Origin of the sequence: Pseudomonas sp. P8_241 (assembly GCF_034008315.1) — a bacterium.
GTDB lineage: Bacteria > Pseudomonadota > Gammaproteobacteria > Pseudomonadales > Pseudomonadaceae > Aquipseudomonas.
Genome location: NZ_CP125377.1, coordinates 4,210,172 through 4,266,460, shown reverse-complemented (window position 1 = coordinate 4,266,460; position 56,289 = coordinate 4,210,172). Strand labels below are relative to the sequence as shown.

The following is a 56,289-nucleotide window of genomic DNA, read 5'->3' as shown; positions in this document are numbered from 1 at the left end:
GGAAATCTACAAGGAGCCTCGGGATCTGATTGCGCGTATCCAGCGGGGTTTCAAGTCGATCTGGCTGGCCACCCTGATCGGTGGGGCGGCGATTTACCTGGGATTGTTCTGGATTGTGCGCCGCGCAGCCATGCTCCTGCAGAGCCAGCAGAAACAATTGATTGCCAACGAAACCTTTGTCGCCCTCGGGGAAATGTCCTCGGCCGTCGCGCACAGCCTGCGCAATCCACTGGCCAATATCCGCTCCAGCGCCGAACTGGCCCAGGAAATCGCCAGCCAGACCGCGCAGAAGAATATTGGCGACATCATCAGCCAGGTGGACCGAATGTCGCGTTGGGTCCGCGATTTGCTGATGTCGTTGCGGCCGATGAATGACGACCATGAGACGGTCGATCTGAGCCTGGCGCTCGAAGATACCTTGAGTGCCTTCGAACCCTTGATCAGGCGTTCTAACGTCGAAGTACGGTTCACCCCGCAAAGTGTTCCACCGGTCGTCAGCCAACAGGTGCTGCTGACGCAAATTCTCAATAGCCTGTTTGCCAATGCGCTGGAGGCGATGCCCAAGGGCGGAGTGTTGACGATCGATATCGATTCGCCCAGCCCCGGGACGCTGCGCATGGCCCTGACCGATACCGGCAAGGGCATGTCCAGGCAGCAGCAGCAAATGGTCTTCAAGCCGTTTTTTACCACCAAGCAAGGCGGGTTGGGCGTCGGCCTGGCATTGGTCAAAAGAATAATGGAGCGTTTTGAAGGCTCGGTCGAACTGACCAGTCAAGAGCAGGAAGGAACCCGCGTGTGTCTCAATTTCAAAGTGGCATCGGGAGGGGAATATGGAGCACAGCATTCTGCTGGTCGAGGATGACGAAATCCTTGCCGGGAATATTCAGACCTACCTGGAGCGAAAGGACTTCGAGGTGACCGTCTGCCATTCGGCTGAAGACGCACTGGAGCAATTGGGTTCTTTCCTTCCGGACGTGGTACTGACCGACAACTCGTTGCCGGGCATGAGTGGTCACGACCTGATCCAGAAGTTGCGCATCAGCGCGCCGGATCTGAAAGTGATCATGATGACCGGCTATGGCAACGTCGAAGACGCCGTGGTCGCGATGAAAGAGGGCGCTTTCCATTACGTGACCAAACCGGTGGCTCTGCCGGAGCTCAAGCTGTTACTCGACAAGGCGCTGGCCACGGACCGCATGGAGCGCACGCTGTCGTTCTATCAGGAGCGCGAAGCCCAGAAATCCGGGGTGCAGGCATTGATTGGCGAGTCGGCGCCGATGGCTTACCTCAAGGGCACCATCGCCCAGTTGCTCGACGCCGAGCGGCGCATGGCCAACAGTGATCTGCCGCCCGTGCTCGTCGAAGGCGAGACGGGCACCGGCAAGGAACTGGTGGCCCGGGCACTGCACTTTGACGGGCCGCGCAGCAAAGGCCCGTTCATTGAATTCAACTGTGCCTCCATCCCCTCCAATCTGGTGGAGTCGGAACTGTTCGGGCATGAGAAGGGCGCCTTTACCGACGCCAAGGATCGTCGACTCGGGTTGGTGGAAGCCGCCGACGGCGGCACGCTGTTTCTCGATGAAATTGGTGAAATGGACCTGCTGCTGCAAGCCAAACTGCTCAAACTGCTGGAAGACCGGACCATTCGCCGGGTTGGCTCGGTGAAGGAACGCAAGGTCGACCTGCGGGTGATCAGCGCCACCAACTGCAACCTCGAGCAAATGGTTCAGCAAGGAAAATTCCGTCGCGATCTGTTTTTCCGCCTGCGCATCATTTCGATCAAGGTCCCGCGTCTGTATGCCCGAGGCGCTGACATCCTGCTGCTGGCCCGGCACTTTCTGGCCACCCATGGCAAGCGCTACGGCAAGCCGAACCTGCATTTCAGCGACCAGGCCGAAGAGCTGCTGCTCAGCTACAGCTGGCCGGGCAACGTGCGGGAATTGCGCAACATGCTGGAGCAAACCGTGTTGCTGGCGCAAAGCGACACGGTTGCCGCCCATCAACTGAACGTCTGCCTGAGCCTGGTGGACGAGCCGCCGATGTTTCAGCATGAGATGCCGCCCAGCGATCAGCGACCGTCCTACAACGGCACCGAGTCGATGAACCTGCCGGAAGTTGAACGTGACATGGTGCGCAAGATGCTCGACAAGACCGACTGGAACGTCACCAAATCGGCGCGCCTGTTGGGCCTGAGTCGCGACATGCTGCGTTACCGGATTGAAAAGCTCGGCCTGGCGCGTCCGGACAAACGCCAGTGGTAGAACTCACTGCATCAGCGGGCCTTGTCTTAAGCACGCCTGCACGCAACCGGGATCGTCGACTTCCTGGTTCACGTAGATGCCGCGCTCTGGATCATAGGAGCGGATGAACACGCGAACGGTGGCATCGGCCACCGTGGGCAGGCGCGAGTCGGAAAACACGTGCTCGCTTGAAACCGGAATGAAATCACCGGGCGAGGTGGGGATGTACGCCCCCGGCGGCACCGTGCTGATGCTCGGCGGGACAGGATGGGCAAAGGGCTGGTCGGCGCCGTAATAGTTGAACTCGCTGCTGTAGCTGTCGGTTTGCATCGGCGCGTCGTCGGCGTGGGCACTCAAGACAGCAGTCAGACAAAGGGCGAACAGCAGCGTCAGATCGGCTTTTTTCATGGCAACACCTGCGATTTCGGTTTTCCCGCAATTCCCCAAGGCCATTAACTATAGCGTTCCCGTGGGCGGATGTTGGTGCTGCATGGATTACACCTTCGCAACAACTCCCGGAATTAGGGTGATCTAGACTCGGCTCGGTCAATCGAAAACCCCGAAGCGCTGGAGCGTGCAATGGAAATGCCGACAAACGAAAACGCCATCGCGAGCAATCGTGAGGCCTGGAATGACTCCGCTCGACATCATAAAAACGGCCCTGACTGGCAACCCCTGTTGCACGCAGTGGCGCAGACGGATTTTTCCTGCCTGGACGACACCCTGACCAAGTTGCTGATTCAGGTAGGAATCGAGGGCAAGGACGTGGTGCAACTGGGTTGCAACAACGGCCGCGAAAGTCTGTCGCTGTTTGCGTTGGGTGCACGCCATGTGGTGGGCGTCGACCAGTCCGAGGCCTTTCTCCAACAGGCGCGGGAACTGGCAGCGCACTCACCTCATGCGCCGCAATTCATCGAGGCCGACATCCACCGTCTGCCCGTTGAACTGCATGAGCGCTTCGACGTGGCGCTGATCACCATCGGCGTCCTGAACTGGATGCCCGACATCGGCGAATTCTTTCGCCATGTGGCGCAGGCATTGAAGCCAGGCGGTGCACTGGTGGTGTACGAGACCCACCCGTTCCTGGAATTGCTCGATCCAGAGGCGAGCGATCCTTTTCGCCTGGCCACTTCATACTTTCGCCAAGAGCCTTTCGTGCAGCATGAGCCGATCGTCTACGAAGGCAAGGTCGAACAACCCGCTGCGCCGTCCTACTGGTTCGTCCACACCTTGGGCGACTTGTTCGGCGCGGCCATTGCGGCCGGGTTGCAGATCCGCCACTTCAAGGAATACCCACACTCCAATCGCGAAGAACTCTATGACCGCTATGAGCGGCAAGAGGCGCAGGTGCCGATGTGTTTCACGTGGGTAGTGGTGAAGGACAGATGATGACCCGCCATGTTCAGCGGAAGAATTCTCCAGGCGTCTCACCAAACTGCTGACGAAAAGCGGCGATAAACGCCGATGTCGAATCGTAGCCGCAAGCGAGCGCCACGTCGGTGACTCGCTCACCTTGCTCCAGCGGCGTCAGCGCCCCGAGTAACCGCAAGCGCTGGCGCCAGGCGCGGAAAGTCAGGCCGGTGTCGCGCTGGAACAGGCGGCTGAGGGTTTTCTCGGTCACGCCGAATTTTTCGCTCCAGTGACTGAGCGTGGTTTGTTGCTCCGGGTGTGATTCCAGGCTTTGGGCGATTTGCCGCAAGCGACTGTCCTGAGGCAGGGGCAGCATCAAGTCGATCTGCGGCGCTTCAGCCAACTGGTCAAGAATCACCTGAGCCAACCGGCCGTGCGGCCCGCTCTGATCGTACTCCACCGGAACCTGGCTGAAAGCGCGGATCAACTCGCGCAACAGGTCGCTGACGCCCAGCACATGACACCCCGGTGGTGCCCACGTCGACACGCTGCAATCGATATACAAACTGCGCATCTCGGTACGCGGCGAGCTGAACACCCGGTGCGGCATGCCCGCCGGAATCCACACCGCACGCTCCGGTGGGGCGACGAAACGCCCGGCGCCGGTCTGTATTTCCAGCACACCTTGAATCGCATACGACAACTGCACCCAAGGATGGCTATGGCGCCGGGTAAGGGCCCGATTGGGCAGCGATTCGGTTCGACCGTAGAGGGGGCGCGGCAGGCTGGACAGGCCCGGGATAGTGCGTCGAACGCTTTTGTCATGTCCTTTAGGCGGCATCGGCTGGCTCATCGGCGTTAGTCGGTAATGATCAGGCACGTTAGAGTCGCTTTCACGCACTGGCAACCCCCGGATGATCAAGCCCATGACCCGCCCCCGTTTATTACCCGACAACTTCACCCTGACCCTGATCGGCGTGGTAATTCTTGCCAGCCTGCTGCCCGCCAGCGGTCAGGTGGCGGTCGGGTTCGGCTGGCTGACCAACATCGCCATTGCCTTGCTGTTTTTTCTGCACGGCGCCAAATTGTCCCGTGAGTCGATCATCGCCGGTGCCGGGCATTGGCGCCTGCATTTGCTGGTGTTCAGCCTGACCTTTGTGCTGTTTCCGATATTGGGCCTGGCGCTCAAGCCACTGCTGTCGCCGCTGATCGGCGACGATTTGTACATGGGCATGCTCTACCTCTGTGCACTGCCCGCGACCGTGCAATCGGCGATTGCCTTTACTTCGTTGGCGCGGGGGAATATTCCGGCGGCGATTTGCAGCGCGGCGGCGTCCAGTTTGTTCGGGATATTTCTCACGCCGTTACTCGTGACGTTGCTGCTGGATGTTCAGGGCAACGGCGGTTCGACCCTCGATGCCATCCTCAAGATCAGCGTGCAGCTGTTGCTGCCGTTCATTGTCGGGCAGATTGCGCGGCGCTGGATTGGCGACTGGGTGGCACGCAACAAGAGCTGGCTGAAATTCGTCGACCAGGGCTCGATCCTGCTGGTGGTCTACGGCGCATTCAGCGAAGCAGTGATCGAAGGCATCTGGCACCAGATTCCGTTGCTGGATCTGGTCGGGTTGGTGGTGGTTTGCTGCATCGTTCTGGCGTTGGTGTTGCTGGCGTCGACGGTGCTCGGCAAAGCCTTCGGCTTCAATCAGGAAGACCGCATCACCATTCTCTTCTGCGGCTCAAAGAAAAGCCTGGCGACCGGCGTGCCGATGGCGCAGGTGTTGTTCGCTGGCAGCACGATTGGCTTGTTGATTTTGCCACTGATGCTGTTTCACCAGATTCAATTGATGGTGTGTGCAGTGTTGGCGCAGCGCTATGCCAAACGACCGGAGTCGATTCCCGAGCTGATGGCTCAGGTTGATCCTTGATGAGTTGGGACTGGAGCCTGTGCCGCTCCAGTCCCGTTTTTTGGGTTCACCACCCAATCCCGGAAACCCGTAGGAGCCGGCTTGCTGGCGATGAACCCAAGTACGCCGCGTTTATCCAGTTCACCTGCGTTATCGTTAACGCCCATCGCTGCGATGCGGCGACCCGACAAGCCAGCTCCTACAGGGGAGCGTGCCCACGTTGAAATTACCGTTGGTCAGCCTTCAAAGGCGGAGTACGTGGCGGGATCATGCGCTTGTTGCCGGTCGACTCGAAGGCCGACGCCAGGTGCAGCAGCGACGAGTCGTCGTAGGCACGACCGGCAAACGTCAGGCCGACCGGCATGCCGATATCCGGCATCACACCCATTGGTACGGTGACTGTTGGCACACCGAGGTGACGGATGGCGAGGTTGCCGTTAGCCACCCAAACCCCGTTGCTCCAGGCGATATCCGCCGATTTTGGATCGACATCGGCATTCGCCGGACCCACGTCGGCGACCGTCGGGAACAGCACTGCGTCGAGGCCCAGGCGATCCATCCAGTCTTCCAGGTCGATCTTGCGGGTTTTCTCCAGACCGCGCAGGCCATCCGGCACCGTGGAAATCTGGTCCCACGGGGTGATGCCGCGCTCGGCCATCCGCACGTATTCATCCATGCCGGCGGCCAGGTCGCCTTCACGGTTGGGCAGGGTGCCCGGGTCATGAGGGAAAATCTGCGGCCCGTCGACATCCACCAGACGATTCAATTTTGGATCGCCGTTGGCTTGCAGGAAATCATCGAAGGCCCAGGCCGTCAGGTCCCACAGTTCATGGTGTAAGAATTCTTTGGAGACGATGCCGCGATTGAACACGGTCGGCGCGCCAGGACGATCGCCTTCACAATTGGAGACCAGCGGGAAATCCACTTCGAGCACTTCGGCGCCAGCGGCTTCGAGGGCCTTGCGCGCCTGTTCCCAGAGACCGATCACCGAAGGGCGGGTGTGGATGCGTTGGCCGGTCGGCCCACCGATGCCCGGCGACTCGGACGTACCAGCTTCAGGGTCGGCGTTGATGTACATGCGCGGGACGCCGAACTTCTTGCCTTTGAGCGCTTCGCTGTTTGCCGCGAGCGAGGCATAGGATTCGGGGCGCACCTCAGACGATTTCGGAATCGGCACCCAGGGTTGCAAGCGCCACAGATCGCCACGGGTGTCCGGGTCATCGGCCACTACCACGTCGAGCACTTCGAGCAGGTCGGCCATGGTTCGGGCGAACGGCACCACCACGTCCATGGTCGGCGTCAGCGGCCAGTTACCGCGTACCGAAATCACACCACGCGATGGTGTGTAGGCGCACAAGCCGTTGTTCGAGGCCGGGCCTCGGCCGCTTGACCAGGTTTCTTCCGCCAAACCGAATGCGGCGAAACTGGCCGCGGTCGCCGTACCCGCGCCATTCGACGAACCGGAGGCGAAAGGGGCGGTGAGGTATTCAGCGTTGTAGGGACTTTCGGCACGGCCGTAGACCCCGCGTTGCATCCCGCCATTGGCCATCGGCGGCATATTGGTCTTGCCCAGGCAGATCGCTCCGCCGGCGCGCAGGCGTTCGACGGTGAACGCATCGCGATAGGCGACGAGGTCTTTGAAAGCCGGGCTGCCCGAAGCGGCGGTCAGGCCCTTGACCAGATAGCTGTCCTTGGCCGTGTAAGGGATGCCATCGAGCGGACCCAGTGTTTCGCCCTTGGCGCGGCGGGCGTCGCACGCTTGAGCTTCGGCCAGCGCCTCGGGGTTGGACACCACGACGGCGTTGAGGGCGGTGGGTGTATGCGGACCGTCATAGGCCTCGATCCGGGCAAGATACGCTTGCACCAGTTCAACCGACGTGGTCTGGCCGGATTCGAGCGCGGCGCGCAATTGGGCAATGGAAACTTCGGTAACTTCGATCATGCTGCCACCGCCGTTTGCAGGTGGAGGTTCCCAAACACTTCACGTTTCTCGAAATGGACGTTCATATCGTTATTCTCATTGCACTGTCTGGCGCGACAGGGTCGGGTGTTAAAAATACTGAGCACTATTTAGCATTAAACCGGGTTTAGAGGAATATCTTGTCCAATTTATCTTACAGACGAAAGAAAAAGGTACTTCACCCATTCCCGAGAACTGTAGAAGCCGGCTTGCTGGCGATGGACTCCGGTGCGCCGCGTTTATCCGGTTTATACGCGTCATCGTTAACGACCATCGCTGGCGAGCCAGCTCCTACAAAAGACCGCGTTCGAGTCGAAAATGATGTGAACTCCAAACCAGTGAAAGAACCAGAAAAAAGGCCACCACAACCCGACGTTGTGGTGGCCCGAGGGTGACTCATTTTAGCACCGGATCACAGCCATTGGCCGCGTGATCAATGCGCGCCGGCAGCCTTGTTCAGATCGCTTTCGGCCCATTCGGTGTAGACGCAAGCGTCGGCGGTGGCCCAGCGCACTTTTACGCTGTCGCCGGCCTTGAGCGGCATGCCGGCGGCGGACAGCGCCTTTACCGTCATCGAGGTGCCACCGGCGGTGATCACGCTGCAGGTCTGGCTTTCCCCGAGAAACAGCACTTCCACGACCTTGGCCGAGACCTCGTTCCAGCCAGCGGCCAGCGGTTCGGCCACGGCTTGTTCGGCACTCAGGGCCAGGGCCTTTTCCGGGCGGACCATCAGCAGCACATCCTGGTCGGTTTGCAGGCCGGCAGTCAGACGGATCGACAACGGCTGGCCTTCAAAGGTCGCCACCGCATTGCCCTGAGCCTTGAGCTTGAGGAAGTTGGAGTTGCCGAGGAACGACGCAACAAAGGCATTCGGCGGATTCTGATAAAGGTCATAGCCGCTGCCCAAACCGACGATCTTGCCGTGACTGAAAATCGCGATGCGCTGGGACAGGCGCATGGCTTCTTCCTGATCGTGGGTCACGTAGACGATGGTGATGCCCAGGCGCCGATGTAGCTGGCGCAGCTCATCCTGCAAGTCCTCGCGCAGCTTTTTGTCCAGCGCACCGAGCGGTTCGTCCATCAGCAGGATGCGCGGCTCATAGACCAGCGCCCGGGCAATGGCGACTCGTTGCTGTTGGCCACCGGACAATTGCGAAGGGCGGCGATGGGCGAATTGCTCAAGTTGCACCAGTTTGAGCATCGCATCGACCCGGCGTTCGCGTTCGGCGGCCGCCAGTTTGCGGATGGCCAGCGGAAAGGCGATGTTGTCGCGTACCGACAGGTGTGGAAACAGCGAGTAGCGCTGGAACACCATGCCGATGTCGCGTTTGTGAGGCGGCACGTTCACCAGCGACTGGCCGTTGACCAGGATCTCGCCGCTGCTTGGGGTTTCGAAGCCGGCCAGCATCGACAGCGTGGTGCTTTTGCCCGAGCCGCTGGAACCGAGGAAGGTCAGGAACTCGCCGTCCTTGATGTCCAGCGAGATGTTGTCCACGGCGGCGAAGTCGCCGTAGTGCTTGTTCAGGTTGCGCAAGCTGACCAGGGGTTTGTCATTTTGCTGCGCGGCCTCTTTGATCACTGCACTCATGTCGTACTCCTGGCGCTCAAGCGCTGATTTCGTTGCGCCGGCGCAGAGCGGCGGCGATCACCATGACCAATACCGAGAGGCCGATCAGCAGCGTCGAAGCGACGGCGATCACGGGCGTCAGGTCCTGGCGCAGGGTGGTCCACATTTTCACGGGAAGGGTTTGCAGGGTCGGGCTGGCCATCATCACGCTCAGCACCACTTCATCCCAGGAGACGAGGAAGGCGAAGAGAGCGCCGGCCACCATGCCAGGACGGATCGCCGGGAACGTCACCTTGAACACCGCTTGCAAGCGCGAGGCGCCGCAGATCACCGCCGCGTCTTCAATCGACTGATCGAACAGCTTCAGCGAGTTGATGATCGAGATGATGGTGAACGGCAACGCGACGATCACGTGGCTGACCACGAACGCGAACATCGTCCCGGTGTAACCCAGTTTCAGGAACAGCGCGTACACCGCCACGGCGATGATCACCAGCGGCACGATCATCGGCAGGGTGAACAGACCGTAGAGCATTTCCCGCCCGGGGAAGCGGCCCCGCACTAGAGCAAACGCGGTTGGCAGGCCCAGCGCGACGGCGAAGAACGTGGTCAGCACCGCAACCTTGAGGCTGGCCATGGCGGCATTCATCCAGTCGGCATTGGAGAAGAACTGGACGTACCATTTCATCGTCCAGCCCGGCGGCGGAAACACCAGCCATTGCGACGAACCGAACGACAGCAGCACGATGAACACGATCGGCAGCAGCAGGAACAGACCGATCAACCCGGTGGTGGCGTACAGGCCGAAGCGCATGCGCCGGCTCATGGCATTGGGGGTCAGGAGCATGACGGTTTACCTCACGTTGCTGGCGCCAACCGGGGATTCCGGTTGAAGCTTCAGGTAGAAGTAGAACAACACCAGCGTGATCACGATCAGCAACGCGGCGCCGGCACTGGCCAGGCCCCAGTTGAGGAACGACTGCACCTGCTGAATGATGAACTCGGGCAGCATCATGTTCTGCGCGCCGCCCAGCAGTGCCGGGGTGACGTAGTAACCGAGGGACATCACGAACACCATCAAGCCACCGGAGAACAACCCCGGCCGGCACAGCGGCAGGAACACCCGGAAGAAGTTGGTCCAGGGACTGGCGCCGCAGATCGAACCGGCCTGCAAAATCATCGGGTCGATGGCCTGCATGGTCGCCTGCAACGGCAGCACGATGAACGGGATCATGATGTAGCTCATGCCGATCACCACGCCGGTGAGGTTGTGCACCATCTCCAGCGGTTGATCGATGATGCCCATGGCCATCAACGCCTTGTTGATCACCCCGGAGGCTTGCAGCAACACCAGCCAGGAATAGGTGCGGGCGAGCAGGCTGGTCCACATCGACAGCAGCACGATGTTGAGGATCCAGCGGCCCCAGCCACGCGGTACCAGCGTGATCGCCCAGGCCAGCGGAAAGCCTAACAACAGGCTGAACAGCGTCACCAGACCCGCCACCGAGAAGGTGTTCAACAACACCCGTGCGTACGCCGAGTTGGCGAACAGTTGTTCGTAGTTGCCCAGCCCAGGCACCGGTTCCAGCACGCCGCGCAACAGCAAGCCAATCAATGGTGCGAGGAAGAACAGACCAAGAAACAGCAGAGCGGGGATCAGGTTGCTCGAACCGCGCCAGCGTTGTGCCAGGGAAGGAGATCGCTTCATCACAGCTGCCTTGGCGTTCGCCGAACCGGCAGCGCCCGTGGCGCTCCCGGTGGCAGTGGATGGGCGAGATGCGGTTGCTGTCATTTTCATTTGACCAGCCATTCGTTCCACCGTGTCGCGATGGCCGGACCGTTCTTGGCCCAGTACGCGAAATCAAGAGTGATCTGATCCTTTGCGTAAGCGGTCGGCAGGTTAGGGGCCAGCGCCGAATCCAGGCGCGCCACGCTGTCGACGTTGACCGGGGCGTAGGCGGTCAGGTTGGAGAAGTCGGCCTGTCCTTTGGCGCTGCTGGCGTTGGCCAGGAACTTCATCGCCGCGTCCTTGTTCTTCGAGCCTTTGGGAATGACCAGAATGTCGGCCATGACCAGGTTCTGTTTCCAGCTCACACCGACCGGGGCGCCGTCTTCTTGCAGGGCATGGATCCGGCCATTCCAGAACTGGCCCATGCTCGCTTCACCGGAGGCCAGCAGCTGCTGCGACTGCGCGCCACCGCCCCACCAGACGATGTCTTTCTTGATGGTGTCGAGTTTTTTGAAGGCGCGGTCGAGGTCCAGCGGGTAGAGCTTGTCCGCCGCTACACCGTCGGCCAGCAGTGCCAGTTCCAGTACGCCAGGGCTTGGCCATTTGTAGAGGGCGCGTTTACCGGGAAAGGTCTTGGTGTCGAACAGCGCGGACCAGTCCTGAGGCTTGTTGGCGCCGAGCTTGTCTTCGTTGTAGCCGAGGACGAAGGAGAAGAAGAACGAACCGACGCCGTGATCGCTGACGAAGCGCGGGTCGATCTTGTCGCGCTCAATGACTTTGAAATCGAGGGGTTCGAGCAAGCCTTCGGCGGCGGCGCGCAGGGCGAAGTCGGCTTCGACATCGACCACGTCCCACTGGACGTTGCCGCTCTCGACCATCGCCTTGAGTTTGCCGTAGTCGGTCGGGCCGTCCTGCACCACGGTGATGCCGCTGGCTTTGCTGAACGGATCGGCCCATGCCTGCTTCTGCGCATCCTGGGTGCTGCCGCCCCAACTCACGAAGTTGACGCTTTCAGCTGCCATCAATGCCTGGCTGGTCACGCTCAGCAGTCCCGCAAAAAGCACTGCGGTCGCACGTTTGTTCAACACCATTTTCACGCCCTCATTGTTGTGTTTATGAGCGGGGCTTTCTTGCCCGCCTATCGGGAGCAGTAGGTCCGTCGAGTCAGTGCTGACTGTCCGGTCTATGGAATATCATATTATGGTATTCCAAACTTTGTGCAAGCATTTTGCCGTACCGGCTATCAGCAAAAATGAGAGAACCCTTGGAGGAGCTGGCTTGCCAGCGAATGCGGTCGTTCAGCCATTGTTGAAGTCGTCTGACACGCCGCCTTCGCTGGCAAGCCAGCTCCCACAGGTTTTTTCCATGTTGGGAGGGCGGCGTTACTCGGTGAATGGAATGCTCTCCACCACCTCCAGGTCATACCCGGTCAAACCCGCATACTTCAGCGGCGGGCCGAGGTGGCGCAGCTTGCCGACGCCGAGGTTCTGCAGGATCTGCGCACCGGTGCCCACCTCCGAATAAATCCGCGATTGCGAGCGATTGAACTGCCGGGGCGCCTGGGTCAGTTGCGGCACTCGTTCGAGCAACGCCTGCGAGGATTCGTGATTGGCCAGCACCACCACCACGCCGTGGCCTTCCTCCGCCACCCGTTGCAATGCCGCCCACAACGTCCAGTTGCTCGGTCCGCTGTATTCGGCACCGACCAGATCGCGCAACGGGTCGATCACATGCACACGCACCAGCGTCGGTTCTTCGCGACGCAGATCACCCATCACCATGGCCATGTGGACACCGCCCTCGATGCGATCCTCGAAGGTGATCAGACGAAAGGTGCCATGCACCGTCGGCAGTTCGCGCTCACCGATGCGCACCACGGTGTGCTCGGTGCTGAGGCGATAGTGGATCAGGTCAGCGATGGTGCCGATCTTGATCCCGTGCTTGCACGCAAACATTTCCAGGTCCGGGCGGCGGGCCATGGTGCCGTCATCGTTCATCACTTCGACGATCACCGAGGCCGGGGTATGACCCGACAGGCGCGCCAGGTCGCAGCCGGCTTCGGTATGGCCGGCACGGGTCAGCACGCCGCCTTCACGGGCGCGCAACGGGAAGATGTGGCCGGGTTGCACGATGTCGTCGGGGCCGGAACGGGCGGCGACGGCAGCGGCCACAGTGCATGCCCGATCCGCTGCCGAGATGCCGGTGGTGACTCCGACTGCAGCCTCGATGGACACGGTGAAGGCGGTGCTGAACACGCTGCCATTGCTGGGCACCATTTGCTCCAGGCCCAGGCGTTTGCAGTGCTCGTCGGTCAGGGTCAGGCAGATCAGGCCGCGTGCTTCTCGGGCCATGAAGCTGATCGCCTCGGGTGTGCAGCAATCGGCGGCCAGCAACAGGTCGCCTTCGTTTTCCCGGTCTTCATCGTCGACCAGCAGGACCATTTTGCCGAGGCGGTAATCTTCGATGATTTCTTCGATGCTGTTGAAGGGCATGCTGGAGTCTCGGTGTTTGTTGGATGGGTAATCTGGTATACCATAATACAAAATAAACCAAGAGGTCACTATGAAGGCGTACTGGATTGCTCATGTGGATGTCACTGATGCTGATCAATACAGCCAATACACCCAGCGGGCGCCGCAGGCGTTTGCGCTGTATGGCGGTCGGGTTCTGGCTCGGGGTGGGCGTAGTGAGGCGATGGAAGGGCGGTTGACGCCGCAGCGTAGTGTGGTGATCGAGTTTGATTCCTACGAGCAGGCGGTGGCTTGCTATCACTCGGCGTTGTATCAGGAGGCCAAGGGGTATCGTGAAGGGGTGGCTTTGGCTGAGGTCATCATTGTCGAGGGGGTGGTGGGGCTCTGAAAAACGCCTGAGTACATATCCGTTTCTGCGGTAACGGCGGCTTATGGTTCCGCTCTTACAGCGGGTCACTTTTGGCAAACGCCCTCCGGTTGGCTTCGCTGGCACCTACATGCGATGAGTTCGACTGCGTCGAACGGCGCTGCGCGCCCATCCCCGGATGAACACCTCCACTCAGCCTCCCGAGGGGGCGGGTGGATCAAGATCAAGAGCTGCAGGCGAGCTAACGCTCGGCCTGATGAGTGGTGAAGAGCATGGGTGTACGCCGCTTTTGCTTTTTTCTTTTTGCTTTTCTGTAGGAGCTGGCTTGCCAGCGATGACGGCCTGCCAGCCAACCAATCCCTCGCAGATACACGCAAATCAAACTGTAGGAGCTGGCTTGCTAGCGATGGCGGCCTGCAAGCCAACCAATCCCTCTCAGATGTACTCAATCTCTGTAGGAGCCCGGCTTGCCGGCGATGGCGGTGTGTCAGGTGCCGCAGGGTTGGCTGGGGTGGCGCCATCGCCGGCAAGCCAGCTCCTACAGGGAGGGTGTAGAGCCTCACGATCAGGCCGGCCGGTAGGCCGCCTCGCTTTGGCTTTTGATCTTCTTGCCCCATCGAGAGGCCGAGTGGAGGTTCTGCGCAGTGGGCAACCCGGCATGGATGCCGGGTTAGCCGCCCCCGGCCATGGATGGCCGATGGCGGCGGGCCCACGGAGCAGGACCGGAGCGAGGGCATGCCGAGCCTAGGCGAGGCACCGAACGAAAGGGGCAAGAGCCTTTGGTTACTTTGGGCTTTTCAAAGTGACCCGCTGTAAGAGCGGAACCATAAGCGGCCGTTACCGCAGGAATGGATGTGTACACCCGAAAGCCAGCGTCGAACGACAAATCTTCGCGAGCAGGCTCGCTCCTACAGGGGAGTCGGTTACCAAAATTCGAACAACAGAAAACAGATCAGCGAATAAAGTGAATCTTCCCGCTGTCATCATTACCCATGTAAATGCCATACACCCCAGCCTGCCGCTCCTCGATATAACGCTCGAGAATCTGCCGGATCGCCGGGTAGTAGATGCTCTCCCAAGGGATATCCTCAGGCGCGAAAAACTTGTAGTCGAGGGTTTCCGGGCCGTACTGGCCGGTGATCTCCAGCGCGATGGCGCGGAAGATGATGTACACCTCGCTGATCTTCGGCACGCTGAAAATAGAATACGGCGAGACGATTTCCGCCCGCACGCCGCTTTCTTCCCAGACCTCGCGCAAGGCCGCCTGCTCGGTGGTCTCGCCGCTTTCCATGAAGCCTGCCGGCAGCGTCCAGGTGCCGGGACGCGGCGGGATCGCTCGCTGGCACAAGAGGTATTTGCCATCCTGCTCGATGATGCAGCCGGCAATGATCTTTGGATTGATGTAATGGATGTAGCCACAACCGCGACACATCAGGCGCTCGTGCGTATCGCCCGGCGGCAACTGCTGACCGAGATCAGCGCTGCCACACTTGGGGCAAAAGCTCGGGCTGAACATTTTCAGCGACCTATGCGCGGTTCTTTCAGCGCGATGGGCAGGGTGATCGGCGGCGTGGCACCGGTTTCTTCCTGCTTGCGCTTGAGGTAATCCAGGGCCACGGCGGCGGCCGCACGCACGTGGTCGACGCAAGCCTGGTGGGCAACCAGCGGATCGCCACCCTTGATCGCCTCGACCATGCGTTCCATCTCCTGATTGCTGGCACCGCGCCGATTTTCCTGGGATACCGACGTCGCGCGCAGGTAGCTGATGCGTGCCTGCAACTGACGCAACTGAGTGGCCGCGACATGGTTGCCCGAGCCTTCGAGCAGCACATCGTAGAAACCCTGAACCGAGTCGATAACCTGCTGCAGTTCGCCGTCTTTCAACGCCTTGCGGTTTTCTTCCAGGGCTTTTTCCAGGGCCTTGATGTCTTTGGCCTTGGCGCGCAGGGTGAACAGTTGCACGATCAGCCCTTCGAGCACGCAGCGCAGCTCGTAGATGTCCACGGCATCGGCCAGGGTGATGATCGCGACACGCGGGCCCTTGGCGTCGGCGAATTCCACCAGGCCTTCGGATTCGAGGTGACGCAAGGCTTCGCGCACGGAAGTACGGCTGACGCCCAGGCGATCGCACAGATCGCGTTCGACCAGACGGTCTCCCGGCAGAAGCTGGAAGTTCATGATGGCGCTTCGCAGTTTATCCAGCACGATTTCGCGCAGGGTAACGGGGTTGCGATTGACCTTGAAGCTGTCGTCGAGTGGCAGGCGTTTCATGGGGTCCGCTCTGATTGTGGCTGTCCATGCAAAAAGAGCACGTCGATTACGGGAATCTGGGTGCCCGGTCGATCAAACAGCCAAGGGTTAACTGGAGGCCTCGGCATCGGCTTCGGCGAAGGCTTCTCGGGCGAGCCGGAAACTGTCGACGGCAGCGGGGACACCGCAATATATGCCGACCTGAAGCAGAATTTCGCGTATTTGCTCACGACTCAGGCCGTTACGCAAGGCGCCGCGCACATGCAGTTTGAGTTCATGGGGCCGGTTGAGGGCCGAGATCATCGCCAGGTTGATCATGCTGCGCTCCTTGAGCGACAAGCCTTCGCGACCCCAGACGTGGCCCCAACAGTACTCGGTGACCATTTCCTGCAACGGCCGGGTGAAGTCGTCGGCGTTTTCGATGGAACGGTTGACGTAGGCCTCGCCCAGCACCTGGGTGCGGATCTTCAGGCCTTTTTCGTATTTCTCGTTGTTCATTCCGATGCTCTCCCGTGGGGGATTTGGATCTCGTAGGAGCCCGGCTTGCTGACGATGGCGTACTCGAAGACGCCTTCGCCAGCAAGCCGGCTCCTACAGGTTGAACCCGCGTTTCAGAGGCCACCCATCAAGGTGTATTTGAGTTCCAGGTAATCCTCGATGCCGTACTTCGACCCTTCACGGCCCAGCCCCGAGGACTTGATGCCGCCAAACGGCGCGACTTCGGTGGAAATCAGCCCTTCGTTGATCCCGACCATGCCGTATTCCAGTGCTTCGCTCATGCGCCAGGCACGGCCAAGGTCGCGGGTGTAGCAGTAGGCTGCGAGGCCGAATTCGGTGTCGTTGGCCATCTCGACGGCCTGGGCCTCGGTATCGAAGCGGAAAACGGCGGCCAGCGGACCAAAGGTTTCATCCCGGGCGACCTTCATTTGCGTGGTGACGTCGATCAGTACGGTCGGCTGAAAGAAACCATTGCCCAACGCATGACGTTCGCCACCGCACAGCAGTTGTGCACCGTGCTCCAGCGCGTCTTGCACGTGGTCTTCGACCTTGGCCACGGCACGTTCATTGATCAGTGGCCCTTGAGTGACGCCATCATCGAAACCGCTGCCGACCTTGAGTTGCGAAACCCGTTCGGCTAAACGCATAACAAAGGCGTCGTGGATGCCGTCCTGCACCAGGAAGCGATTGACACAGACGCAGGTCTGCCCGGCGTTGCGGAATTTGGCGATCAGGGCACCGTCAACGGCGCGCTCCAGATCGGCGTCGTCAAAGACAATGAACGGCGCATTGCCGCCCAGTTCCAGCGAGACTTTTTTCAACGTCGGCGCGCACTGGGCCATCAGCAATTTGCCGATCCCGGTGGAGCCGGTGAACGACAGTTTGCGCACGAGTGGGCTTGAGGTCAGCTCACCACCGATGGCAACGGCATCACCGGTGATCACGTTGAAAATGCCGGCGGGAATCCCGGCCTGTTCCGCCAATGCGGCCATCGCCAGCGCGGAGAACGGCGTTTCCGGCGCCGGTTTGACGATGCACGGGCAACCGGCCGCCAGCGCCGGGCCTGCCTTGCGGGTGATCATCGCCGCCGGGAAGTTCCACGGCGTGATGGCCGCGACGACGCCAATCGGCTCCTTGCTGACCACAATGCGCGCATCGCCCTTGTGGCTGGGAATGGTGTCGCCGTAGATGCGCTTGGCCTCTTCGGCGAACCACTCGATGAAGCTTGCGGCGTAGAGGATTTCGCCCTTGGCTTCGGCCAGTGGCTTGCCTTGTTCAAGGGTGAGGATTTCAGCCAGGGTGTCGGCGTTTTCCAGCATCAAGGCGTGCCAGCGCTTGAGCGTATTGCTGCGCTCCTTGGCGGTCAGTGCACGCCAGGCCGGCCAGGCTTTGTTGGCGGCCTCGATGGCCAGGCACGCATGCTCGGCGCCGAGGTTCGGCACCCGGCCGATGAGTTCACCGGTGGCCGGGTTGAAAATGTCCTGACAGGCGCCATCCGGCGCGTCCAGCCATTGGCCATTGATGTAGGCCTGTTGGCGGAACAGTAACGAGGCTGCTGGGCTCATGCCGGCTCCTGAGAATAATGGGTTACCTGTAGGAGCGAGCCTGCTCGCGAAAAACCCGAGAACGCCAAGGGCTGTCAGACAGCACGCGTTATCGTTCACGACCATCGCGAGCAGGCTCGCTCCTACAGGGGGCTGTGTCAGGCCAGGGTGGGCAGCGGGCCCAGCTTGCCTTTGTGATAGATCATCGGCGTCACCGGTTGCGCGGGCAGGATCAGGTTTCTCACCGCGCCGACGATGATCGCGTGATCGCCGCCGTCGTATTCGCGCCACAGTTCGCACTCGATGATCGCCGTGGCTTTGGCCAGGATCGGGTTACCCAGATCGCTCAAATGCCATTCGATGCCTTTGGCCTTGTCCTTGCCTTTACCGGCGAAGGCATAGGCTTCGGCGGTCTGCTCGGCGGACAGCAAATGAATCGCGAACTGCTTGCTGTCGCGCAGCACCGGGTAGGTGTCGGAGCCGTAGTTGGGGCAGAACAGCACCAGTGCCGGGTCGATCGACAGCGCACTGAACGCGCTGGCGGTGATGCCGACGATGCCGCCGTCCGGGTCGAGGGTGGTGACCACCGTGACCCCGGACGGGAACGAGCTCATGACGTCTTTGTAAATGCCGGGTTCGATCATTTTCCAGGACTCCTAGCGCATCACAAACGGATCAGGCATCGGTGCCTGGGAGAGATTGATCCATACCGTTTTCACCTCGGTGTAGGCCAGCACCGAATCGATGCCGCTTTCGCGTCCATAGCCACTGTTCTTGAAGCCGCCAATCGGCGCCATGGCCGACACGGCGCGATAAGTGTTGACCCAGATGATCCCTGAGCGCACGTCCCGGGCCAGGCGATGGGCGCGGCCCAGGTCGCGGGTCCAGATGCCGGCGGCGAGTCCGAACTGCGAGTCGTTGGCAATCGCCAGCGCTTCGGCTTCGTCCTTGAACCGGATGACCGAGGCCACCGGGCCAAAGACTTCTTCCTGCATGATTTTCATCGAGTTGCGGTCGCACTCGAACAGTGTCGGTTCGTAGAACCAGCCCTCACCCAGATTGGTCGGACGTTTGCCGCCCAGGCGCAGACGCGCACCTTCGGCGATGGCATCGGCGACCAGGCCTTCGACCACGGCCAATTGCTGCGCGGTGGCCATCGGTCCCATTTCGCTGTTGTCGTCCAGGGGGTTGCCGATACGGATGCGCTGGGCGCGTTCCACCAGACGGCCAACGAACTCATCGTAGATTTCATCCTGCACCAGCAGGCGCGAACCGGAGACACAGCTCTGTCCGGAGGCGGCGTAGATCCCGGCGATGGCGCCGTTGATTGCGCTGTCGAGGTCGGCGTCGGCGAAAATGATGTTCGGCGATTTCCCCCCCAGTTCCAGCGACAGTTTGGCGAAGTTCTCCGCGCTGCTGCGCACCACATGCCGTGCCGTGGCCGCGCCGCCGGTGAAGGCGATCTTGCGGATCAGCGGATGGCGGGTGAGGGCGGCGCCGGTGCTCGGGCCGTAACCGGTGACGACGTTGACCACACCGGGTGGAATGCCCGCTTCCAGCGCCAGACGCGCCAGTTCAAGAATCGTTGCCGAGGCGTGTTCCGACGGCTTGATCACGATGGTGTTGCCTGCCGCGAGGGCCGGCGCCAGCTTGATTGCAGTCAGATAAAGCGGGCTGTTCCACGGAATGATCGCGGCAACCACGCCCATGGCTTCGTGCACGGTGTAGGCAAACAGGTCCGGCTTGTCCAGCGGCAGGGTGCCGCCTTCGAGCTTGTCCGCGAGGCCTGCGGTGTAGTGGAAAAACTCCGGCAGATAGCCAACCTGGCCACGGGTTTCGCGGATCAGCTTGCCGTTGTCGCGGCTTTCCAGCTGCGCCAGTTGTTCCTTGTTCTCGGCGATCAGGTCGCCCAGGCGTCGCAGCAATTTGCCGCGAGCGGTGGCGGTCAAACCGCGCCATGCCGGGCTGTCGAAAGCGCTTTGCGCGGCGTGCACGGCGCGCTCGACATCGGCTTCGTCGGCATCGGGCAGTTCAGCCCAAGGCTCGGCCAGCGCCGGGTTGAGGCTTTCGAAGGTCTTGCCGGAGAGGGCATCGACCCATTCACCGCCGATGCACATCTGGAAGCGTGCGAGTGTCATGCAACGATCCCCTTGATCTGGTTTTGCTGGGAATGCGCGGTCTGCAGAAACTCCAGCAACAGCTGGTTGACCAGGCGCGGAGACTCTACGGGCATCATATGCCGTTGCTCGGCGAGCACGGCGACGGTTGCGCCGGGAATGCGTTCGGCCAATTGTCTGGCCATTTCCGGGGTCGAGCCGGGGTCCAGTTCGCCGGTGGCGATCAGCGTCGGCACCTGGATGCTGGCCAGGTCGTCGGCGCGATACATGTCTTGGGTGGCGAACAATTCATAGGTCGTCAGGTAACCTTGCGGGTCATTGCCGGCCAGGGTCTGGCGAATCGCGGCGATCTGCGCCGGGTTCGCGGCCTGGTATTCACGGCTGAACCAGCGCGACAGCGCCGCTTCGGCATTAGCGTCCGGCCCGTGTTCGGCAGCCTGGCTGGTGCGGGCGATGACCCCGGCGCGCTGTTCGGCGCTGCGGTTGAACACGCTGTTGAGCACCACCAGACCTTCCAGGCGTCGCGGGTAGTGCAGGGCAAAGGCCCGCGCCACCAGCCCGCCCATGGAAAAACCGATCACCGTAGCCTTGGGCAATTGCAGGTGGTCGAGCAGCTCCAGCAACTGGTCGGCATAGCCGAGCAGCGGCGTACCGATCGAAGGGCGCGGGCTGGCGCCATGTCCGAGCATGTCGTAGGCGATGACGCGGTACTGCGTGGCCAGGCCAACGATCTGGCCACCCCACATTTCTTTGTTCAGGCCCACGCCGTGGATCAAGACCACGGGCTGGCCTTGGCCGGTCGCCAGGTAACTGGTGCCAGCCGGGGTGAGTTCAGCGGTGAGCCGAATCATGGAGCGCTCCTGCAATGCCTTCTTGTTGTCGTTCTGCTGGCCGGTTACTGGGCTTTTTCGGCGGCCAGTTCTTCCAGGTCGATGTAGCGGTTACCGATGCGCGGGTGCAGGCGGCCGCCGTCGGCGCAACCCAGGACCACGACGATTTCGTCGGCACGCGGGGCGTCTTCGATCTGCATTTCCAGGGTGATGTAGTGCGAACGCAGGCCTTCGTCGTCCTTGTGCATCATCGGGATCTGGATCGAAGTGCCGGGGCCGCCGCGCTTGTTGGTGAAGCTCAGGTAGCTCTTGGCCTTGACCGCTTCGCGGTAGTGATTACCGAAGCGCAGGGTGTGGATCACCGCCGAAGCGTGTTCGATTTCGCCATCGGCGCCGACCACCGCAGCCTTGCCGTACGCCTCGATTTTCTCGGCACCGCCGATGATGCCCACCAGACGCTCGACCATCAGGGCGCCGAGGTCGGAGCAGTTGGCGCGGATCTGTGGCTTGAGGTCTTCGACGAAACCGTTGCCCAGCCACGGGTTTTTCATCACCACGGCCAGACCGACCATGGTCACGGGCTTATCGGTGGCTTTGCCGCCTTCAATAAAGGTTTCTTCGACATAGCTGACGATCTTGCGGATTTCGAAACTCATGAGCTGCTCCGTAGAGGTTTGGGTGTCTGTGCGTCTGATGGTATACCATAATACCGATGACGCAAGTCCCTGAACGGAGTTTCTGGTCGGGTGGTCGCAATGAGGGGAGAAAAACAGATTCTTTGCGCACACACCGACCCTGTAGGAGCGGGCTTGCCCGCGATCGCAGTGTGTCAGTCAACTTCAATGGCGGCTCAACGGACGCTATCGCGGGCAAGCCCGTTCTCACAGTTGTGTGGAACGAATGAGGGGGCGTTAGCGGGAGATAAGCCCATGATCGATGGCGTACTTGACCAGTGCCGCGGGCTTGTCGATGTTGAGCTTGCGCCGGATGCTCAAGCGATGCGTCTCCACCGTGCGCACGCTGATGTCCAGTTCGCGCGCCATTTCCTTGTTGTTCAGCCCTTGGGCCATCTTCGACAAGACCTGGCTTTCCCTCGGGGTCAGTTCGTTGTCGGTGTTCCGGTCCGCGATCAGCCGCTGGGCGATCTCGGCGCTGTAGAAGGTGCCGCCACTGCTGATGGCTTCGATGGCGGCGATGATTTCCCGTGACGGGGCGTTCTTCAGCACGTAGCCGCTGGCGCCGGAGCGCACCGATTCACTGACGTATTCATAATTGTCGTACATGCTCAGCACCAACACCTTGAGTGAGGGGTACTGGCTACGCAGCACGCGAGTCAACTCCAGGCCGTTCATGTCCGGCAGGCTGATGTCGACCAGTAGCAGGTCCGGCTGGCAGCGTCCGACCATCTCGATGGCCTGCGCGCCGTTCTCCGCTTCGCCGACCATTTCCAGGGGCGACATCACGGCCAGCAACGCTTTGATGCCGTCGCGGACCAGGGAGTGATCGTCGACCAGAGCGACGCGGATCGGGGAGGGCAGGTTCATGCAAGGTTTCACTCTTGTAGTTTTGTGCCAGGTTTCATCGGCAGTCGTACGTCCAGCTCACTTCTGCCCGGCATCGAGATCAGATCGAAGCGCCCGCCAAAATGTTCGACGCGTTCGCGGATGTTACGCAAGCCAATGCCAGCCTGACGACGTTCGACCTGGGCAACGTTGAAACCGATGCCGTCATCGACCACTGTCAGCCGCACTGATTCGTCGCAGCCGCGCAGTGTAATGGACACGTTCTGCGCCTGCGCATGGCGTTCGATGTTGGTCAGGCCTTCCTGGACGATGCGGAACAGCGAAACCGCGGCGCCGTCGACCAGTTGGCAGTCGAATTCATTTTCGTCATAGGTCACGGTCAGCCCGCTGCGCTGCTCGAATTCGGCGGCCAATTGACCAATGGCCGCTGGCAGGCCGAGGGTGTCCAGCAGGGATGAGCGCAGGTCATGGGAAAGACTGCGGACTTCGCCGATGGCATCGCCCAGGCGATCGGTGGCATCCCTTAAAGTGTTCAAACCCTTGTCGTTTGTCTGTCCGTTTTCAAGCAGATGGCTGGCCAGTTCGAACTGAAACTTGATCGAAACCAACACCTGGCTGATGCCATCGTGCAGCTCACGGGACACCCGGGATCGCTCTTCCTCCTGCAAGCTGACAATACGCTGGGTCAGGCGCTGCAGTTTCTTGTCCGCCAGACGGTGTTCACTGACGTTGAGGGTCATGCCGGTGGCGAACACGAACAGCACCGCGACCAGCGCGACCACGGCAATCGCCATCATGGTCTTGCGGATGCCCATGGCCACTTCGACACGAGCCTGCTGGGTGGCGCGCTCGACGTCTTCCAGGTAGATGCCGGTGCCGAGCATCCAGCCCCAGCGATCGAGCATCACCACATAGGCGAGCTTGTCGGTCACCTGGCCGGAGGAAGGTTTGTTCCAGGCGTAGCGTTGAAAACCCTGGCCCGATTGCGCGCTTTGGAGCAGCGCCTGAATCACCGGCAGGCCGTGGGGGTCTTTCATGTCCCACAGGTATTGGCCCACCAGTTCCGACTGGCGCGCATGCATCAGACTGCGGCCTTGGTGGTCGTAGACGAAGAAGTAGCCGTTGACGCCGAAACTGAGCTTGCGCAGTTCTTCCAGCACTTGTTGCTGGGCGTGGGCGTCACCGTGGCCATCGTCGTACAGGGGCGCGATCAGGCTCTGGGCCATCTCCACGTAGTTTTTCAGCTCTGCACGCTTGCTCGCCAGAATGCTGTCTTCGATCAGTTGCGCCTGTTGATCGCCCAATTGGCGGTTGAGGGAAATCACCAGCGCGCAGATGACAGCAATGGCCAGCACCAGCGGCAGAATCCCGAGGGCGACGATCTTGTGTTTGAGCTGCATGTTGACTCCTGCCCGCGCGAAGGTTCGGGATGATATGCCAAAGAGGCGCCCTGTAGGAGCGAGCCTGCTCGCGAAAAAGGTACGGCCGACGCGGCTCAGCGCCTGAAATACCATCGCGAGCAGGCTCGCTCCTACATTTGATCGAGGATGGCCCCTGATCCGACGGTCAACCCACAGTTGATTTGTGGCGGATGTGAGTGTGTGTACACCCTCGAATACTGCGGCGCCTACGTAGTACTACGTAGACACCACGTACGTAGTAACGCGGATTTATTTGTGGACGCCATGCGCAGATATTGGGCCAGCTCCGCACCGCGGACACAATTATAAAAATTACCGCCGCAGTTCACTGGCTGTGGCAGGAGACACGCTATGCCCCGTCTGGCTAAACACCTTGCCTGGTTTGCCGTGGCTGTCCTGGGAGCGATTGCGCTGAGTGTCGTGGCCCTGCGCCGCGGCGAAGCGATCAACGCCTTGTGGATCGTCGTCGCAGCTGTCGCTATCTATCTGGTTGCCTACCGCTATTACAGCCTGTTCATCGCCAACAAAGTGATGCAGCTCGATCCAGCTCGGGCCACTCCGGCTGTGCTCAACAATGATGGTCTGGACTATGTTCCGACCAACAAACACGTGCTCTTCGGTCACCACTTCGCGGCCATCGCCGGTGCAGGTCCACTGGTCGGCCCGGTCCTGGCGGCGCAGATGGGCTATCTGCCCGGCACGCTGTGGCTGATCGCCGGCGTGGTGCTGGCCGGTGCCGTTCAGGACTTCATGGTCCTGTTCATGTCCACCCGCCGCAACGGTCGTTCCCTGGGCGATATGGTCCGCGAAGAAATGGGCCGGATTCCCGGCACCATCGCGCTGTTCGGCTGCTTCCTGATCATGATCATCATCCTCGCGGTGCTGGCGCTGATCGTGGTCAAAGCCCTGGCCGAGAGCCCGTGGGGTATTTTCACGGTGATGGCGACCATCCCGATCGCGATGTTCATGGGCATCTACATGCGCTACATCCGCCCGGGTCGCATCGGCGAAATCTCGGTGATCGGCGTGCTGTTGCTGCTCGGTTCGATCTGGCTCGGCGGGCAGATTGCCGCTGATCCGGTCTGGGCCAAGGCCTTTACCTTTACCGGTCTTCAAATTACCTGGATGCTGATTGGCTACGGTTTCGTCGCCGCAGTGTTGCCGGTGTGGCTGATCCTGGCCCCGCGCGACTACCTGTCGACCTTCCTCAAGATCGGCACCATCGTCGCATTGGCCATCGGCATCCTGGTGACCATGCCCGAGCTGAAAATGCCGGCGCTGACCCAGTTCATCGATGGTACCGGTCCGGTATGGAAGGGCGGTCTGTTCCCGTTCCTGTTCATCACCATCGCCTGTGGCGCGGTGTCGGGTTTCCATGCGCTGATCGCTTCCGGCACCACGCCGAAGTTGCTCGCCAATGAGGGGCATGCCCGTTACATCGGCTACGGCGGCATGCTGATGGAGTCCTTCGTGGCGATCATGGCCATGGTCGCGGCTTCGGTGATTGATCCGGGCGTGTATTTCGCCATGAACAGCCCGGCGGCCGTGGTGGGCGCCGATGCGGTGGCCGTTGCACAAACCGTTAGTAGCTGGGGCTTTGCAATTACCCCGCAAGCGCTGCAAGCGGTGGCCCACGACATCGGTGAAACCACGATTCTGGCCCGTGCCGGCGGTGCGCCGACCCTGGCGGTCGGTATCGCGCAGATCCTGCACCAGCTGTTGCCGGGCGAGAACACCATGGCGTTCTGGTACCACTTCGCGATCCTGTTCGAAGCGCTGTTCATCCTGACGGCAGTCGACGCTGGCACCCGAGCCGGGCGCTTCATGCTCCAGGATTTGCTCGGCTCTTTCGTGCCAGCGTTGAAACGCACCGAATCCTGGACCGCCAACCTGATTGCCACCGCCGGTTGCGTGGCCATGTGGGGTTATCTGCTGTACCAGGGCGTGATCGATCCACTGGGTGGCATCAACACCTTGTGGCCGTTGTTCGGCATCTCCAACCAGATGCTGGCCGGTATCGCATTGATGCTCGGCACCGTGGTACTGATCAAGATGAAGCGCCAGCGTTATGTCTGGGTGACCTTGCTGCCGGCTGTATGGCTGTTGATCTGCACCACCACCGCAGGCTTTATCAAGCTGTTCGACGCCAACCCGGCGATTGGCTTCCTGGCGCTGGCGAAAAAATACAGCGATGCCCTGGCTAATGGTCAGGTGCTGGCTCCGGCCAAGAGCATCGACCAGATGCAGCACGTGATCTTCAACGCCTACACCAACGCAACGCTGACGGCATTGTTCCTGTTCGTGGTGTTCAGCATCCTGTTCTTCGCGCTCAAGGTCGGCATCGCTGCCTGGGGCACCCAGGAACGTACGGATAAAGAAGCGCCATTCCAAGCGCTGCCGGATGCCTGATCATGTTCAATGACCTGAGTCGCCTCGGTAAATACCTCGGTCAGGCTGCGCGCCTGATGGTCGGCATGCCCGACTACGACAACTACGTCGAGCATATGCAGACCCGGCACCCGGACAAACCGCTGATGGACTACGAGGCGTTCTTCCGCGAACGCCAGGAAGCACGGTACGGCAGCAAGGCCGGACCGAAGTGTTGTTGAATGAATGAAAAAACCGGCCCCAAAGGCCGGTTTTTTTATGCCGCATGGTCAACAGTCCAGGGCATCCGGCCCCGCCGGTACAGCACGGTCGCCATCACACCGACCGATCTCATGCATTGTGGCGAGCATTCATGCCAATACCGGTCTGGACACGACCAGTCGGCGCTCGATCCCGTCGTTTTACGCTGTTTATCAGCTATCTGTGCCTGTTGTAACGACAGTTTCCCAGACCGGTACTTTAATGGTTGTTCTAGAGCGCCTGATCACGAGGCAGTCATAGCCTTAAGGCTATGGATCCCATGTCCAAAAGCTATTTCATTAATCGGTCATCCGGATCCACGCTCAAGGGTGGTTAGCTGAAAACAAAATAAAGAGGAGATGCCATGTCAACTGAATCGAAATGCCCGTTCAATCACGCCGCTGGCGGTGGCACGACGAACCGCGACTGGTGGCCGAACCAACTGAATTTGAAGATCTTGAGCCAGCATTCGCCCAAGTCTGACCCGTTGGGGGGCGACTTCAACTACGCCGCAGCTTTCAAAAGCCTGGACTTTCAGGCGCTGAAAAATGACCTGAACGCTTTGATGACCGACTCCCAGGAGTGGTGGCCCGCCGACTTCGGCCATTACGGACCCTTCTTTATTCGTATGGCCTGGCACAGCGCAGGCACCTATCGCACCGGTGACGGGCGCGGCGGTGCCGGTTCCGGCCAGCAACGCTTCGCACCGCTCAACAGCTGGCCGGATAACGTCAGCCTCGACAAGGCGCGCCGGCTTCTCTGGCCAATCAAGCAGAAGTACGGCAACAAGATTTCCTGGGCGGACCTGATCGTCCTCACCGGTAACGTGGCGCTGGAATCCATGGGCTTCAAGACCTTCGGATTTTCCGGCGGCCGTCCCGACGTGTGGGAGCCGGACGAAGACGTTTACTGGGGCTCGGAAAACAAATGGCTGGGCGGCGACAGCCGTTACGGCAAGGATGACAGCAAGCCCGTGCAACCACCTGGCGATGTTCCACTGGTTGCCGAGCCGGGCAGAAACGAAGACAGTCGGGTGGAAGATGGCCGTAATCTGGAAAACCCCCTCGCCGCTGTGCAGATGGGCCTGATCTACGTGAACCCCGAAGGCCCGGAAGGTGAGCCTGACCCGGTCGCATCGGCCAAGGACATTCGTGAAACCTTCGGCCGCATGGCAATGAACGACGAAGAAACCGTCGCACTGATCGCCGGTGGCCACGCTTTTGGCAAGACCCACGGTGCCGGTCCGGCCGACCACGTGGGGCCTGAGCCCGAAGCGGCCGGTCTTGAGCTGCAAGGCCTGGGCTGGAAGAGCACGTTCGGCACCGGTAAGGGGCCGGACACCATCACCAGCGGCCTCGAAGTGACCTGGACCACGACGCCAACGAAGTGGAGCAACAACTACCTGGAAAACCTCTTCGGCTTCGACTGGGAACTGACCAAAAGCCCAGCGGGTGCTCACCAGTGGAAACCGAAAAACGGCGCTGGCGCAGGCATCATTCCCGACCCGTTCGATTCGTCAAAACGTCGCGATCCGACCATGCTGACTTCGGACCTGGCCCTGCGCTTCGACCCGATCTATGAACCGATCTCGCGGCGCTTCCTGGCCAACCCCGATCAGCTCGCCGACGCGTTTGCCCGCGCCTGGTACAAACTCATCCACCGCGACATGGGCCCACTCTCGCGCTACCTCGGCCCGGAAATGCCCGCCGAAGAACTGCTGTGGCAAGACCCGATTCCTGACGTCGATCACCCACTGATCGGTGACAGCGATGTTGCCGCACTCAAGGGCAAAATTGCTGCCTCGGGCCTGTCGGTTTCGCAACTGGTGTCGACGGCCTGGGCAGCCGCCTCGACGTTCCGTGGTTCGGATAAACGCGGCGGTGCCAACGGCGGCCGCCTGCGCCTGGCCCCGCAGAAATCCTGGCAGGCCAACCAGCCGGAGCAACTGGCGAATGTGTTGGCGAAACTCGAAGGCATCCAGGGCGAGTTCAACAATGGCGGCAAGAAAATCTCCCTGGCCGACCTGATCGTACTCGCCGGCAGCGTGGGTGTGGAGCAAGCGGCGAAGAATGCCGGCCACAGCGTAACGGTGCCATTCACACCGGGTCGCATGGACGCCACTCAGGAGCAGACGGATGTCGACTCTTTCGGCTTCCTTGAACCGATTGCCGACGGTTTCCGTAACTACCTCAAGCAACAATACCGCGTGTCCGCCGAATCCTTGTTGATCGACAAGGCACAACTGCTGACACTGACGGCGCCGGAAATGACGGTGTTGCTGGGCGGCCTGCGCGTGTTGAACACCAATGTCGGCCAGAGCAAACACGGTGTGTTCACCTCGCGTCCGGAAGCGCTGACCAACGACTTCTTCACCAACCTGCTCGACATGGGCGTGGAGTGGAAGCCGGTATCGGACGCCGCACAGGAGTTTGAAGGACGTGATCGCAACAGCGGTGCAGTGAAGTGGACGGGTACCCGGGTCGACCTGGTGTTTGGCTCCAACGCACAGTTGCGCGCACTGGCCGAGGTGTATGCCAGTGCCGATGCGAAGGACAAGTTCGTCAAGGACTTCGTCGCTGCGTGGACCAAGGTGATGAACCTGGATCGCTTCGACTTAAACCACGTCGTCTAGAGGAGATGTAGTCATAACGCTGGCATTACCGGCGAAAAGTGCCTCGGCTCGCCCTCCGGCTCCTACATCAGCGGAGGGCATCGAGCGACCATAAACTCGGCGATCATGGTTCAGTCTTGATGGCCAGGTTGCTTGGCCACCCACATTGGATTCTCACCAGCAGACAGCATCGTTGAGGCATAGGTGTGGCGACTCTGATAGGGTCGCCGCCACCTGACTCCGACTTCTTCATCGCCGGCATCCAGATGAGCCGGTCGATGTATCCGGCATGCTGCAGGGCTCTCCAGTTCAGAAGGAGAGCTACCCTCGTATCTGACCCTATATGTGATCCATGCCGCGCGTGGCGGCAGAAAACAGGTAAATTGGGTTAAACCGTTCGTCGGAGCTTGCGCACGATCATCAAATCGAAAAGTCGATGAAGTAGCCCAAAAAAAACAGGTTTCTTATGCGACCACTAATCCTCGATTTGCCGAATGGGAGCGATCTCGCAAATGAACTTGATCTTGCAATCGCGCAGATGATGTCCATCCCGGTAGAACACCTCGGTGGCGCACTTTGGCTGGCAGCTTCCCTCAGGCAGCAGCAAGCTTTTCAGAATTGGCGAGAGTATCTGCAGCTCATGGCCGATGGGCGGGTACAGGTCGAGATGTTAAAGGTCGCGGGAATTTGTGGTCCCTTGTAGATGAGCCGGAGCATGTAGAGCGGAGCTGCCATGGCATTCACTCCGTACCGGTGAGGTAGGTAGGCTCGTTGGCTTTCGACAGCCATTGGCTTAGGCATCCACACTCCGCATGCGGTGGGTCTTCATGGGGCCCTATGGCGGGGCATGCCCTGGCGGTGGAGATTGGTTACGCGGCGACTTGAACTTCTTGTTTTGGCGGCCACTCTGCGAACCCGACCTTCGGCGCCTAAGTCTTTGGGTTGATGATTGGCTTGCCTTTGGCGTCAACCAAGACGGCTATCGTTCTGATCCTCATGTCGCGGCATTTTCCCGACTTGCGTGCTAGCTCAATGAACTGCTCGGCATACTGTGGAGCGTCGAATAGCGGGCTGGGTTGCTTCACCTTTGTGCCGGCCATGATCTGGTCTGCGCGAACACCAACCTTGTGCATCCACTCATCAACGGTGAGCTCGATGGTTTGGTCATTTCGCTTCGGATCAGATCGTGTAGTTTTGCCGGTTTTCCTGGCCTCGGTCATGACGACATCGCAGGTCATATCAAACACTGAAATGTGCTCATGGGAATCTCCCGGATGCCATCTGTCTGATGAGGTGGCATTGAGGGGAATGGTTAGGTAGGGTTCGCGCTTTTTTTCGATTGGCAGGAGAGCCGAATGAGTAACAGAGCACTTTTAGTGGCTTTCGGGCTAGCCATAACCGCTTCATCTATCACCAGCGCGTACTTCGTATACGAAGCAAGCCAGATGGTGCTGAAGTCCTACTAAATGAGTTCAGAAAGCAATAGCCGCCAAAATATTTGGATGCTGAGTCCAAAGAAATTATCTCATTTGTTGCCGAATATCCTGATCTCCTCGAGACGGCCAGGAAATTTGGGGTTGGGCTGGACGACTTGGGTGTTAAAGCTTTTGGACAGAAACCATATGGGCCTGAAGTTGTTGAAACGATTCGAATGGTCTATTTTCGCTAATAAATGAAAAAGACAGACCAGTTTCGGGGGGGGGGCTATGCCCGCAGGTAGGTCTGCACTACGTCGGGGAGACAACGCCAAGCTGTTCCGTGGGCGCGTTGTGTCCGTTCTTTCAATTTTTGTTTCGGTAAGTCATGAGCGAAGAACGAGATATTCCAGAGCCCGAGCACGACCACCTGCTCGATCATGAATTCCATGATGACGAGTCATGGGTTGAAGAAGACGCTCAGGCAATTGTTGATGAAGAAGAGGATGACGTTGATTTTCTTGACCAGATAGATCAAGACGACTGACACAGAGAAATTTAACACCCAAAAGGCCCGCCCATTCGCACGAGCCTACATGCTTTGAATAAAGCCCTGGCAGCCTGCCGGGGTTTTTTATGCCAACGATTTACACCGGCCTCGTCAATGACGGGGCCTTTTCATATCTGCGGGCTGGGTCGCAAATCTTCTCTGGGAGACAACCAATGCTGAAATACCTATTGGACAACCTGGAGGGTGTCGATGAATCCGTGCGCGCTCTTTACACCGAGAAGGAAGGCAAATTTTTCCTCGGTATTGAAGTCTGCCACAGCAAGAAGATGTATCCGGCCTCCAGGCCAAAGTGGATGAACTTCTCAGCGAGAAAAAGACAGCCGAGAAAAAGCACCGCGAGCGTCATCTTGATGAGCTCTTCATTCTTGTCGATGGCTTGCAGAGCGCCACGCACGTTTTTGGCGACATCAGCCGATCCGCGCAGCGCGACCCAGTTTGAAAGCTCCATGATGGCGGCTTCCAGAGCGAGCTGATTTTTATTGATTTTGAATAATAGGGAAGGGAGCGACCGGGTCTGATACCCGGTCGCGGTTTTTCAATTCCCCTTGCCGGTTTGTATGCCCGTGTATCAATGCCTGGGGTGTACACACGCGCATAACAAACGCCCCAATCCCGACACATCGCCGCTATTTTCCTCAAGCAAAGTAAGACTTCATTACTTTGAGAGGGCAGGACGATGCGACGCAATCTTTTACTGGTCAGCGCGGCGGTACTCGCCTCCGTGGTCGGCTACGTTCAGGCACAAGAGCTGAGACCGGCAGCTGCGACGCCAGCCAAAAGCTGGCAGCAGGGCCTTCATCGCACCGACCTGATTCGTCAGGATCTGGACGTATCCAATCCCGAAGTCATTCAGGTGCGCGTGGATTTCGATTCGGGAGTGGTGTCGCCCAAACACGCACATCCGGGGGTGGAAGTCGCCTATGTCATCAGCGGTACTTTCGAGTATCAACTGGAAGGGCGCGCGCCGGTCACGCTGAAGGCCGGCGACTCGCTGTTCATTCCTGCCGGTGTGGCGCATGTGGCGAAGAATGTCGGTTCGGACAAAGCGTCGGAGCTGGCGACGTACATGGTGCAGAAGGGCGAGCCGCTGTTGATTCTCAAGGAGTAACGCGTCGCGGCTACCGACTGCAAATGTCCCGCACGCAACCGCGCAACCAGCGATGGGCGGGGTCTGCATCCATGCGCGGATGCCAGAGCATCGAGACGGTGATGGTCGGTGTGGCGAACGGCAAGTCGAAGCAATGCATCCCTTCACAGAGGTGGCCGACGTGGCGTTCAGGCACCGTGGCGACCAGGTCCGAAGCCCGCGCCAGTGCCAGCGCCGCAGAAAAACCGCCGACGATGGTGACGATTTCCCGTTCCAGTCCGAGCAGGTTCAACGCTTCATCCATGACGCCTTTGTCGTGCCCGCGCCGTGAAACCAGAATGTGCCTGGCTGCCGCATAGCGCTCGGCGGTCATGCTGCCCCTGGTCAATGAATGCCCCTTGCGCACCGCAGCGATGAAGCGGTCGCCAAACAACAGGCGGGTGCGCACTTCCGGGCTGGTGGATTGCCCGATGACGCCGGTCTCCAGATCGACGGAGCCGTCGCGCAACAGGGTGCTGTCCTTGTTCAGCTTCTGCACAAAATTCAGGCGGACACCGGGGGCTTCTTCGTTTACCCGGGCGATAAGTGACGGCCCGAAGTTTTCCACGAAGCCGTCGCTGGTGCGCAGGGTGAAGGTGCGGACCAGTTGCCGGAGGTCGAGTGCTTCGTCCGGTCGCAGCACGGCCTCGGCGTCGTGCACCAGTGCGCTGACTCGTTCACGCAACGCCAGCGCCCTGGGCGTGGGCACCAGGCCGCGACCAGCCCTGACCAGCAGTGGGTCGCCCAGGGTTTCGCGCAAGCGTGCCAAGGCCCGGCTCATGGCCGATGGGCTGAGGTGCAGACGTATTGCGGCGCGAGCCACGCTGCGTTCCTCCAGCAATACATTCAGGGTGATCAGCAGATTCAGATCCGGCATTCAATGGGTCTCACATTGTTCATGTGGCGTCTGATGCATGTATCAAGTGCAAACGATGCGTCTTCCGCCATGTCAGTTGCGAGCTTAGGCTTGGGACAACCTGATTGCGAGTGACCCGAGCATGAAATCCCGATCTGAACGTGGAGCATTGATCAGCCTTTCGTTATCCATGTTGCTGTCGTCCCTCGGCACCAGCATTGCGAACGTTGGTTTGCCGACACTGGCCCAAGCGTTTGGCGCATCCTTCCAGCAAGTGCAGTGGGTGGTGCTCGCCTATCTGCTGGCCATCACCGCCCTGATCGTTGGCGCTGGGCGGTTGGGCGACGTCTTTGGCCGTCGGCGCCTGTTATTGATAGGGATGTCGTTGTTTACGCTGGCCTCGATCCTGTGCGCACTGGCACCCGATCTCTGGCTGCTGATCGCAGCCCGAACCCTGCAAGGCACAGGCGCAGCGATCATGATGGCGTTGACCATGGCGCTGGTGGGTGAGGCGGTGCCGAAGGCCCGGATGGGCAGCGCGATGGGCGCGCTCGGCACGATGTCGGCGATTGGCACGTCGCTCGGACCGACCCTCGGCGGTTTTTTGATTGCCAGTCTGGGATGGCCGGCAATTTTTCTGATCAATGTGCCGTTGGGTATTTTGGCGATTGGGCTGGCGCAGCATTTTTTACCCAATGATCGCCATGAGAAGAGGGCGGATGTCGATGTCCTGGGCACGGTGGTGCTGGGGCTGACGCTGCTGTCCTATACCCTGGCGATGACCCTCGGGCGTGGCAGCTTTGGTTCGTTGAATGCGGCTTTGTTGCTGGCGGCAGTGATCGGGTTGTGCGGGTTTGTCTACGTCGAGCAGGCAGCCGAGTCGCCGCTGCTTCGATTGTCGATGTTGTGCCATCCGCCCTTGAGTGCAGGTTTCGCCATGAACGCACTGGTGACGACAGTGGTCATGGCCACCCTGGTCGTCGGGCCGTTTTATCTGACGGGGGCGCTGGCGCTGGATGCAGCGAGCGCCGGATTGGTGATGTCCACGGGGCCGCTGGTTGCGGCACTGGCCGCGATTGCGGCAGGACGCTGGGTCGATCGATTGGGTGCGTATCGCTCCAGTACGCTCGGATTGATTGCGATGTTGATCGGCGCATGCCTGCTGCCTGCCATGCCGACCGGGTTCGGAGTGCTCGGGTACATCCTGCCGCTGGCTGTGATGACCGCCGGTTATGCCCTGTTCCAGACGGCCAACAATACGGCCGTCATGGCGGACGTGACAGCCCGCCAACGTGGTGTCGTTTCCGGATTGCTCGGCCTGTCACGCAACCTCGGATTGATCACAGGCGCTTCGGTGATGGGCGCGATATTCGCTTTCGGCTCGGCCAGTAGCGACATCTTGCAGGCCGGGCCCGCAGCCATCGTGCCGGGAATGCGCCTCACATTCATGGTCGCCGCCGGGCTGATTGGCGCGGCGCTGATCATTGGCATCCTCAGCCAGCGCCGTTCCCGAGTCGCCGCCCCCTCGTGCTGAAAAACGGCGCGACTGTCGTGAAAACGACCTGTTTGCGCTGAACGCGAAGCCTTGTCAGTTTTCTGTTGAACGAGTGTTCAGTCTGGACTATGTTGGGTTCACCTTTCCCCGGCTGGTTGCGGGCTTGCGTTTCTTCAATTCGAACGAGGCACTGGCATGCGGTTTTCACCCTTTGTTGAGCGGATCAGTGGCCAAGGCGTTGCCGCCTGGGATATCCACTACGCGGCCAATGCCGCCCAGCGCAATGGCGAGGATGTGATCATCCTCAGTGTCGGCGACCCGGATTTCCCCACCCCCGATTTCATCACCGATGCCGCGATCCATGCGCTGCGCGAAGGTGACACCCACTACACCGAAATCGCCGGTCGCCAGGCCCTGCGTGAGGCCATCGCCGCCCGCTACAGCGATGTGATCGACCGTGAACTGCAAGCGGCCAACGTGATTGTCGCGGCAGGGGCGCAAAATGCGCTGTTCGCCGCCTCGATGTGCCTGCTCAGCGCGGGCGACGAGGTAATAGCGCTCGACCCGATGTACGTCACCTACGAAGCCACGCTCAAGGCGTCCGGTGCCACGCTGGTGCGCGTGCCCTGTGCCGCGGACGCCGGTTTCCGCCTCGATGCCGCGGTGCTGGCGAAGGCGATTACCCCGCGAACCCGGGCGATTTTCTTCTCCAACCCGAACAACCCTACGGGCGTAGTGCTCAACCGCGAGGAGTTGCAAGCCATCGCCGACCTCGCCATCGCCCATGACCTGTGGGTGGTGGTGGACGAGGTCTACGAGAGCCTTGCCTATGAGCGCACTCATTTGAGTCTCGCAGCGTTGCCCGGCATGGCCGAGCGCTGCGTGGTGATCGGCAGCCTGTCCAAATCCCATGCGATGACCGGTTGGCGGATCGGCTGGATCGTGGCCGATGAAGCGTTGGTCAATCACGTCGAAACCCTGGTGTTGAGCATGCTTTACGGCCTGCCGGGGTTTGTCATGGAGGCGGCGCTCAAGGCCGTGCAGTCCCACGACGAAGTGACCCATGGCATGCGTGAGATCTACCGCCGCCGTCGCGATCTGGTGGTGTCAGGACTGGCGGATTGCCCGGGCATTGGCGTGCTCAATCCCGATGCCGGCATGTTCGTCCTGGTCGACGTGCGCGGCACTGGACTGACGTCGCTGGAATTCGCCTGGCGTCTGCTGCGCGAAGCCGGTGTGTCGGTGCTGGATGCAGCGGCATTCGGCGAACCGGCCCAAGGTTTTGTACGGTTGTCGTTCACCCTTGGAGAAGAACGGCTGGCCCAGGCCTGCCAGCGCATTCGCGACTTTGTGCTGGTGTTGAACGCAGAAGCGCCACGGCCGGTGACCCGTACCGTAACGTGCACCACGACCGTCGAACCGACCGCGGCCAAAACCATGATCGAAGTCGATCGCCTGCACAAACGCTTCGGCAATATCGAGGTGCTCAAAGGCGTTTCCCTGACCGCTTGCGAGGGGGAGGTGATCTCCCTGATCGGCGCCAGCGGCTCGGGTAAAAGCACCTTGCTGCGCTGCATCAACATGCTTGAGGTGCCGGACCAGGGACGCATCCTGGTCGATGGCGAAAGCATTCACCTGAACCAGAATCGTCCCGGCGCACCGCTGGTATCAGACGCCAAACAACTGGTGCGCATCCGTTCCAGCCTGGGCATGGTGTTCCAGAACTTCAACCTCTGGCCCCATCGCACGGTGCTGGAAAACCTCATCGAAGCGCCGACCCAGGTCCTGCGTGAAAGCCGTGCGGAGGCCACTGAACGGGCCGAAGCCCTGCTCGAACGCGTGGGTCTTGCGGCCAAGCGCAACGAGTACCCGGCGTTTCTCTCCGGGGGACAGCAACAACGGGTGGCCATTGCCCGGGCTTTGGCCATGCGGCCCAAGGTCATGCTGTTCGATGAACCCACCTCGGCACTCGACCCGGAACTGGTCGGTGAAGTGCTGCGGGTGATCCGCTCCCTCGCCGAAGAAGGCCGGACCATGATCCTGGTGACTCATGAAATGGCTTTTGCACGCGATGTCTCTTCCAAAGTCGCCTTCCTGCATCAAGGGCTGATCGAGGAAACCGGTTCGCCGGACGACGTGTTCGTACACCCACGCAGCGAGCGTTGCCGACAATTCGTCAACGCTCATCAGACTCGCTAACTCATCATAAAAAGACGGGAAAACAACATGGGAAATCGACGTTTTGCAAACTGGTTGAGCGGTGCGGCCTGCATCATGCTGGCCGGGATGAGCGCGGCACAGGCGCAGCCGATCAGGTTCGCAGTGGCCGCGGAACCCTATCCGCCGTACACCGAAAAGCAGGCCAATGGCGAATGGAAAGGTTTTGAAGTCGATCTGATTCACAAGCTGTGCAGCGAAATGAAAGCCGAGTGCGAGATCAGGGAAGTGGCGTGGGACGGGATCATTCCGTCGCTGCTGGCGAAGAAGATCGACGTGATTTTCTCTTCGATGTCGGTGACTGAAGAGCGCGAAAAACAGATCGCCTTCAGCAAGGCGTATTACGACTCGGTGATAGCCGTTGTCGGGCCGAAGGACGCTTCAGTCAAGAAATACCCGGATGACCTCAAGGGCAAGATCATTGGCGTGCAGAACTCTACCGTGAGCGCCAGTTACCTCAAGACCTACTACGAAAAAATCGCCGACGTTAAATACTACGATACCCAGGATTCGGCCAACGCCGACCTGATCGCCGGGCGCATCGACCTGATGATGGCGGATGGCACGGCCATGGCCGCGTTCGTCAAAACCCCGGACGCCAAGGACCTGGCTTACCTCAGCTCGGTGCCCTACGACCCGATCTTCGGCAAAGGCGTCGGCGCCGGTATGCGCAAGGACGATGCCGAGCTCAAGGCCAAGCTCGACAAGGCGATCCAGGAACTGCTGGCGAGCAAAGACTATGACGAGCTGTCGCAGAGCTACTTCGGTACCAGCGTGAAGCCTGCGTTCTGACCAGCACACAGATTCTGTAGGAGCCGTCTTGCCGGCGAAGGGGCCCTTGAGGCCGTCAAAAGCTTCGCTGGCAAGCCAGCTCCTACAAGGGTTGGGCAGTGTCTTTATGGTCGTTACTGGGGGTTGAAATGCCAGCAATGTTCGATCTGATCAATTTCACCGAGCAAGGGTGGGGCGGTGCGCTGTTGAAGGGGCTCTGGATGACCCTGCAGATTTCCGCCGGGGCCTTTGTGCTCGGTCTGGCCATCGGGTTGGTGGTGGCTTGCCTCAAACTTGGCGCGCCGAAACCGATTGCGGCCTTGATGCGCGGTTACACCACGTTGTTCCGGGCGGTACCGGAGTTGTTGCTGATCCTGTTGCTGTACTACGTGGGCTCCATGCTCCTCAATTCGTTGATGACTCATCTCGGTTACGGCGTGGTCAACGTCAGCGGTCCGTTGGCGGCGATCGTGGTGCTGGGGCTGGTGCAAGGCGCCTACGCTTCGGAGATTTTTCGTGCGGCGATCCAGGCGATTCCCTTCGGCCAGATCGAAGCGGCCAAGGCGTTCGGCCTGAGCGGTTTCGGCCTGTTCCGCCGCGTCACGCTGCCAATCATGGCGCCGTATGCGATGGCCGGGATGGCCAACCTGTGGATCAACCTGATCAAGGACAGCGCGCTGATCAGCGTGGTCGGCACCAACGAGTTGTTGTACACGGCCAAGCAGGCCGCGGGCTCGACGCGTCATTACCTGTTGTTCTACCTCACGGCCGCGGCTTTGTATTACGCGGTGACGCTGGTGTCGAACTATCTGTCGGGACGGCTTGAGCGACGTATTCGTCGCTGGATGCCTCTTGTTGACTGAACCGGCAGAGAGAATGAAATGATTCCAGCGTGGATAGTTGAATACGGGGCGTTATTGGGCCGAGGGTTGCAAACCACCATCGCCATTCTGTTGATTTCCAGTGTGTTCGGATTTGCCCTGGCGGTGCTGGTGGCGCTGGCGCGGATCTCGAAAAACAAAGTCATCGCCAAGGTCAGCCTGTTCTACACCAGTGTGACGCGCGGCACGCCGTTGCTGATCCAGATCTATATTTTCTACTACGGGCTGGGCAGTCTGTTCGCCCAGTTCCCGCTGATTCGCGGCAGCTTTCTGTGGCCGTACCTGCGGGACGGTTACTGGTACATCGTGTTTGCCCTGGTGGTGTCGGTGGGTGCCTATGTCGGCGAAGTGATTCGCGGCGGCCTGCTGGCGGTGCCCAAAGGTGAAATGGAAGCGGCCTCGGCCTTTGGCATGACCGCGCGCCAATCCTTGCTGCGGGTGCGTTTGCCCCGGGCGATGCGCCTGTTGTTGCCGACCCTGGCCGGGGAAACCGTGATGCTGCTCAAGTCCACCGCACTGGCCTCGACCATCGCGGTGATCGACTTGCTCGGCGCCGCCAACGTGGTTCGTGCCCAGACCCTGCAAGTCTATGAACCGCTACTGTTGGTGGCCGGCGTGTACGTTTGCCTGACATTCCTGATCGAGGCGCTGTTTGCCTTTGCCGAACGGCGCGGGACGCCCGTGCGCAGGTCCACCTGATGAGTTCGCCAGTGGTTGACCGTTCGCTGCAAGGCATTGGCCTGTGCACCCTGGGCTATGCGTTCCTGGCATTGCAGGATGCGGTGATCAAGTGGCTGGTGGCCGATTACTCGGTGGTGACCATTCTGTTCTGGCGCAGTCTGGTGGTGGTCGCGGCGGTGCTGCTGGTGGGGCGCCTGCGCCTGGTCCAGCGGGCCTGGCACTCGCCGAGTCGGCGTTTGCTGGTGGTGCGTGGGCTGCTGTCGATTGTCGCGTGGGTGCTGTACTACACGGCGGCACGGGACCTGACCCTGGCCGAGATGACCACCTTGTACTTTTCCGCACCGATCATGGTCACGGTGCTGGCAGCGGTGATTCTCAAGGAACGCGCCAGCGGCTGGCAGTGGTTCAGCCTGATCATCGGTTTTGTCGGCGTGGTCATTGCCTGTCGTCCCGACAACATGATCGACCCGTTGCCCATCGTCCTGACGCTGCTGGCGGCGATGTGCTGGGCGTTCACCTATATCCAGTTGCGGCAGGTGGATGACCAGACCTCGGTGCTGGAACAGATGCTCATCACCAACGTGGTGTTCGTGATTTGCATGGTGGTCGCCTTGCCGTTGACCTACACGCCATCACCGACCCCGGCGTGGCTGGGCATGCTCAGCGCAGGTCTGGTGGGCGGTATCGGCCAGTTCTTGCTGTTCGCCAGTTTTCGCCGGGCCACCGCGACCTTGCTTGCACCTTTTGAATACACCGGGCTGATCTGGGCGTTTGCGCTGTCGAGCCTGATCTGGGGCACGCTGATGGACATGTCGCTGATGATCGGCGCCGGGTTGATCGCGGTCAGCGGCACGCTGGCGATGATCTTCGGCCGGCACGCCTCACAAGACGTCGTCGGCGCTGAATGCTCCGTGTCGCAGCCCCTTTATCCAGCATCGGCAGATGTGGAGGCCGTTGGCGGCGCTGAAGGTCTCGGGGTTGAGGCACCACTCGAGCCAGAGACCGTCGAGCATCGCCGATAGACCGATGGCCGCCAGGCGGGTGTCGTGGATCACGAAGCCTTCGCTGGCGGCCAGTTCATCGAGCAATTGACTGAGCAGATCGATGTAGGCGCGGTAGGTTTTTTCATGGGATTGGCTGACGTGTTCGGAGTGCCGGATCAGGCTCCAGAACACCACCCACACGCCGAGCAGTTGCGGGTCCATGACTCGGGGGGAAAACGAGCCGACGAGGAACGCATCGATCTTCTGCGCAGGTGTTTCGGCCTGGGCGATTTCCTGGAGCAGTGCGCTGGTCAGTTCGCTGGCGAGCCGCTGGTACGTATCGGCAATCAGCGCTTCGATACTGCCGAAATGATGGTTGAGCAAACCGACCGACACCCCGGCCTCGGTGGCGATGCGCCGCACGGAAATGCCGGCGTGACCGTCGCGCCCCAGGCAGCGCAGCGTTGCGGCCACCAGCCTTTCGCGGCGGTCATCGGGGGCGGTGCGGCGGTTCGGGGGGGCATGGGTAGTCACACGGTTTTTCCTGGATTCGATTCCACGTTGGCGAGCTTAGTTGAACGTGCGTTCAATCTCCAGTTCGGCAAGGGCGATACAGCGATTCAAACAGACATGACGGGAGGACAAGCCAATGGCGCAGGATGTTTCGTTCAATGTTCGCAACAACAACGGGGAGGCAGTGCGGGTCGGTGCCTGGCGTTACGAAGGCGACGGCAGCGGGCCGTCGGTGCACTTGCAGGCCGGGGTGCACGCCGACGAAATTGCCGGGATGCTGGTCCTGCATTTGCTGATGCAACGCCTGCAGGTCGCCGAGTCTCAGGGGCGGCTCAAGGGGTGCATCACCGTTGTGCCGCAGGCCAACCCGCTGGGCATCGGGCAGTTTCGCCAAGGGCGGATTCTTGGCCGTTACCATGACGCCACCGGGCAAAACTTCAACCGCGCATTCGACTTGTCGGCGGCGATGGAGCGCCCTTCAACCAACGTCCAGCAATGGCAGAAAAGTCTGGTGCAACTGGCGGCCACGGCGGACGTGATGCTCGACTTGCATACCGATGACGAAGCCCTGCCATACCTGTACGTGCACCGCAGCTTTTGGCCCCGGGGCCGTGACCTGGCAGCGGCGATGAAGATGGACGTGGCGATCATCTGGGACGACGGCGGCGATGGTTCGTTCGAAGAAACCATCATTGCCCCGTGGTTGCGCGAAGGCGCCACTGACGGTCGCATGGCCGCGACGCTGGAGCTGCGCGGGCAGGGCGACGTCTGTGACCGTTTTGCCGAATCGGATGCCGAAGGGGTGTACAACTGGCTGTGCGGTTTTGGCGTCATTGATGAGAACGGCGTATCAGCAGACTGGCCTGTCGAGGCGGTAGACATGGGCCACATGGAAACCATCCTCGCGCCTCAACCGGGCGTGCTGATCTTCGAAACGGAGTTGGGTGACTTCGTCGAGGAAGGCCAGCGCTTTGCGCGGATTCTCGGGCGGCCGGGTGATCCCTCTTCCGAAGTGGTGCTGCACGCCGAACAGGCGGGGCGCCTGGTGACGCGCTATCGCGACCGGCTAATCTCACAGGGCATGGGCGTGGCGAAATTTACCGGCAGCCGGGTGTCGCGCAACTGGAGTGGCGGGCTGCTGGATCCGAACTAAAGCCTCAGCCTGGCAAAAGATGACGTTTGTAGAGAGGGAGCAGCTCCCTCGCCACAGGCAAGCGCATTATTGGCGGAGATCGATCTGGTCCAGTACCCGGTTCGCCGTGATCTCCGCCAGCATCACGCTGTTGGAAATCCCCAGCAGGGCATTGCGCGATCCGCCGTCCAGATGATCCACCAACTGATGCACCATCACATCGACCGAAGCCAGGGTCTCGACCAGATACCCCTCATGGTTTCAGTATCGATCTCGGGTGCCACGGCAAACAGAGTGCTGGGCGTACGCGGTGTGGCCTTGATATCGGCCGTCGAGGGGAAGTGAAAGTCGAGGGCACGTTCGGCGGCGTCGTTGAGCCGGGTTGAATCGGGTTCGTATGGGGAGATCGGATCGGCGTCCGGTGGGTTGGGGGTGACCTTGAACACGGTGAAAACTCCTGGAGCATGGAGCTACCACCCTTCGCTGCGAAACGAAAATAAGGTGGCAGCTGTACGCGGGTTCGCAGACCAGGACTCCAGGAACCCGGCAGACCCGAAGGTCTCCCACGCACAGCCGCCATGACATGAGATACAGACCTGATGAAGGATCTGTCCTCGGACGGAAGACGTTGTGAGTCTAGAGATTACCCCGGCTGCGAAACCCGATCACTGATGGGCAGTGACGCGAATCAAGTTACCGACGGGCCCCCAGGCGCACAAGCCGGCGGATTCTGGCGTAACTGTAGGCAACGACGCAAGGTGTCGAAGCCTTCAGGAAATGCCCTACAAACGTTTGAGCAAACGCCTGCGGGAATACCGTCTTCCGCGTATCACTGTGTATCAAGGCCTGAAATCTTTAAACAACCTTACAAAACCAGTCCTGCACGGATACAGCCCGGATACACCGCTGGGGCCAAATAGACCTGCCAAAGCGAGATGCACTTCGCACCTCGCCACCAGGTTATCAACCCTTGTGGCACGACCCATGACGGTCCAGCCACGCAAAAGATCCGGAGTATCAACATGTCTCGTATCCAGTCCCCGAATAAAACCCGTATTGGCCTGATCGCTGTTGCACTGGTCGGCGGTATCAACTTTGCGTCGTCCGCGTTTTCCGCCGAAGCCCTGCCTCAGGGCTATCAACTGGCTTCGGCAGAGAAGACCAGCGAAGGCAAGTGTGGCGAAGGCAAGTGCGGTGCCAGCGATGCCAGCGCCCAGAAGACCCAGGCCGAGGGCAAGTGCGGTGAAGGCAAGTGTGGCGATGCTTCCTTTGCACGGACGGACGCGGATCATGATGGTCGGGTTTCGTTGAAGGAACTGCTGGCGGTGGCACCGAAGGGCACCGAGGAATTCAAGGCGATCGATGCCAATAGCGATGGCTTCCTGTCCGAGGGTGAGGTGTACACGTTCCGCACCAACCAGTTCACCGCCAACGGCAAGAAAGTGCCGACCGAGCTGTATACCGAACTGAGCAAGGCAAAAGACTGATCCGCCAAAACGAAAGGGCCCTTCCTGTGCCGACACGCAGGAAGGGTTTTTGGCGTGTCTCGACGCATCAAAAGAATTTGAACCGCCGTCAGCCGCGCTCGCCTAATGATTAGCGTGTGGGTAATCCCACAGGCAATGTGCCTATCCCGGCACACTCCGAGAGGTGGTCAACGTGGCTAAAGACGAGAAGAAAAGCAAAGGGGAGTCTTCAAAAGCCAGCAAGGAATTGAAAGACAAAAAGTCATCACCGGCAAAGAAATCGGCGGCGTCGGCTCTTTCGAAATCTTCCGATAAGAAAGACAAGAAAAAAGTTGCCGAACCAAAGAAAGCTGCAAAAAAAGCTGATAGCAAGCCAGAAAAGGCCAAGAAATCAGACAAGGCTGAAAAGCCCGCGAAAAAGAAAAAGTGACGTCAGCTATCTGCCAGGGCATTACGCCCTGGTTTCCTCAAGCGGTGTTGCCTTCGCTGTCGCCAGAGAGTAATCAGGCGTATTAGTTGGAGGAGTAGCCATGTAAACAATTGATGCGAAATCCCGATTCGAAACAAAGCTTCTTCGTCCGGCAAAGCCTGGCGATGATACGTCGTGGGCGTTCGCAGTATTGCCAAGAGACGCGAGTGAACCGCTACCGAGGCGAGGAAGGACGACAGTTGAAGGCACAATCAATGGGCACCCTTTCCAGGCAACCCTTGAGCCGGATGGTCAACTGAGCCATTGGCTGCACGTCAGTAGAGAGTTACTCGAGGCTGCAGGCGCGGCCGTTGGGGATATCGTTACGCTGGAGCTGACCCCTGTGAAGAAGGAACCGGAACCGGATATCCCACAAGATTTTCAGGAAGCACTGGCAGCCACTCCTGAGGCTCGCAAGGTTTGGAACAATACAACGACCATCGCACGAGTAGACTGGATACACTGGATTACTTCAGCCAAACAACTCAAGACCCGCGCAAAACGAATTGGTGATGCCTGCGACATGCTTGCATCCGGCAAGAAGCACGTTTGCTGTTTCGACCAGTCCGGCTACTACAGCAAGGCCTTCCGAGCGCCCGAGGCAGAAAATGACTAATTGGAACACTCCGTTGGAGGGTTCGGTCGAGACTTCGCCTGTTATCGAGTGAAGCTTCACCTTTTAAAACCAGGGGATGAAAACGTGCCTTGCTGACTGATCAGTCGAACAAGCCTGTGCAATTCCCCATCACGCCTTGACCCAGCGCTGGCGACTCCAGCTGCTCAGGCCGTCGACCGCAAACACCAACAGCAACATGGCCAGAATCACCGTGCTGGCCTGGGCTTCCTGGAACAGGCTGAGGCTGACATAGAGCATCTGCCCCAAGCCGCCGGCACCAACGAAGCCAAGCACGCTGGCCATGCGGATGTTGTTTTCCCAACGGTACAGAATGTACGCCAGCAACTGGGGGAACAGGTTGGGCAGGGTGCCGTAGCAGAACGCCGAGACGATGTTACCGCCCTGCAAACGAATCGCTTCGGCCGGTTCCGGCGGGGTGTTTTCCAGCGCTTCGGCGAACAGGCGACCGAGTACGCCGGTGGTGTGCATGGCCAATGCCAACGTGCCGGCGTTCGGGCCGAGACCGGCCGCCAACACCATCAACGCGGCCCACACCAGTTCAGGAATGGCGCGCAGGGCATTGAGCACAAGGCGCGACGCGCTCTGCAACGGCCAGCCGAAACGCCCGGCCGCGGGCAGGGCCAATACCAGCCCGAACACCGCCGCCAGCAAGGTGCCCAAGGCGGACATGGCAAGGGTTTCCACAGCACCACGAACGATGGCTTGCAAGTGACCGGCGCTCAGGTCCGGGCTGAGAAAGCGCAGCACGTAAGCGCCCATGTGGTTGAGGTTGCCGCTGCCCGCCAGTTCTCCCAGATCCAGACCCAGGTAGCTGAACGAGGCGATGGCCGCGGCGACGATCAGCGCGATCAGCATCAGGTTGATCAGGCGATTCATGCGAACCTCCAACGCAGCAGGCGGCTGATCTGATCGGCGAACAACACCAGGACAAAGAACGTCAGCAGCATGCTCGCCACTTCACCACCGGCGAACATGCGCAACGACAGATCGATTTGCTGGCCCAGGCCGCCTGCGCCGACGAATCCCATCACCACCGAGGCGCGGATCGCGCATTCCCAGCGGTACACCGTGTAGGACAGCAGCTCCGCCGCCACATTGGGCAGGATGCCGTAGCAGAAGGCGGCCAAGCGACTGCTGCCTGCTTGCAGCAAGGCATGGGCGGGGCGCTGGTCGACCGACTCGAAAATTTCCGCGTAGACCTTGCCGAGCATGCCGCTGTAAGTGATGGCGATGGCCAGCACCCCGGCCGTGGGTCCAAGGCCCACAGCACGGACGAACAGCAGCGCCCAGACGATTTCCGGCACGCTGCGCAGGAAGATCAACAGCCCGCGTACCGGCCAGCGCAGCAATCGACCGAGCAGGCTCGGGCGTCCGCTGCGCGAAGCCGCCGACAGCGACAGCGCCCGACTCGCCAGCAGGCTCGCAGGTACGGCCAACAGCAAGGCCAGGGCCATGCCGGCGGTGGCAATGGCCAGTGTCTGCAAGGTGGCTTGCCACAGCAATTGGAGGAACTCTTCACCATGGGCGGGGGGCCAGAAGGCTGCAACAAAACGGCCCATCTCACTCTGGCTGTCAGCCATGAACAGTACGCCCGGGTCCAGCTCACTGAAACGGATGCCCGGCCACAGCAGCGCAATCGCCAACAGGCTGAGCAGCAACCGAGGCAGGGCGGACGGGTCCCGCGTATCACGCTTCAGCATCGGGGAATCTGCACACTCAAAGGCGCCACGGGAACGGGCGGGGATTGCAGTTGTTCGTTGGCGTAGAGCCCGTCGAGCAGATCGTGATCGACGTCGCTGGCGGGCAGATCGAAAAAGACCTGACCGTCGCGCAAGCCGATGATCCGTGAGAAGTGCGACAGGGCCAGATCCACCGCATGCAGGCTGGCGACCAGCGTCACACGGTGCTCTTTTGCATGGCGACAGAGCGTCGACAGCGTGTGTGCGGCCAAAACAGGGTCCATTGCCGAGACCGGTTCATCGGCCAGTAGCACTTCGGGCGCCTGATACAGCACCCGGGCAATGCCCACACGTTGCAGTTGGCCGCCGGACAGTTGCTGGCACTGGGCGAACAGTTTGTCACCCAGGTCCAGCCGGGCGAGCGCCGCCCGCGCACCGGGAATGTCCAGCGGATGCACCAGATTCAGCAGGCTTTTGGCAAAACCCCACTGACCCAGTTTGCCGGCCAGCACGGCGGTGATCACGCGTTGGCGCGGAGGCAGGGGTGGCGATTGATGCACCAGGCCGATCCTCGCGCGCAAGCGCTGACGCTGGTGGGCGCTGAGCTGCCAGGCTTGCGCGTCGAGCACCTCGATCGCGCCACTGCTCGGGCGCAGGGCGGTGGCCAACAGGTTGAGCAGGCTCGACTTGCCCGCACCGGACGGGCCGATAATCGCCACTTGCTCACCGGCACCGATGTGCAAATCGATAGTGTCCAGCGCACGCACGCCATTGGCGTGCGTGAGGCTGACCTGAGTCAGATGCAAGGTCATTTCAGCAGGTCGGCGGCGCGTGCGGCTTCCTCGATGCCCTTGTAGTTCTCAGGGCTGGTCTCGATGAAACGGCTGGTGGCCTGCAAATCCAGAATCGCTTTTTGCTCCGGATTGGCCGGGTCCAGCGCCAGGAAAGCCTTTTTGATCTTGTCGGCAAGGGCCGGGTCGAGCGTACCGCGTACCGTCCAGTTGTAGTCGAAGTAGGCCGGCGTGGTGGCGAAGACCTTGACCTTGTCGGTGTCGACCTTGCCGGCCTTGACCAGTTTTTCCCAGACGCTGGCATTGAGTACGCCGGCGTCCACTTTGCCGGCCTGGACCCAGGCGACCGTGGCGTCATGGGCGCCCGAGTAACCCACGCGGCTGAACCAGGTTTCCGGCTTGATGCCATCCTTGAGCATGAAGTAACGCGGCATCAGGCTGCCCGAGGTGGAGGATACCGAACCGAAGGCGAAGGACTTGCCCTTCAAGTCGGCCAGGGATTTGACGTTCGGGTCGGCGGTGATGAATTTGCTGGTGAACTGGGCATCTTGTTCACGCTGAACCAGGGGAATGGCGTTGCCGGTTTTCAGTCGCGCCTGCACGAAGGTGAAGCCGCCCAGCCAGGCCATGTCGATGCGGTCGGTGGCCAACGCTTCGACCACGGCGGGGTAGTCGGATACCGGGACGAACTCGACCTTCATGTCCAGCTGCTTCTCCAGGTATTCGCCCAGCGGCTTGAATTTGCGCTGCAGTTCGGTGGGGGCTTCGTCAGGAATGGCGCTGACTTTCAGGGTGTCGGCAGCCTGCGCCAACAAGGAGGAAAGGGACAAGGTCAGGCCGACGGCCAATGCCAGGGTACGTTTGAGCATGAAGTTCTCCGGTTCAATAGCGGAAAAATGTCGATGCGCCCCGCACAAGCTGATTGCGACACGACGCTCCGTGAGGTTAGACGAAAACGCCGCGATTATAGGGACTCTTGCGGGGTTGACCAGCCTTCGGCCTGCAGTCAGCGCGTAAAATCGGAGGGAGGGCGTTCGCTCGTGATGACGCAGTGGCGCTTGCGACTGTCAGCTTGCAGACCGGCACTCCCACAGGGATTTTCAATGAACACGCGTAATGTGTGCGCTAAAAATCCACTGCAGGAGCGAGCCTGCGCGCGATAACGGCGCCGGTCAGGCCACCCGGATCTCAGATCCGAAAACTCCCCACCAACTGATTCAACCGCCCGGCCTGCTGCTCCAGCTCGGTGCAAGCGCGTAATGTCGATTGCAGATTCTCCACCCCTTGCAGGTTCAGGGTGTTGATCCGGGTGATGTCGACATTCAACGCCTCGACCACTGCTGTCTGTTCCTCGGTAGCCGCCGCGACCGACTGGTTGACGTTGTCGATCTCGCCGATGCGTTGGGTCACGCTGCCCAGGCAGGTGCCGGCGAGGTTGGCGATGGTCACGCTTTCTTCGCTGTGCTGTTGGCTTTCGGTCATGGTGGCGACCGAATCCCGTGCGCCCACTTGCAGCTCTTCGATCATCTGCTGGATTTCCAGCGCCGAGGTCTGGGTGCGTCCGGCCAGACTGCGCACTTCGTCCGCCACCACCGCAAAACCACGGCCCGCTTCACCGGCCCGCGCCGCTTCAATCGCGGCGTTGAGCGCCAGCAGGTTGGTTTGCTGGGAAATGCCCTTGATCACTTCGAGGATCTGCCCGATGTTCACGGTCTTGTCGTTGAGCACTTCGATGTTGGCGCACGACGCACGGATTTTGCCGGACAGCTCATTCATTACTTCGATCGTGCGCTCGACCACCTGGCGTCCATCTTCGGCTTGTTGGCGCGCGGAGGATGCCTGTTGCGAAGCATCGGAGGCGTTATGGGCGATCTCCTGGGCGGCTGCACCCAGTTGGTTGATGGCCGCCGCCACGCTGTTGGTGCGGGTGGATTGATCGTCGAAATTGCTCAGGGACGAGTTCGACGCCACCAGCACGCGCCGGGCGCCTTCATTGACGCCCACTGCCGCGCAGGCCACTTCGCGCATCGAGTGGTGAATGCGCTCGACAAAGCGGTTGAAGGCAGTCGCCAGTTGGCCGATTTCATCCCGCGATTGCACTTGCAGGCGACGAGTCAGGTCGCCTTCACCAAGGGAAATGTCTTCCATGACCCGGGTCAGCACTTGCAGCGGCCGGGTGATGCGCAGCGCTGTGTACCAGATCAACAGCAGGCCGAGCAGGGCAGAGCCGCCACCGAGCAGCAGTTCCAGTGCGGTGCTTTGCACGCCTTGAGCGTCGAGTTCTTTTTGCAGCGTGGTGACCGGTGCCAGCAACACGCTCTGCGGTACACCCACCAAAACGCCCCACGGCGCAGCCCCGGCAATCGGCGCCAGTGGTTCAAGGACCTTGATCTGCTGCGCGTCGACAAACACCTTCGGTTGCCCTTGTCGCAAGCTGTCCAACACCTCGGCATTGTCCATCGGCTGACCGAGGCGACTAACGTCCTGGCTATTGGCAGAAATCACACCGCGCGGGCTGACGATGCTGATCTGGCCATTGCCATCAAACAGTTCGTGGGCGCTGGCTTCACTGTTTTGTTGCAAGGCAGCGAGGTTGATGTCGAGACCGACGACGGCGATGACTTTGCCGTTTTCCAGCAGCGGGAAGGCAACGCTGGTCACCAGTTTGCGACTGCCCGATGCCTCGTCGAAATACGGCTCCAGCACACAGGCCTGACGGGTGTCGCGGGCACAGGTGTAGAAAGCGTTGTACGGCGCGCCGCTCGGCCCCGGTTCGGTGTTGGCGAGCAGGCCTTCATCGCCGATGACCGCTTGCAGTTCACCGGGCTTGCTTTGCACCCAATACAGGGCGAAGCGCCCGGTTTCGTTGCTGCCCAACGCGGCCTGACCGACGAAACCGGCGTCGGCGCCATCCAGTCCATCGGGTTCGAAAATGACATAAAGCCCGAGCAGGTCGGGCTTGTCGATGAGTGCCTGATGAAGCTGGGTGCTCAGCTCCTGGCGCAGTTGTTGGCGGGTCAGATTGCCCTGGTGTTGCAGTTGTCGCAGGTAGAGCAAATAACGCGATAAACCCTGGCCGTATTCGTGGGTCTGCATGAAAGTGCGCTGCACTTGCATGGCCTGGACCGTACCGAGGGCTTGCATGTGTTCCTTGGCGGCGCTGGCGAGCATGTCGCTGCTGGCCTCGGCCACTTGCTGGCTGCTCTGGTGGGTTTGATAAAGCGACAATCCCATCAACAAGCCCACGACCAACAGCAGGCAGAGACCGGCGAGCAGGGCGATCTTGCTCTGGATCGTCAGGAATGTTTTGTGCATTGGAAATACCTTTTTCCACGTGGGCAATGGCAGGTCCACTGCCCACGGCCGAGATTAGAAACCGGTGGCGAACACCACTTGGGCGTAGACGTTCTGGTCGTTGTTACCCAGTTGGGTACCACCGTTTTCAGCGCTCTTGTCTGCTTGGTAGATACCCACCAGCGGCATTACGGTCAGGTGGTCGTTGACATGCCATTCGGCGTACAGGTCGACTTCGTGGCCATCGGTGTTGCCGAGGTTGCGGTCGATGGTGTCGAAGTTGAAGTACATCGCGCCAACGCTCAGGTTTTCCAGCGGCGCGACTTTCAGCGTGACGTTCTGGATGCGCGAGTTGCTGTTGAACGGCCCGGCGTAGTTGCCCGCCACTTCGCCCTGGAACCAGGTGCCGTAGCCACGGCTGAAACCGTAGAACAGGGTGTCGTAGCCTTCCGAGAAACGGCTGTAGCGGTAGCTGGCGCTAGGTGTCCAGACCGCATCGGAGAAGGTCCAACCCGCTTCCAGGTACCAGGCGTCTTCGCTGGACGTGTGAGGTTTGTCCTGCTTGGCGTATTCACCGGACAGGAACAGGTCTTTGACTCCGGCGTTGCCCGCCGCCCGCAGGCTGTAGGTTTTCATGCCGTCGCGTTCGAGCTGGATCGGCGAGGCGTATTGTTCGTCGACATCGGTGGTGTCGACGTAGGTCAGGCCAACCGTACCGGCTTCGGCCACGTGCTCCAGGGTGCCGACGTACATTTCGGTCATCGCCTGGCCGCGGTTGTTGGACTTGAGCCACATCAGGTCACTGCGCCAGCCTTCCTTGCCGCCGATACGCAGCACGGCCGTCTCGTCGAATGCCTTGCGTGCCGCCAGGTAGTAGGCGCCGCCACGGTTGAATTCGCCGTCGGCCAGGCCTTTACCCAGGTTCAGTGCGTCGCCGTCGATCAGGAAACCGTCGCCGACCACGATGTTCTGACGACCGAAAGACACGTCGATGCCATCACTGCCCAGCGCGCCGATCAGATCGGCCGAGCGCCAGCCGAGGTAGGCGTCTTCGAACTTGGTGGTGCGTTCCGAACCATCGCTGAATCCTGCGGCGTCGCCGTCGCCCCAGGTGCCGGAACTGAGCATGTTCCCCGCGCCGTATGCGGTACCCATCCCGCCCAGGCCTTGATCGAAGCTCAAGCCGTATTTGATGTAGCCCTCGCGCCACGACGAGTTGCCTTCTTCCAGGCGACCGGACAGGGCGTAGTTTTCCTGGCTGTGGAAAATGCCGAACACGGCTTCCAGGGTAGCGTTCAGGTGGCTGGCGTCATCGGCGTAGAGTTCATAGGCACCGGCATTACCGGCACTGATCATCAGCGCGAGCGTCGAGAGACGAAGCAAGGGGGACTTGAGCATGGTGTGACATCCGTTCTTGTTCTTGAGCGCAGGTTTGCGGTCTGTCCGGATACTACGGCGCGACTTTTATTTGTCCTTTTCCCTGTTTGCCAATTAGTTGGTTGTGCATGCCAGATTGCATGGCGTGTTGCCATGCCGTCAGGTTTTGGTGCGCTGGTTGGAGCATTGCGCCGTTATCGCGCACGCTTTTGCCTGGCGGTCGTGAAGTTTGTTGGCGGCGCAGGGCGGGAACGAAAAGTGCAGGGCGCCTCGCAGCGAATAATGCGATGGATGAGGCTGTGATGAGCAATGCACAACAGGACGAGCGCTTTGATCAGTGGCTCGACAAGGTCAATCAGGTCTGCGGGCGTTTCGGTGCGAATCTGTTGGGCGGGCAGTTCGCCGGCTCCATCGATGAGTACCGCAGCGGTGAACTGAAGATGAGTTTCGTCGACGTGTCCCAGGCCTGTCTGTTCCGCACGCAGCATGAGATCGATCAGGGCGAGGGCGCGCATTATTACGCGGCGTTTCAGCTGGCCGGAGAGGCCGTGATGGAGCAGCAGGGCAGTTGCATCACCCTGATGCCGGGGGATATCACGCTGATCGATTCCACGCGCCCGAGCAACTTTGTGTACCGCAACAACGCCCGTCAGTTGTCCTTGATCCTGCCCCGCGAGCGAGTGGAGCAGCAGCTGCGCTTCACCACGGTCAAACCGGCGCAGCGCATACCGGCCTCGACGCCTATGGCGGGGCTGGCCAAGCGCCTGATTCTCGGTTCCACGGAACAGGGCCTCAGCCACGCCGAAAGCGAAGCGACGCTGGACGCCGTGATCAGCCTGCTGCGCCCGGCGATGGGTGCGAGCGACGCGGATGACTCCCCGCAGGCACGCACTTTCCGCAAGGCCTTGCGCTTTATTGATGAGCATATCGCTGACGAAGCACTGTGCCCGGAATGGCTGGCGACCCGGATTGGCGTCTCGGTGCGCGGCTTGTACCGGTTGTTTTCCCGACACGGCCTGGTGGTCGCGCAATACGTGAAAAACCGGCGCCTCGACCTCTGTGCCGAACAACTGCGCCATGCCTGGGGCGAGGGCAAGCTGTGTGCGCTGGGCTATGAATGGGGCTTCAACGATTCGAGCTATTTCTCCACGGCATTCAAGGCGCGGTTTGGCGTTTCGCCGGGTGAGTATCGCAAGCGGTATGCGAGCTGACTTATCCGGTCAGGCTTTTTCAAAGCAATGGCAAAAAAAGATGAAAGAGCACAAAAAATAAATTCTCTGAAAAATCGGACGTTTCCTGCTTCGTCCTACAGATGGATGACGGTCAGCACCGTTCGCTGTGTTTCAGTGGGTAGTCAACTTTGACGCCTGTTTTCAATGTCTTGAAAAAAACATCGCTGATGCTGTTTTAAGTTTGTGTTGTTGGACAAAGTGTCTTTCCTGAAATCTTGTGGGAGGTGTCTTTTATTGTTGAGTGAAAGTGCCTACGCGCAAAAAAATCTTCTCTTGCACACTTCTTCTGAAGTCATTAGATGTAGGCGTGTCACTTGATTCGAGTGGTGCTTCCTCTAATCGGCGAGTACTCAATAATGAAATGCGAATATTTTCGAAGTGTTCCTTGTTTTGACGATGAGTTTGAACATGGCTCATTACTGAGCATAGCCGCACTCTCAAAAGCGCAAAGCGGAATTGCAGATCGGGGAGGGGGCGGCCTGGATGCTCTACCCGACCCTGCAAAGGGACTTCCTAATGTTAAATATGCCTGGCTACGAAATACTTGATTTTGATTCTGGTACTTCAGAAACTTCTAAGGGTGGCAGGTCGATAAATCGGTCGCCTCCATTGCTGGGAGCACTGGCCAAGTTGAATCGCTATAAAAATATGCCGGCGGATGAACTTGATGAGGTGTTGTCAGAACATGGCTTAAAGCCAGAAGCGGACTACGACATTCTGGAACTAACATACTGAGGACAACCGCGGCCTTGCGCTAGGTCCATTAAAGGTCACCGTCCGGCAGGGCGGCCGCAATCTGGCACAACCGCCAACACAACTGGCACGCAGGGCAAAACCTGCGTGTCGGCGACCACCGACAATCCCTACCAACCTGTCGAAGCACCGTTGCCTCGGCATTTTTAGTGTTGGCGCTCGTCTGCTGACGGGTGCGTGGATTTTCAAGGTCGTTTCCTATGTTCACCTCGTTGCGTTTGTCTTTGGTTGGTTTGCTGTCCTTCACCCTGGCTCAAGCGGTCGTTGCTGCCGAGTGTGTGCCGGACACGCGCCGTGGCGCTGAAGTGTTCGCTAATGAATGCGGCGTCTGCCACGCGGTGAGCAAGGGCACGATGGGCATGATGGGGCCGAACCTGTCGGGTGTTTACGGGCGCAAGTCGGGCTCGCTGGAAGGCTTCAGCTACTCCCAGGCCATGCGTGACAAAGACATCAGCTGGCAGGCCGAGAACATTGCGCAACTGATCACCCAACCCCAGGCCTTCGTGCCCGGCACCTATATGCCGTACATGGGCCTGGCATCCGCCGACGATCGCCAGGCGGTCGTGTGCTTCCTCAAAGAACAACACTGATCAGGCGGATTACCGACTGACAACCAACCACCCCCTGTAGGAGCTGGCTTGTCGGGTCGCCGCATCGTAGCGAAGGCGGCCTTGAGTCTTGCACCGTCAGCCAAAACGCTTTCGCCGGCAAGCCGGCTCCTACAATTGAACGAAAGGTGATTCATGAGCAACGTTGAAATTCTGCCGCAGGTTGTTGCATTCCTCGAACGCGAGCATGGCTGCTTCATCGACGGGCAATGGGTACTTGCCGAAGGCGACCGTATCGCCGTGGTCAACCCGGCCACCGGGAAAACCCTGTGCGAAACCCTCGATGCGCCGCTGGACATCGTCGAGCGCGCCGTGCAGTCGTCGCACAAGGCTTTCAAATCCGGTGTGTGGTCGAGCCTGCGCCCGGCCGACCGTGAGCGCATCCTGCTGAACTTCACCCGTCTGGTCGAAGAGCACGCCGAAGAACTGGCCCAGCTGGAAACCCTGAGCCAGGGCAAGTCAATCAACATGGCCCGTGCGCTGGACCTGAACGCCACCGTGGAATTCATGCGCTACATGTCCGGTTGGGCGACCAAGATCGAAGGCCAGACCTTCGACGTGTCGATCCCGCTGCCACCGGGTGCCAAGTTCACCGCGTTCACCAAGCGTGAGCCAGTGGGTGTGGTGGTCGGCATCGTGCCGTGGAACTTCCCGCTGCTGATCGCCGCGTGGAAACTCATGCCGGCGCTGGCCACCGGTTGCACCGTGATCATCAAACCCGCAATGGAAACCCCGCTGACCGCCATGCGCCTGGCCGAACTGGCTCTGGAAGCCGGCATTCCGGCTGGCGTGTTCAACGTCGTCACCGGTGGCGGTGCTTCGGTCGGTGGCGTGCTGACAGCGCACCCGCTGGTGAGCAAAGTCTCCTTCACCGGCTCCACGGCTGTAGGCAAAAGCGTCGGCGTGGCGTGCATGGCGAACATGACACGTTTCTCCCTGGAACTGGGCGGCAAGAACCCGATGATCGTGCTCGCCGATGCCGACATCGAAAAAGCCGTACAAGGCGCGATCCTTGGCGGTCTGCTGAACAACGGCCAGGTGTGCGCGGCAGCCTCGCGTTTCTACGTGCACCGCTCGATCCACGACCAATTCGTTGAAGCCCTGGCGGCGGCTGTTTCGTCGATGCCGATCGGCGACGGCATGAACTGCGAAGCCGCGATCAACCCGCTGGTGTCGCGCAAGCAACAACAAAGCGTGCTCAAGCACATCGAACTGGCCCGTCAGGAAGGTGCGCGCGTCGTGACCGGTGGCGAGTTGCTGGAAGGCGATGGCTTCTTTGTGCAGCCGACCATTCTGGCTGACATCGACCACAGCATGGCCGTGGCCCGTGAAGAAGTGTTCGGTCCGGTGTTGGGTGTGATGCCATTTGACGATGAAGACGCCGTCATCGAACTGGCCAACGACAACCGCTACGGCCTGGCCGCCAGCCTGTGGACCAACGACCTGGGCAAAGCCATGAACCTGGTGCCGCGCATTGAAGCCGGTACGGTGTGGGTCAACGCCCACGTACTGCTCGACCCGGCCATGCCATTCGGCGGCGTCAAGCAATCGGGCATGGGCCGCGAGTTCGGTCGTGCGGTGATCGAGGCTTATACCGAGCTTAAATCGGTGTGCATCGCGCATTGATGAGCCTGTAGGTGCTGTCGAGTGTAACGAGGCTGCGATCTCTTGATCTTGATGTAAAAAACAAGATCAAGAGATCGCAGCCTTCGGCAGCTCCTACGGGGATGTGCGTTACGCCGCTGGCGGTTTCGCCAGTTCGATCCCGGCGGCGCCCAGCCGCTTGAGAATTTCAAACAACAGTTCGCTCTTGATCGCCCCGACCATGCGCGGGCTACCGACGTAACCGGTGATGGTCAACGTGATGCCTTCGGGCTTGAGTTGGCTGAAACGCACGAACGACGCCGGTTTTTCCAGGATGGACTCGTGTTCGGTGTAAGTGTCGAGCAGCAGGTTGCGCACTTGCTCCGGGTCGATATCCAGCGGGAACATCAACTCCAGTGTCGCCACCCCTTGGGCGCTGCCGCCGAGCGTGACGTTACGCAAGTTCTGCGAAATCAGCTGCGAGTTGGGCACAATCACGATCGAGCGGTCGGCGAGCTGGATTTCCGTGGCGCGTACGTTGATCCGCCGAATGTCCCCCTCGACCCCGCTGATGCTGATCAGGTCGCCAACTTTCACCGGGCGCTCGGTCAACAGGATCAGACCGGAGATGAAGTTCTTGACGATCTCTTGCAGGCCGAAGCCGATACCCACCGACAAGGCGCTGACGATCCACGCCAGGTTGGTCCACTTGATCCCCAGCGACGACAGTGTCAGCAGCACCACCGAG

50 protein-coding genes and 6 pseudogenes (2 of these 56 only partly in view) are annotated in these 56,289 nt (G+C 60.2%); 25 read left to right on the top strand and 31 right to left on the bottom strand.

Going from position 1 to position 56,289, the window contains the following annotated elements; genetic code table 11:
- Together QMK58_RS19170 and QMK58_RS19165 are read left to right on the top strand one after the other, a co-directional pair.
- Positions 1-862, top strand: the 3' portion of a protein-coding gene (locus QMK58_RS19170) for a sensor histidine kinase (RefSeq protein WP_053164266.1). The gene continues 632 nt to the left of window position 1, outside the view; 862 of the gene's 1,494 nt are visible here — the last part of the coding sequence; the start codon falls outside the window, past its left edge; its stop codon occupies positions 860-862.
- On the top strand, positions 831-2,261 hold the full coding sequence (locus QMK58_RS19165; protein WP_053164264.1) for a sigma-54-dependent transcriptional regulator: 1,431 nt from the start codon (positions 831-833) through the stop codon (positions 2,259-2,261). The genes QMK58_RS19170 and QMK58_RS19165 overlap by 32 nt, the downstream gene beginning before the upstream one ends.
- Positions 2,262-2,264: 3 nt before the next feature.
- Here QMK58_RS19165 and QMK58_RS19160 read toward each other — a convergent pair whose 3' ends face one another.
- A complete protein-coding gene (locus QMK58_RS19160) occupies positions 2,265-2,648 on the bottom strand; it encodes a hypothetical protein (RefSeq protein WP_053164261.1) in 384 nt (127 codons plus the stop codon).
- A 171-nt stretch (positions 2,649-2,819) separates the two neighbouring features.
- On the opposite strand from QMK58_RS19160, the gene QMK58_RS19155 reads away from it, so the two are divergent.
- Positions 2,820-3,629: a class I SAM-dependent methyltransferase gene (locus QMK58_RS19155; RefSeq protein ID WP_053164259.1), complete on the top strand. Its 810-nt coding sequence runs from the start codon at positions 2,820-2,822 to the stop codon at positions 3,627-3,629.
- 13 nt (positions 3,630-3,642) lie between these two features.
- Here the strand turns inward: QMK58_RS19155 and QMK58_RS19150 are convergent, their stop codons facing one another.
- Complete coding sequence (locus QMK58_RS19150; RefSeq protein ID WP_053164257.1) at positions 3,643-4,431, bottom strand: AraC family transcriptional regulator; 789 nt, start codon at positions 4,429-4,431, stop codon at positions 3,643-3,645.
- Between the two features lie 85 nt (positions 4,432-4,516).
- On the opposite strand from QMK58_RS19150, the gene QMK58_RS19145 reads away from it, so the two are divergent.
- Complete coding sequence (locus tag QMK58_RS19145) at positions 4,517-5,515, top strand: bile acid:sodium symporter family protein (protein WP_053164475.1); 999 nt, start codon at positions 4,517-4,519, stop codon at positions 5,513-5,515.
- Between the two features lie 205 nt (positions 5,516-5,720).
- Here QMK58_RS19145 and QMK58_RS19140 read toward each other — a convergent pair whose 3' ends face one another.
- The 6 genes from QMK58_RS19140 to ribBA form a co-directional block, all read right to left on the bottom strand.
- Positions 5,721-7,436 (bottom strand): amidase, encoded by a 1,716-nt coding sequence (locus QMK58_RS19140; protein ID WP_053164256.1) that lies wholly within the window; start codon positions 7,434-7,436, stop codon positions 5,721-5,723.
- 451 nt (positions 7,437-7,887) lie between these two features.
- Positions 7,888-9,042 carry an ABC transporter ATP-binding protein gene (locus tag QMK58_RS19135; RefSeq protein ID WP_053164254.1) on the bottom strand — a complete coding sequence of 385 codons (1,155 nt, stop codon included), beginning with the start codon at positions 9,040-9,042 and terminating at the stop codon, positions 7,888-7,890.
- Between the two features lie 16 nt (positions 9,043-9,058).
- On the bottom strand, positions 9,059-9,868 hold the full coding sequence (locus QMK58_RS19130) for an ABC transporter permease (RefSeq protein ID WP_053164252.1): 810 nt from the start codon (positions 9,866-9,868) through the stop codon (positions 9,059-9,061).
- Between the two features lie 6 nt (positions 9,869-9,874).
- Complete coding sequence (locus tag QMK58_RS19125) at positions 9,875-10,819, bottom strand: ABC transporter permease (protein ID WP_320395264.1); 945 nt, start codon at positions 10,817-10,819, stop codon at positions 9,875-9,877.
- Entirely contained in the window at positions 10,816-11,841 is a 1,026-nt protein-coding gene (locus tag QMK58_RS19120) for an ABC transporter substrate-binding protein (protein WP_053164249.1), read from the bottom strand. The genes QMK58_RS19125 and QMK58_RS19120 overlap by 4 nt, the downstream gene beginning before the upstream one ends.
- Positions 11,842-12,132: 291 nt before the next feature.
- Positions 12,133-13,242 (bottom strand): bifunctional 3,4-dihydroxy-2-butanone-4-phosphate synthase/GTP cyclohydrolase II, encoded by a 1,110-nt coding sequence (gene ribBA, locus QMK58_RS19115; protein WP_053164247.1) that lies wholly within the window; start codon positions 13,240-13,242, stop codon positions 12,133-12,135.
- Between the two features lie 70 nt (positions 13,243-13,312).
- Between ribBA and QMK58_RS19110 the strand changes: the two genes are divergently transcribed.
- Positions 13,313-13,609 (top strand): DUF1330 domain-containing protein, encoded by a 297-nt coding sequence (locus QMK58_RS19110; RefSeq protein WP_053164245.1) that lies wholly within the window; start codon positions 13,313-13,315, stop codon positions 13,607-13,609.
- A 931-nt stretch (positions 13,610-14,540) separates the two neighbouring features.
- Here the strand turns inward: QMK58_RS19110 and QMK58_RS19105 are convergent.
- The 10 genes from QMK58_RS19105 to QMK58_RS19060 form a co-directional block, all read right to left on the bottom strand.
- Positions 14,541-15,104, bottom strand: coding sequence for an NUDIX hydrolase (locus QMK58_RS19105; protein WP_053164243.1), 564 nt, complete (start codon positions 15,102-15,104; stop codon positions 14,541-14,543).
- 2 nt (positions 15,105-15,106) lie between these two features.
- Positions 15,107-15,859: a GntR family transcriptional regulator gene (locus tag QMK58_RS19100; RefSeq protein WP_053164241.1), complete on the bottom strand. Its 753-nt coding sequence runs from the start codon at positions 15,857-15,859 to the stop codon at positions 15,107-15,109.
- Positions 15,860-15,946: 87 nt separating this feature from the next.
- On the bottom strand, positions 15,947-16,336 hold the full coding sequence (locus tag QMK58_RS19095; protein ID WP_007991919.1) for a carboxymuconolactone decarboxylase family protein: 390 nt from the start codon (positions 16,334-16,336) through the stop codon (positions 15,947-15,949).
- A gap of 113 nt (positions 16,337-16,449) precedes the next feature.
- Entirely contained in the window at positions 16,450-17,901 is a 1,452-nt protein-coding gene (locus QMK58_RS19090) for an NAD-dependent succinate-semialdehyde dehydrogenase (RefSeq protein ID WP_053164239.1), read from the bottom strand.
- Between the two features lie 137 nt (positions 17,902-18,038).
- Positions 18,039-18,524, bottom strand: a complete 486-nt coding sequence (locus QMK58_RS19085) for a flavin reductase family protein (protein WP_053164236.1) — start codon at positions 18,522-18,524, stop codon at positions 18,039-18,041.
- A gap of 12 nt (positions 18,525-18,536) precedes the next feature.
- Complete coding sequence (locus QMK58_RS19080; protein ID WP_053164234.1) at positions 18,537-20,018, bottom strand: aldehyde dehydrogenase; 1,482 nt, start codon at positions 20,016-20,018, stop codon at positions 18,537-18,539.
- On the bottom strand, positions 20,015-20,848 hold the full coding sequence (locus QMK58_RS19075; RefSeq protein ID WP_053164232.1) for an alpha/beta fold hydrolase: 834 nt from the start codon (positions 20,846-20,848) through the stop codon (positions 20,015-20,017). Before QMK58_RS19075 ends, QMK58_RS19080 begins: the two co-directional genes overlap by 4 nt.
- 44 nt (positions 20,849-20,892) lie before the next feature.
- Positions 20,893-21,483, bottom strand: a complete 591-nt coding sequence (locus QMK58_RS19070; protein ID WP_007978708.1) for an amino acid synthesis family protein — start codon at positions 21,481-21,483, stop codon at positions 20,893-20,895.
- A 255-nt stretch (positions 21,484-21,738) separates the two neighbouring features.
- On the bottom strand, positions 21,739-22,371 hold the full coding sequence (locus QMK58_RS19065; protein WP_053164230.1) for a response regulator: 633 nt from the start codon (positions 22,369-22,371) through the stop codon (positions 21,739-21,741).
- An 8-nt stretch (positions 22,372-22,379) separates the two neighbouring features.
- Positions 22,380-23,750 (bottom strand): cache domain-containing protein, encoded by a 1,371-nt coding sequence (locus QMK58_RS19060; RefSeq protein WP_053164228.1) that lies wholly within the window; start codon positions 23,748-23,750, stop codon positions 22,380-22,382.
- 372 nt (positions 23,751-24,122) lie between these two features.
- On the opposite strand from QMK58_RS19060, the gene QMK58_RS19055 reads away from it, so the two are divergent.
- From QMK58_RS19055 to katG, 3 genes are all read left to right on the top strand, one after another.
- Complete coding sequence (locus QMK58_RS19055) at positions 24,123-26,180, top strand: carbon starvation CstA family protein (RefSeq protein ID WP_053164226.1); 2,058 nt, start codon at positions 24,123-24,125, stop codon at positions 26,178-26,180.
- A 2-nt stretch (positions 26,181-26,182) separates the two neighbouring features.
- Positions 26,183-26,380, top strand: a complete 198-nt coding sequence (locus QMK58_RS19050) for a YbdD/YjiX family protein (RefSeq protein WP_053164223.1) — start codon at positions 26,183-26,185, stop codon at positions 26,378-26,380.
- A 383-nt stretch (positions 26,381-26,763) separates the two neighbouring features.
- Positions 26,764-29,031 carry a catalase/peroxidase HPI gene (katG, locus tag QMK58_RS19045; protein WP_053164221.1) on the top strand — a complete coding sequence of 756 codons (2,268 nt, stop codon included), beginning with the start codon at positions 26,764-26,766 and terminating at the stop codon, positions 29,029-29,031.
- Here katG and QMK58_RS19040 read toward each other — a convergent pair.
- Both QMK58_RS19040 and QMK58_RS19035 read right to left on the bottom strand, forming a co-directional pair.
- A pseudogene (locus QMK58_RS19040) lies at positions 29,014-29,296 on the bottom strand (site-specific integrase); the annotation flags it as partial. The gene katG and the pseudogene QMK58_RS19040 overlap by 18 nt on opposite strands.
- A 643-nt stretch (positions 29,297-29,939) precedes the next feature.
- Positions 29,940-30,257 carry a hypothetical protein gene (locus QMK58_RS19035; protein WP_413817387.1) on the bottom strand — a complete coding sequence of 106 codons (318 nt, stop codon included), beginning with the start codon at positions 30,255-30,257 and terminating at the stop codon, positions 29,940-29,942.
- 556 nt (positions 30,258-30,813) lie between these two features.
- Here QMK58_RS19035 and QMK58_RS19030 point away from each other — a divergent pair.
- From QMK58_RS19030 to QMK58_RS19020, 3 genes and pseudogenes are all read left to right on the top strand, one after another.
- Positions 30,814-30,972, top strand: coding sequence for a hypothetical protein (locus tag QMK58_RS19030; RefSeq protein WP_172681870.1), 159 nt, complete (start codon positions 30,814-30,816; stop codon positions 30,970-30,972).
- A gap of 176 nt (positions 30,973-31,148) precedes the next feature.
- A pseudogene (locus QMK58_RS19025) lies at positions 31,149-31,336 on the top strand (hypothetical protein); the annotation flags it as partial.
- A gap of 336 nt (positions 31,337-31,672) precedes the next feature.
- Positions 31,673-32,104 carry a cupin domain-containing protein gene (locus QMK58_RS19020; protein WP_053164215.1) on the top strand — a complete coding sequence of 144 codons (432 nt, stop codon included), beginning with the start codon at positions 31,673-31,675 and terminating at the stop codon, positions 32,102-32,104.
- 10 nt (positions 32,105-32,114) lie between these two features.
- Here the strand turns inward: QMK58_RS19020 and QMK58_RS19015 are convergent, their stop codons facing one another.
- Positions 32,115-32,999: a LysR family transcriptional regulator gene (locus tag QMK58_RS19015; RefSeq protein WP_053164213.1), complete on the bottom strand. Its 885-nt coding sequence runs from the start codon at positions 32,997-32,999 to the stop codon at positions 32,115-32,117.
- Between the two features lie 121 nt (positions 33,000-33,120).
- On the opposite strand from QMK58_RS19015, the gene QMK58_RS19010 reads away from it, so the two are divergent.
- The 6 genes from QMK58_RS19010 to QMK58_RS18985 all read left to right on the top strand — a co-directional run bounded on the left by QMK58_RS19010 (position 33,121) and on the right by QMK58_RS18985 (position 40,045).
- A complete protein-coding gene (locus tag QMK58_RS19010; RefSeq protein WP_053164211.1) occupies positions 33,121-34,512 on the top strand; it encodes an MFS transporter in 1,392 nt (463 codons plus the stop codon).
- Positions 34,513-34,668: 156 nt separating this feature from the next.
- Positions 34,669-36,672 carry an aminotransferase class I/II-fold pyridoxal phosphate-dependent enzyme gene (locus QMK58_RS19005; RefSeq protein ID WP_053164209.1) on the top strand — a complete coding sequence of 668 codons (2,004 nt, stop codon included), beginning with the start codon at positions 34,669-34,671 and terminating at the stop codon, positions 36,670-36,672.
- Between the two features lie 27 nt (positions 36,673-36,699).
- Positions 36,700-37,482: a transporter substrate-binding domain-containing protein gene (locus tag QMK58_RS19000; RefSeq protein WP_053164206.1), complete on the top strand. Its 783-nt coding sequence runs from the start codon at positions 36,700-36,702 to the stop codon at positions 37,480-37,482.
- A 128-nt stretch (positions 37,483-37,610) separates the two neighbouring features.
- The gene (locus QMK58_RS18995; protein WP_053164205.1) at positions 37,611-38,324 is read left to right on the top strand and encodes an ABC transporter permease; all 714 of its coding nucleotides are present in this window, start codon (positions 37,611-37,613) and stop codon (positions 38,322-38,324) included.
- An 18-nt stretch (positions 38,325-38,342) separates the two neighbouring features.
- On the top strand, positions 38,343-39,041 hold the full coding sequence (locus tag QMK58_RS18990) for an ABC transporter permease (protein ID WP_053164203.1): 699 nt from the start codon (positions 38,343-38,345) through the stop codon (positions 39,039-39,041).
- Positions 39,041-40,045 (top strand): DMT family transporter, encoded by a 1,005-nt coding sequence (locus QMK58_RS18985; protein WP_053164202.1) that lies wholly within the window; start codon positions 39,041-39,043, stop codon positions 40,043-40,045. The genes QMK58_RS18990 and QMK58_RS18985 overlap by 1 nt, the downstream gene beginning before the upstream one ends.
- Here the strand turns inward: QMK58_RS18985 and QMK58_RS18980 are convergent.
- A pseudogene (locus tag QMK58_RS18980) lies at positions 40,001-40,480 on the bottom strand (TetR family transcriptional regulator C-terminal domain-containing protein); the annotation flags it as partial. The gene QMK58_RS18985 and the pseudogene QMK58_RS18980 overlap by 45 nt on opposite strands.
- A 175-nt stretch (positions 40,481-40,655) precedes the next feature.
- Between QMK58_RS18980 and QMK58_RS18975 the strand changes: the two are divergent.
- Positions 40,656-41,672 (top strand): succinylglutamate desuccinylase/aspartoacylase family protein, encoded by a 1,017-nt coding sequence (locus tag QMK58_RS18975; protein ID WP_053164200.1) that lies wholly within the window; start codon positions 40,656-40,658, stop codon positions 41,670-41,672.
- Positions 41,673-41,738: 66 nt separating this feature from the next.
- On the opposite strand, the pseudogene QMK58_RS18970 reads toward QMK58_RS18975, so the two are convergent.
- Positions 41,739-42,097 (bottom strand): annotated as a pseudogene (locus tag QMK58_RS18970) (DUF6124 family protein).
- 576 nt (positions 42,098-42,673) lie between these two features.
- Here QMK58_RS18970 and QMK58_RS18965 point away from each other — a divergent pair.
- The 3 genes from QMK58_RS18965 (at position 42,674) to QMK58_RS18955 (ending at position 44,202) form a co-directional block, all read left to right on the top strand.
- Complete coding sequence (locus QMK58_RS18965) at positions 42,674-43,138, top strand: hypothetical protein (protein WP_053164198.1); 465 nt, start codon at positions 42,674-42,676, stop codon at positions 43,136-43,138.
- Between the two features lie 163 nt (positions 43,139-43,301).
- The gene (locus tag QMK58_RS18960; RefSeq protein ID WP_053164196.1) at positions 43,302-43,547 is read left to right on the top strand and encodes a hypothetical protein; all 246 of its coding nucleotides are present in this window, start codon (positions 43,302-43,304) and stop codon (positions 43,545-43,547) included.
- 109 nt (positions 43,548-43,656) lie between these two features.
- Positions 43,657-44,202 (top strand): YdeI/OmpD-associated family protein, encoded by a 546-nt coding sequence (locus tag QMK58_RS18955; protein WP_320396549.1) that lies wholly within the window; start codon positions 43,657-43,659, stop codon positions 44,200-44,202.
- Positions 44,203-44,331: 129 nt separating this feature from the next.
- On the opposite strand, the gene phnE is transcribed toward QMK58_RS18955, so the two are convergent.
- The 7 genes and pseudogenes from phnE to QMK58_RS18925 all read right to left on the bottom strand — a co-directional run bounded on the left by phnE (position 44,332) and on the right by QMK58_RS18925 (position 51,385).
- Positions 44,332-45,099 carry a phosphonate ABC transporter, permease protein PhnE gene (gene phnE / locus QMK58_RS18950; protein WP_053164192.1) on the bottom strand — a complete coding sequence of 256 codons (768 nt, stop codon included), beginning with the start codon at positions 45,097-45,099 and terminating at the stop codon, positions 44,332-44,334.
- Positions 45,096-45,923, bottom strand: a complete 828-nt coding sequence (locus tag QMK58_RS18945; protein ID WP_053164190.1) for a PhnE/PtxC family ABC transporter permease — start codon at positions 45,921-45,923, stop codon at positions 45,096-45,098. The genes phnE and QMK58_RS18945 overlap by 4 nt, the downstream gene beginning before the upstream one ends.
- Positions 45,917-46,714 carry a phosphonate ABC transporter ATP-binding protein gene (locus QMK58_RS18940; protein WP_053164187.1) on the bottom strand — a complete coding sequence of 266 codons (798 nt, stop codon included), beginning with the start codon at positions 46,712-46,714 and terminating at the stop codon, positions 45,917-45,919. Before QMK58_RS18940 ends, QMK58_RS18945 begins: the two co-directional genes overlap by 7 nt.
- A complete protein-coding gene (locus QMK58_RS18935) occupies positions 46,711-47,562 on the bottom strand; it encodes a putative selenate ABC transporter substrate-binding protein (RefSeq protein ID WP_320395263.1) in 852 nt (283 codons plus the stop codon). Before QMK58_RS18935 ends, QMK58_RS18940 begins: the two co-directional genes overlap by 4 nt.
- A gap of 319 nt (positions 47,563-47,881) precedes the next feature.
- Positions 47,882-48,478, bottom strand: a pseudogene (locus QMK58_RS29015) (methyl-accepting chemotaxis protein); the annotation flags it as partial.
- Positions 48,479-48,739: 261 nt separating this feature from the next.
- Positions 48,740-49,789 (bottom strand): annotated as a pseudogene (locus QMK58_RS29010) (HAMP domain-containing protein); the annotation flags it as partial.
- Positions 49,790-50,062: 273 nt separating this feature from the next.
- Positions 50,063-51,385: a hypothetical protein gene (locus QMK58_RS18925; RefSeq protein WP_053164182.1), complete on the bottom strand. Its 1,323-nt coding sequence runs from the start codon at positions 51,383-51,385 to the stop codon at positions 50,063-50,065.
- Positions 51,386-51,666: 281 nt separating this feature from the next.
- Between QMK58_RS18925 and feaR the strand changes: the two genes are divergently transcribed.
- From feaR to QMK58_RS18905, 4 genes are all read left to right on the top strand, one after another.
- The gene (gene feaR, locus QMK58_RS18920) at positions 51,667-52,575 is read left to right on the top strand and encodes a transcriptional regulator FeaR (protein ID WP_053164180.1); all 909 of its coding nucleotides are present in this window, start codon (positions 51,667-51,669) and stop codon (positions 52,573-52,575) included.
- A 504-nt stretch (positions 52,576-53,079) separates the two neighbouring features.
- Positions 53,080-53,331 carry a hypothetical protein gene (locus QMK58_RS18915; RefSeq protein WP_053164472.1) on the top strand — a complete coding sequence of 84 codons (252 nt, stop codon included), beginning with the start codon at positions 53,080-53,082 and terminating at the stop codon, positions 53,329-53,331.
- 218 nt (positions 53,332-53,549) lie between these two features.
- Positions 53,550-53,939: a c-type cytochrome gene (locus QMK58_RS18910; RefSeq protein WP_053164178.1), complete on the top strand. Its 390-nt coding sequence runs from the start codon at positions 53,550-53,552 to the stop codon at positions 53,937-53,939.
- A 153-nt stretch (positions 53,940-54,092) separates the two neighbouring features.
- Positions 54,093-55,583: an aldehyde dehydrogenase family protein gene (locus tag QMK58_RS18905; RefSeq protein WP_320395261.1), complete on the top strand. Its 1,491-nt coding sequence runs from the start codon at positions 54,093-54,095 to the stop codon at positions 55,581-55,583.
- Positions 55,584-55,691: 108 nt separating this feature from the next.
- Here the strand turns inward: QMK58_RS18905 and QMK58_RS18900 are convergent, their stop codons facing one another.
- Positions 55,692-56,289 carry the 3' end of a DUF3772 domain-containing protein gene (locus QMK58_RS18900; RefSeq protein ID WP_053164175.1) on the bottom strand. 1,787 nt of this gene lie beyond the right edge of the window, so 598 of the gene's 2,385 nt are visible here — the last part of the coding sequence; its start codon lies beyond the right edge, outside the window — the gene reads right to left on this strand; the stop codon is at positions 55,692-55,694.

Excerpts from the sequence above, each read along its gene's own strand:
- QMK58_RS19165 (WP_053164264.1), top strand. The coding sequence starts at position 831 with ATGGAGCACAGCATTCTGCTGGTCGAGGATGACGAAATCCTTGCCGGG.
- QMK58_RS19160 (WP_053164261.1), bottom strand. The coding sequence starts at position 2,648 with ATGAAAAAAGCCGATCTGACGCTGCTGTTCGCCCTTTGTCTGACTGCT.
- QMK58_RS19155 (WP_053164259.1), top strand. The coding sequence starts at position 2,820 with ATGGAAATGCCGACAAACGAAAACGCCATCGCGAGCAATCGTGAGGCC.
- QMK58_RS19150 (WP_053164257.1), bottom strand. The coding sequence starts at position 4,431 with ATGCCGCCTAAAGGACATGACAAAAGCGTTCGACGCACTATCCCGGGC.
- QMK58_RS19145 (WP_053164475.1), top strand. The coding sequence starts at position 4,517 with ATGACCCGCCCCCGTTTATTACCCGACAACTTCACCCTGACCCTGATC.
- QMK58_RS19140 (WP_053164256.1), bottom strand. The coding sequence starts at position 7,436 with ATGATCGAAGTTACCGAAGTTTCCATTGCCCAATTGCGCGCCGCGCTC.
- QMK58_RS19135 (WP_053164254.1), bottom strand. The coding sequence starts at position 9,042 with ATGAGTGCAGTGATCAAAGAGGCCGCGCAGCAAAATGACAAACCCCTG.
- QMK58_RS19130 (WP_053164252.1), bottom strand. The coding sequence starts at position 9,868 with ATGCTCCTGACCCCCAATGCCATGAGCCGGCGCATGCGCTTCGGCCTG.
- QMK58_RS19125 (WP_320395264.1), bottom strand. The coding sequence starts at position 10,819 with ATGAAAATGACAGCAACCGCATCTCGCCCATCCACTGCCACCGGGAGC.
- QMK58_RS19120 (WP_053164249.1), bottom strand. The coding sequence starts at position 11,841 with ATGGTGTTGAACAAACGTGCGACCGCAGTGCTTTTTGCGGGACTGCTG.
- ribBA (WP_053164247.1), bottom strand. The coding sequence starts at position 13,242 with ATGCCCTTCAACAGCATCGAAGAAATCATCGAAGATTACCGCCTCGGC.
- QMK58_RS19110 (WP_053164245.1), top strand. The coding sequence starts at position 13,313 with ATGAAGGCGTACTGGATTGCTCATGTGGATGTCACTGATGCTGATCAA.
- QMK58_RS19105 (WP_053164243.1), bottom strand. The coding sequence starts at position 15,104 with ATGTTCAGCCCGAGCTTTTGCCCCAAGTGTGGCAGCGCTGATCTCGGT.
- QMK58_RS19100 (WP_053164241.1), bottom strand. The coding sequence starts at position 15,859 with ATGAAACGCCTGCCACTCGACGACAGCTTCAAGGTCAATCGCAACCCC.
- QMK58_RS19095 (WP_007991919.1), bottom strand. The coding sequence starts at position 16,336 with ATGAACAACGAGAAATACGAAAAAGGCCTGAAGATCCGCACCCAGGTG.
- QMK58_RS19090 (WP_053164239.1), bottom strand. The coding sequence starts at position 17,901 with ATGAGCCCAGCAGCCTCGTTACTGTTCCGCCAACAGGCCTACATCAAT.
- QMK58_RS19085 (WP_053164236.1), bottom strand. The coding sequence starts at position 18,524 with ATGATCGAACCCGGCATTTACAAAGACGTCATGAGCTCGTTCCCGTCC.
- QMK58_RS19080 (WP_053164234.1), bottom strand. The coding sequence starts at position 20,018 with ATGACACTCGCACGCTTCCAGATGTGCATCGGCGGTGAATGGGTCGAT.
- QMK58_RS19075 (WP_053164232.1), bottom strand. The coding sequence starts at position 20,848 with ATGATTCGGCTCACCGCTGAACTCACCCCGGCTGGCACCAGTTACCTG.
- QMK58_RS19070 (WP_007978708.1), bottom strand. The coding sequence starts at position 21,483 with ATGAGTTTCGAAATCCGCAAGATCGTCAGCTATGTCGAAGAAACCTTT.
- QMK58_RS19065 (WP_053164230.1), bottom strand. The coding sequence starts at position 22,371 with ATGAACCTGCCCTCCCCGATCCGCGTCGCTCTGGTCGACGATCACTCC.
- QMK58_RS19060 (WP_053164228.1), bottom strand. The coding sequence starts at position 23,750 with ATGCAGCTCAAACACAAGATCGTCGCCCTCGGGATTCTGCCGCTGGTG.
- QMK58_RS19055 (WP_053164226.1), top strand. The coding sequence starts at position 24,123 with ATGCCCCGTCTGGCTAAACACCTTGCCTGGTTTGCCGTGGCTGTCCTG.
- QMK58_RS19050 (WP_053164223.1), top strand. The coding sequence starts at position 26,183 with ATGTTCAATGACCTGAGTCGCCTCGGTAAATACCTCGGTCAGGCTGCG.
- katG (WP_053164221.1), top strand. The coding sequence starts at position 26,764 with ATGTCAACTGAATCGAAATGCCCGTTCAATCACGCCGCTGGCGGTGGC.
- QMK58_RS19030 (WP_172681870.1), top strand. The coding sequence starts at position 30,814 with ATGAGCGAAGAACGAGATATTCCAGAGCCCGAGCACGACCACCTGCTC.
- QMK58_RS19020 (WP_053164215.1), top strand. The coding sequence starts at position 31,673 with ATGCGACGCAATCTTTTACTGGTCAGCGCGGCGGTACTCGCCTCCGTG.
- QMK58_RS19015 (WP_053164213.1), bottom strand. The coding sequence starts at position 32,999 with ATGCCGGATCTGAATCTGCTGATCACCCTGAATGTATTGCTGGAGGAA.
- QMK58_RS19010 (WP_053164211.1), top strand. The coding sequence starts at position 33,121 with ATGAAATCCCGATCTGAACGTGGAGCATTGATCAGCCTTTCGTTATCC.
- QMK58_RS19005 (WP_053164209.1), top strand. The coding sequence starts at position 34,669 with ATGCGGTTTTCACCCTTTGTTGAGCGGATCAGTGGCCAAGGCGTTGCC.
- QMK58_RS19000 (WP_053164206.1), top strand. The coding sequence starts at position 36,700 with ATGGGAAATCGACGTTTTGCAAACTGGTTGAGCGGTGCGGCCTGCATC.
- QMK58_RS18995 (WP_053164205.1), top strand. The coding sequence starts at position 37,611 with ATGCCAGCAATGTTCGATCTGATCAATTTCACCGAGCAAGGGTGGGGC.
- QMK58_RS18990 (WP_053164203.1), top strand. The coding sequence starts at position 38,343 with ATGATTCCAGCGTGGATAGTTGAATACGGGGCGTTATTGGGCCGAGGG.
- QMK58_RS18985 (WP_053164202.1), top strand. The coding sequence starts at position 39,041 with ATGAGTTCGCCAGTGGTTGACCGTTCGCTGCAAGGCATTGGCCTGTGC.
- QMK58_RS18975 (WP_053164200.1), top strand. The coding sequence starts at position 40,656 with ATGGCGCAGGATGTTTCGTTCAATGTTCGCAACAACAACGGGGAGGCA.
- QMK58_RS18965 (WP_053164198.1), top strand. The coding sequence starts at position 42,674 with ATGTCTCGTATCCAGTCCCCGAATAAAACCCGTATTGGCCTGATCGCT.
- phnE (WP_053164192.1), bottom strand. The coding sequence starts at position 45,099 with ATGAATCGCCTGATCAACCTGATGCTGATCGCGCTGATCGTCGCCGCG.
- QMK58_RS18945 (WP_053164190.1), bottom strand. The coding sequence starts at position 45,923 with ATGCTGAAGCGTGATACGCGGGACCCGTCCGCCCTGCCTCGGTTGCTG.
- QMK58_RS18940 (WP_053164187.1), bottom strand. The coding sequence starts at position 46,714 with ATGACCTTGCATCTGACTCAGGTCAGCCTCACGCACGCCAATGGCGTG.
- QMK58_RS18935 (WP_320395263.1), bottom strand. The coding sequence starts at position 47,562 with ATGCTCAAACGTACCCTGGCATTGGCCGTCGGCCTGACCTTGTCCCTT.
- QMK58_RS18925 (WP_053164182.1), bottom strand. The coding sequence starts at position 51,385 with ATGCTCAAGTCCCCCTTGCTTCGTCTCTCGACGCTCGCGCTGATGATC.
- feaR (WP_053164180.1), top strand. The coding sequence starts at position 51,667 with ATGAGCAATGCACAACAGGACGAGCGCTTTGATCAGTGGCTCGACAAG.
- QMK58_RS18915 (WP_053164472.1), top strand. The coding sequence starts at position 53,080 with ATGCTCTACCCGACCCTGCAAAGGGACTTCCTAATGTTAAATATGCCT.
- QMK58_RS18910 (WP_053164178.1), top strand. The coding sequence starts at position 53,550 with ATGTTCACCTCGTTGCGTTTGTCTTTGGTTGGTTTGCTGTCCTTCACC.
- QMK58_RS18905 (WP_320395261.1), top strand. The coding sequence starts at position 54,093 with ATGAGCAACGTTGAAATTCTGCCGCAGGTTGTTGCATTCCTCGAACGC.